Source organism: Brucella sp. 22210, assembly GCF_052045675.1.
Taxonomy (GTDB): domain Bacteria; phylum Pseudomonadota; class Alphaproteobacteria; order Rhizobiales; family Rhizobiaceae; genus Brucella.
Genome location: NZ_JBQEPD010000002.1, coordinates 398,491 through 440,400, shown reverse-complemented (window position 1 = coordinate 440,400; position 41,910 = coordinate 398,491). Strand labels below are relative to the sequence as shown.

Here is a 41,910-nt window from a genome sequence, read left to right as displayed (position 1 = left end):
AGGCATAGAACTCTCCGACGATACCTTTACGGAAGAGGATGACGCATGCCATGAAGATGAGGCCGGTGACGATTGTGACTGGGAAGTCGGATGTTGCGAGATAGTTCTGGAGGGCGACGACGAAGGCGGCGCCGACGATGGGTCCGATCAGCGTGCCGATGCCGCCAAGCAGCGTCATCAGGATGACCTCGCCCGACATCTGCCAGCCGACATCGGTCAGCGTTGCAAACTGGAAGACGAGTGCCTTCATGCCGCCTGCAAGGCCCGCAAGGCCTGCCGACATGACGAATGCGGCCAGCTTGTACTGATTGACGGAATAGCCGAGCGATATGGCGCGGTTTTCGTTCTCGCGCACCGATTTCAGGATCATGCCGAAGGGCGAGTTGGTGATGCGCCAGATGGCGAAGACCCCAAGCACGAACACGGCCAGCACAAAGTAATACATGTTCATCTGGTTGTTGAGATCAATGAAGCCGAACAGATATCCGCGCGGCACGCCCTGCAAGCCGTCCTCGCCATGGGTGAAGGCCGCCTGCAGGCAGAAGAAGAAGAACATCTGCGACAGCGCAAGCGTGATCATGGTCGAATAGATGCCCTGACGGCGAATGGCCAGATAGCCGATGACGAGGCCAAGCGCTGCAGCGGCAAGAACGCCGAGGATCAGCCCCACTTCCGGCGTCACGCCCCATTCCTTCACCGTATGCGCGGTGATATAGGCCGCGCCCCCGAAGAAGGCCGCATGGCCGAACGAGAGAATGCCGGTATAGCCAAGCAGCAGATTGAAGGCAGAGGCAAACAGCGCAAAGCACAGCATCTTCATCAGGAAGATCGGATAGACCACGAAGGGTGCGGCGGCCAGTGCGACGATGGCGATGACGAGGATTATGGCCGACAGGCTGTTGATCGCAGGCTTGCGGGATGAAGCAGCACCATGGCTTGCAGCCGTTGCTTTAAGAGCGGTATCAGCCATATCAGGCCTCCTTCCCGAACAGTCCGGCGGGTCGCACCAGAAGAACGATAGCCATGATAACGAAGATGACGATGCTGGAGGCTTCCGGATAGAAGACCTTGGTGAGCCCTTCGGCCAGCCCCAGCACATAGCCGGTGATGATGGCGCCGAGGATCGATCCCATGCCGCCGACAACCACCACGGCAAAAACCACGATGATGATGTTGGAGCCCATCAGCGGGCTGACCTGATAGATCGGGGCCGCCATGATGCCGGCAACGCCTGCAAGACCCGCACCCAGCGCATAGGTGAAGGTGAGAAGCAGCGGCACATTGATGCCGAAGGCTTTGACCAGTGTTGGGTTTTCGGTGGCGGCGCGCAAATAAGCGCCAAGCTTGGTCTTTTCGATCAGAAGCCAGGTGCCAAGGCAGATGATCAGCGAGGCCACGACCACCCAGGCGCGATAGTTCGGCAGGAACATGAAGCCGAGATTATGCCCGCCAGCAAGCGATGGCGGCACCGCATAGGGCTGTCCGGCAGCGCCATAATAATAGCGGAACGTGCCTTCGATCACGAGCGCCAGGCCGAAGGTGAAGAGCAGGCCATAGAGCGGATCGAGATTATAAAGCCGTGACAGCGCCACGCGCTCGACGATCGCCCCGCCGAGACCGACGATGATCGGAGCCAGAACAAGCGCTGGCCAATAGCCGATGCCAAGCCAGCTCAACAGCAGATAGCCGACAAAAGCGCCCAGCATATATTGTGCGCCATGGGCAAAATTGATGATGCGCAACAGCCCGAAGATGATGGCAAGGCCAAGGCTCAGCATGGCGTAGAACGAGCCATTGATGAGGCCAACCAGTAACTGCCCGAGAAGCGCCTGCAGGGGAATACCGAAGATCATTGTCATGTCAGACTCCCAAGGCTTCGTTCAGGGCTGCCATGCGGTCGGGCAGCTCGGCGGTCGGGAAGTTCTCCGTCACCACGCCATGATCCATGAGATAGAAGCGGTCTGCGACCTTGGCGGCAAAGCGGAAGTTCTGCTCGACCAGCAGGATGGTCATGCCGCGCTTCTTCAGTTCCACCAGCACATCGCCGATGCGCTGCACGATGACAGGCGCCAGACCTTCGGTCGGCTCGTCCAGCAGCAGCACCTTCACGCCGGTGCGCAGGATGCGCGCAATGGCCAGCATCTGCTGTTCGCCGCCCGACAGTTTGGTGCCCGGGCTGTTGCGCCGTTCATGCAGGTTCGGGAAAAGCGCGTAAATCTCGTCCAATGACATCAGGCTCTGCTCGCCTTTTGCGACGACCGGCGGCAGCAACAGGTTCTCATGCACGCTGAGCGTGGCGAAGATGCCGCGTTCTTCCGGTACGAAGCCCAGACCCGCATGGGCAATGCGGTGCAAGGGCACGCGCATGATATCCCGACCGTCCAGCGTGATCGTGCCGGTGCGCTTGCGGATGATGCCCATGATGGCGCGCAAGGTTGTCGTCTTGCCGACGCCGTTGCGGCCCAGAAGCGTGATGGTTTCGCCCGGCCAGATGTCGAGATCGACGCCATGCAGGGCATGGCTTTCGCCATACCAGGCATTCAGTCCGCGCACGGACAGGAGCGGTTGGCCTTTATTCATGTTCGGTTCCCATATAGGCGGTGCGCACGCGCTCGTCCTTCGAGACGTCGGCATAGCTGCCGGAGGCGAGGATCTCGCCGCGTTGCAGCACCGTGACATGGTGGGCGATATCGGCCACCACCTTGAGATTGTGTTCCACCATCAAAACGGCGCGATCCTTCGCGACATCGGCAATGAGGGCTGCAATGGTGTGGACGTCTTCATGGCCCATGCCGGCCATCGGCTCATCGAGCAGCAGCACTTTCGGATCGAGCGCCAGTGTGGTGGCGATTTCCAGCGCGCGCTTGCGGCCATAGGAGAGATCGGCAGCCAGTGCATGACGGGCATCGGCAAGGCCGACGCGTTCCAGAAGCTCGATTGCCTGCGCGTCCAGCCGATCCAGCGCCGAGAGCGCGCGCCAGAACTGCGTGGCAAGGCCATTCGGGCGCTGCAACGCCACCTTGACGTTTTCCAGCACAGTCAGATGCGGGAAGGTGGCCGAAATCTGGAACGAGCGCACCAGCCCCATCCGCGCCACTTTGGCCGGATCGGTTTTGGTGATCGTTTCGCCCAGAAGCGTGATCTCGCCGCTTGTCGGCTGCAAAAACTTGGTCAGGAGATTGAACACCGTCGTCTTGCCAGCCCCGTTCGGGCCGATCAGCGCATGAACACGGGCATGTTCCACATCAAGATCGACATTCTTCACCGCGTAAAAGCCGCCAAACGACTTACCTAGTCCCCGCGCCGACAAAACATGACGCCCAGAACCCTGCCGCGAATTGTCCGAACCAGACGGCCCTGCCTCACGCAGAGCCGTATCTCTCACAGTCGAAGCTTCCATCCAATCAGCCTCTTACTGCTTTACCAATGGACAGCCGCTTTCTTCCGGCTTCATATAAGCCTGATCGCCGGGGATCGTGGCCAGCACCTTATAGTAATCCCAAGGGGCCTTGCTTTCATCCGGCTTCTTCACTTCCATCAGATACATGTCGTAGATCATGCGTCCGTTGGGGCCGACCTTGCCGTGACGGGCAAAGACGTCTTCAACCGGCATTTCATGCAGCTTCTTGGCGACGGCTTCGGTTTCGTCCGTACCCGCTTCCTTGATCGCCTTCAGATATTGCGTGACGGCGGAGTAGGTGCCTGCCTGGATCATGTTCGGCATACGGCCGGTGCGGTCGAAGAAGCGCTTGCCGAATGCGCGCGATTCATCATCGCGATCCCAGTAGAAGCCTTCGGTCAGGGTCAGGCCCTGTGCGGCTTCGAGGCCGAGACCGTGCACTTCCGACAGGGTGAAGAGCAGGGCGGCGAGGCGCTGTCCGCCTGCGACAATACCGAATTCCGCGGCCTGCTTGATCGCGTTGGAGGTATCGAGACCCGCATTGGCGAGACCGACAACCTTCGCGCCGGAAGACTGCGCCTGCAGCAGGAATGAGGAGTAATCCGTAGTGGATAGCGGATGGCGGACAGAGCCCAGCACCTTGCCGCCCTTCGATTCCACAAACTTCGTGGTCTGTTCTTCCAGCGAATAGCCGAAAGCGTAATCGGCGGTCAGGAAGAACCATGTATCGCCGCCTTGCTGCACGAGCGAACCGCCGGTGCCAACCGCAAGCGCGTGGGTGTCATAGGCCCAATGGAACCCGTAAGGCGTGCACTGCTTGCCGGTCAGTTCCGACGTGGCGGCACCCGTATTGATAGTGATCTTCTTCTTGTCCTTCGACAATGCCTGTACGGCAAGGCCGACGGAGGAGGTCGTCAGTTCCATGATGGAATCGACCTGTTCTGTGTCGTACCACTGGCGCGCGATGTTTGACGCGACGTCAGGCTTGTTCTGGTGGTCGGCGGTGATGATTTCAATCGGCGCATCGAGCACCTTGCCGCCGAAATCCTCGGCGGCCATTTTGGCGGCCTCATAAGACCATTTGCCGCCGAAGTCGGCATAGACGCCCGACTGGTCGTTCAAAATACCGATCTTGACTTTACCATCGGAAATTTCAGCTGCCGAAGATATGGCCGTTGCAGCCAGCAGTGCTGCCGTTGCGATCGCAAGACGCTTCATAAAATACTCCTCCCAATAATTCCCTTAACCCCTCGATAAAATCGAACGGTATCCTCCAGTGAAGCGGCCTTGTTACAGGCGGGACAATTGGCCTCCTCAGACCAGTCGTCTTTATGCTTCCGCCCGATTTGTTCCTCCATTCGGGCTTTCAATTCGAACGGTAGCATTGACAAATGCGTACAAGAACAACAATTTTTGAACAGCGTCTGTTCAGAAATGTACAGATGCGTTTGAAGAAATGCGGGCAGTCTTTTGGGAGCCAGGCATGCGGCAGTTTACATGGGACGATCTGCAATATTTTCTGGCCGTTGCGCGCACGGGACAGCTCTCAACCGCAGCGCGGCAATTGCGCACCAGCCATGTAACGGTGCTGCGCCGCATCGACCGGCTGGAGCAGGCGCTGGCGACCAAATTATTTGAGCGCAACCCGCGTGGTTATTTGCTGACGCCAATGGGGGAACGTCTGGTCGAGCCTGCGGAAGTCATGGAACGCGAGGCCATGAAGTTCCAGACCGAGGCCACCGGCAATCTGGCGGCGCTGTCGGGTGTCGTGCGTCTTTCGACGCTTGAAGGCTTCGGCAATTTCTTTCTGGCTGATCGCCTGCCGGTGCTGGCGCAATCCTATCCGAGCCTGTTCGTGGAAGTGGTGACGATCCAGCAGATCATGTCGCTGTCGCGCCGCGAGGCAGAACTGTCGATCACGCTGCACATGCCGCGCAACGGGCCTTATCACAGCGACAAACTCACATCCTACCGGCTGTTTATCTACGGGCACCGCGACTATCTGGCCCGGCATCCGCCAATCCGCAGCAAAGAGGATTTGGCCCGCCATCCCTTCATCGGCTATATCGAGGACATGGTGTTTACACCGGGGCTGGACTATATGCGCGAGATTCTGCCCGGCCAGCGCTGCACCTATCAAAGCTCCAGCATTCACGCGCAACTCCTCGCCACACAGACCAGCTATGGCCTGTGTGTGCTTCCCTTCTTTATCGCCAGCAAACATCCTGAACTGGTGCCAGTTCTGCCCCGCGACATGCATCTGGTGCGCGAATACTGGATGAGCTGCCATGTCGACGTCATGGCAGCGCCGCGTATCCGCGTCATCAGCGATTTCATGGTTCGCGCCGTGCGGGAATTCTCAAGCGATTTTCTGGGCGAAAGCCTTTTGCAGCCGTGATTGGCGTGGCCCTGACGTCAGAGATTGACGCCGGTAAAGGCGATAAAACATGCCACGGCGAGCGCGATGCAACCAAACAAAATAATGGATAGACTAAGCGTGTTCATGGTCCCCCTCCACTTTACGCAACGTAAAGTGGGTATGCGGGGCTTTTAAAGCGGAGTCCAGCTGGAAAGTTTGCCAGTGCGACAAAAGTTGTAGGTAACAAAGGAAAAGCCCCGGACGAACCGGGGCTTTGGATTACTTCTGTTTCGCGAGGCCTTGTTCCCGCATCTGGCTGAGCGACATTTTTGGCGAAAGCGCTTCCGGATCGATGCGGATTTCGATCAAAGCAGGTTTGCCGGATTGTTCGCAGCGCTCGAAAGCGGCTGCAAAATCGGCTGTCGCTTCGACCGTTTCACCATGCAGGCCATAGGCGCGTGCAAGAGCGGCGAAATCCGGATTGGCAAGGCCCGTGCCGGAAACGCGACCCGGATAGGTGCGCTCCTGATGCATGCGGATGGTTCCGTACATGCCGTTATTGACCACCACGAAAATCGCCTTGGCATTATATTGCGCGGCGGTCGCCAGTTCCTGACCGTTCATCAGGAAGCAGCCGTCACCGGCAAAAGCCACAACGGTCCGCTCCGGTGCGGCCAGCTTGGCCGATACCGCAGCCGGGACGCCATAGCCCATGGAGCCGTTGGTGGGCGCCAATTGGCTGCGATAGGTGCGGTATTGGTAAAAGCGATGCGGCCAGGCGGAATAATTGCCAGCGCCATTGGTGATGATGGAATCGGCAGGCAGATGTGCGCGCAGCCATTCCATGATCTCGCCCATCTGCACCGCGCCCGGTATGACCGGCGTTTTCATATTATCGCGATAATCGGCGTTGGCCGTTTCGGCCCATGCCTTGCTGCGTGGAGCGGCAATGGGGGCAAGCTTCGATGCAGCGCGGGCAAAAGCCGGCATGCTGGCATTGATCGGCAGATCGGCGTGATAGACACGGCCCAGCTCTTCAGCACCCGGATGGATGTGGATGAGCTTCTGTTGCGGCACCGGAATGCTGACAAGCTCATAGCCTTGCGTGGTCATTTCGCCGAGCCGCGCGCCGATGACCACGAGAAGGTCGCTGTCGCGCACGCGCTGCGCCAGCTTCGGGCTGATCGACGTGCCCATTTCGCCGGCATAAAGCGGATGGGTGTTGTCGAACATGTCCTGACAGCGGAAGGAAGCGGCCACCGGCAGATGCATGTTTTCGGCGAATGTGCGCAGGTCGCGCACCGCGTCCTGATCCCAGCCGCCACCGCCGACGATCATCAGCGGGCGTTCAGCCTTTTCGATCAGCTGCACCATGTCCTGCAACTGGTCCTGACCCGGATGCATCTCGACCTTTTTGTAGGCCGGGGCATCGCTGACGGCGGCATAGGATGTCAGCATGTCTTCCGGCAGGGCAATCACAACCGGGCCGGGGCGTCCGTTGACGGCGCGATGAAAGGCCTGGCTGACGAGTTCTGGAATGCGGGCGGCATCGTCGATCTGCACGACCCATTTGGCCATCTGGCCGAACATGCGGCGGTAATCGACTTCCTGAAAGGCTTCGCGCTCCACCTGGTCGCTGGCCACCTGACCGATGAACAGGAGCATCGGCGTGGAATCCTGAAAGGCAGTGTGCACGCCGACGGAGGCGTTGGTTGCGCCCGGTCCGCGCGTGACGAAACAGATGCCGGGCTTGCCGGTCAGTTTGCCATGGGCGTCAGCCATATAGGCAGCGCCGCCTTCCTGACGGCAGACGATCAGATCGATTTCATCCGGTACGTCGTGAAAAGCGTCGAGCGCGGCGAGATAGCTTTCTCCGGGAACGCAGAAAACACGGTCCACGCCGTGAATGCGCAACGCGTCCACCAATATCTGGCCCCCGGTACGCGTATTGGGTTTGCTGGTCATCTGATGCATTTCCTCACTCTCAAATCTCGGACGATTGTTCGTCTCTTCTTTGGATGGCGGGGCGAACCGTAGGGCCCTTTGGATGCACCACACGCAGTTGATATTGTTCGGCCCCTCCCGGTCAAACATATGCATAACAGCATAGCCCCCGGCGTGAATACAGACTAAACATGATGAGCAAAACAGATGATCTCATGTCGGGAGGACAAGATGGCGCAAGCAAACTCTGGCAAAATTCATGTCGGCATTGGCGGCTGGGCATTCGAGCCGTGGGACGAAAGCTTTTATCCGGAGAAGCTCGCGAAGAAGCGTCAGCTGGAATATGCGTCGAGCAAGCTGACCTCGATCGAGATCAATTCCACCTATTACGGCCCGCAAAAGCCGACGACCTTCGCCAAGTGGCATGACGAAACACCAGACGGCTTTGTCTTTTCACTGAAAGCGCCACGTTTTTCGACCAATCGCCGCGTGCTGGCCGAAGCTGGCGAAAGCATTGAGCGCTTTCTGACCGGCGGCGTGATGGAGCTGAAGGAGAAGCTTGGCGTCGTCAACTGGCAGTTCATGGGAACGAAGAAATTCGATCCGGTGGATTTCGAAGCCTTTCTCAAGCTTTTGCCAAAGCGTCTTGACGGACGCGACCTGCGCCATGCGGTGGAAGTGCGCCACGACAGTTTCAATTCGCCCGAGTTCACCGCGCTGTTGCGGGAATATGGTGTTGCAGCCGTCATTGCCGGTGATAGCGCCTTTCCGCAATTTGCCGATCTGGCAGCCCCTTTCGCCTATCTGCGGATCATGGGAACCAAGGAAGGCGAGCCGCTCGGCTATAGCGAAGCCGAGCTTGATCAATGGGCGACAAGGGCCAAGGCGATTGCCGCCGGAAAGGCCCCGGGCGGTCTGCGCACCATCGAACCTGCCGTGGATGACGGCGTGGCGCGCGATGTTTATCTCTATGTTATCAGCGGCTATAAGGCGCATAATCCGCATGCGGCTATGGCCTTGATTGATCGGCTGAAATGATGCCTCGTGACGGCTGTTGATTTTCATCCGAGTCGTCCGAGACCCATCATGCCGCATCTTGATCTTCCTGCCCTTCGCGCTTTCGTAGACACCATCCCGCAGAACTATAAAGGCCCCGGCGGTATCGTCGCCGTCGTCAAGGACGGCGAAGTCGTCCTCAGCCATGCCTGGGGTTTTGCCGATCTGCGTGCGCGCCAGCCGATGACGGCGCAAACGCGGATGCCGATCTGCTCGGTCAGCAAGCAGTTTACCTGTGGGGTGCTTCTCGACAGCGTCGGCGAGCCGGAAGTGCTGGACGACGCGCTGGCCGCCTATCTCGCCGGTTTCGAGGATGAGCGTCCGAGCCTGCGCACCCTGTGCAACAACCAGTCGGGCCTGCGCGATTACTGGGCGTTGACGGTGCTTTGCGGCGGCGACCCGGAAGGTGTGTTTCTGGCCGAAGATGCACAATCGCTGCTGAAACGCCTGAAGACGACGCATTTTGCGCCGGGCAGTCATTATTCCTACAGCAATGGCAATTTCCGCATTCTGGCGGATTTGATCGAAGCCCATACGGGCCGCTCACTGGTCGATCTTCTGTCGGAGCGGATTTTCAAACCGGCTGGCATGAAGACGGCGGAGCAGATCACCGATACGGCGCAATTCACCGAATGCACCGGCTATGAAGGCGATACGGTGCGCGGCTTCCTGCCTGCCACCAACCGCATCCACTGGATGGGCGATGCGGGAATTTGCGCGTCGCTGGACGACATGATCGCCTGGGAACAGTTCATCGATGCAACGCGCGATGACGAGAACGGCCTTTATCGCCGTCTGAGCGGGCCGCAGGTTTTCAGCGATGGCGCGGCAGCGCCTTACGGCTTCGGCCTCAAATTCGAGGAAGTGGGCGGCAAGCGGCTCACCGGCCATGGCGGCGCGCTACGCGGTTGGCGCTGCCAGCGCTGGCATTGCGCCGATGAGCGGATTTCCACCATCGCCATGTTCAATTTCGAAGGCGGAGCTTCTGATCTCGCGGCCAAGCTGATGAAGCTTGCGCTCGGTGTGCCATCGCCGGAACCGGAACGGGTCGAAGCCGATGCGGGCTGGTTCGGGTCGTGGCTCGACGCTGAAACCGGTCTGGTGCTCAGCCTTGAGGATGCCGGGCGCGGTCGCATGAAAGCGCGTTTCGGGACCGGCCCGGAAGTGATGGATGTAGTGAGCAAGGACGAGGCGCGTTCCTCCATGACCACGATCCGCCGCGAGGGCGATACGATCCATCTCGCGCGCGCGGATGAAAACCTGTTCCTCACCATGAGCCGTGTGACGGGCGAGGCCAGGCGCGACATTCTTGGGCGTTTCCGCAATGAAGAGCTTGATGCGGACTTGCTTCTTGTGGCCGAAGGCGGCGCGATCTACGGTGCGTTCGAAGGGTTTCTCGGCAAAAGCGACATGTATCCGCTTTATGCCGTGGGTGCCGATGTCTGGCTTATGCCGGTGCAACGTTCGATGGATGCGCCGTCGCCGGGCGAATGGAAGCTTGTCTTCCGTCGCAATGACAAGGGCGATATTATCGAGGCTTCGGTCAGTTGCTGGCTGGCGCGAGCTGTCGACTATGTGAAAGTCTCCGGCTGAACGAGGAAAGTCATGAGCGAGCTCAAGGTCAGAACCCGCGAGACGGGTGCGGTTGCCGAAATGCCGGAAGGCCAGTTGCCGGTGATCACCACACCAACAGGCGGCAAGGTCGAGCTGGTGACGAGTGTGAGCCAGCCGGGTTTTAACCCGCTTGATCTGCTTTATGCATCGGTCGCCGCCTGCATGGCGCTGAGCGCACGCATTGCTGCAGGCAAGCTTGGTTTGCGCGAAAAGCTGGCCGATGTTCGTGTTGAGGTTAAGGGCGACAAGACACATGAAAGCCCGTCAAGCATCGAGCGGTTCCATATCGCATTTCACTTCGATGGTGATCTTTCAGCCGAAGAGAAGCGACACATCGCCGAACTGGCCGAAGAAATCTGCACCGTCAGCAATACGCTGCGCAGCAATCCCGCTTTTGACTTGAAGGTCGAATAACAAAAAAGCCCGGTTACAACCGGGCTTTTCTTCGAATGGTGGGTGATCACACCGCTTCGTCGTTGGCAGGCTTTTCCCAAAGGTTCACGCCGCCTTCGACCGCATATTTGTCGATCTCTATCAGCTCGTCTGCCGAGAAGGAGAGATTGTCCAGCGCCTTGACGTTTTCAACGATCTGCTCCGGCGAGCTTGCGCCGATCAGCGCGGAGGTGACACGCGGATCACGCAGCACCCAGGCCAGCGCCATCTGGGCGAGGCTCTGCCCGCGCTTCTTGGCGATTTCGTTGAGGCTGCGGGCGCGCTCGATATTGTCGTCGCTCAGATGCACCGGGCGCAACGATTTGTTGCCCGGCTGGTTGATGCGCGCATCCGCCGGAATGCCGTTGAGGTAGCGATTGGTCAGCAGACCCTGCGCCAGCGGCGTGAAGGCTATGACACCGGCGCCGACATCGTCGGTCGTCGACAGCAGATCCTTTTCGATCCAGCGGTTGAACAGATTGTAAGACGGTTGGTGGATCAGAAGCGGCACGTTGCGCGCTGCCAGAATCTTGGCGATTTCACGCGTCTTGCCAGCCGAATAGGACGAAATGCCGACATAAAGCGCCTTGCCCTGTTCGACAGCGCTGGCCAGCGCGCCAGCCGTTTCTTCCAGCGGCGTATTGGCATCGAAACGGTGCGAATAGAAAATATCCACATAGTCGAGGCCGAGACGTGACAGGCTCTGGTCGAGGCTTGCAAGGATTGCCTTGCGCGAGCCGCCGCCACGTCCATAGGGGCCGGACCACATTTCCCAGCCAGCCTTGCTGGAGATGATCAGCTCGTCACGATAACGGCCAAGGTCGCTTTTCAGGATCTGGCCGAAATTGCGTTCTGCCGAGCCGGGAGGCGGGCCGTAATTATTGGCAAGATCGAAATGGGTGATGCCAAGATCGAAGGCCTTGAACAGCAGCGCCTTCTGACGGTCGAGCGGAATTCCGTCTCCGAAATTGTGCCAGAGGCCGAGCGAAATGGCAGGCAGGACGAGACCACTGCGCCCGACACGGCGGAAATTGGCCTTGTCGTAGCGGTCGGAAGCGGCAAGATAAGACATGAAAAACCCTGTCGTGAGTATGGTGCGGGTGCACCTCGTATGAAATGGGCGGAAGGAATCCGATTTCTTTCCGGCGAATAACTAAGCCCACACTAGTTATAGGACGTGACGGATTTCTTTCAAACGCCGCGTAATTTTTATCCGCTTCTTCGTCAGATGACGTTGCGGATGCGTTCCACACCAAGTTTGATGACGCTTTCCATTGCTGCGCGGGCCTTTTGCGGATCGCGGGATGCGATGGCATGCGCAATACGCAGGTGATTGGCCGCGCATTCGGCAATGCCTTCCCGCGATGCGGCTGGTGAGGAAAGCTGGAACGACACGGCAAGTGCTGCCTCGATCAGCCCGCTGACAGAGCGCATGAACGGATTGCCGGACATGCGCGCAACCGCGAGATGGAATTCCAGGTCGACCTTGGCAATGGTTTCCGGCGTGTGCTGCGGATTATCGAATTTCGCGGCGAGCGCATAGAGTTCGACGATTTCGTCGCTGGTGGCGCGCTCGGCTGCGGCGGCTGCGGCAGCTGGTTCGAGCGCCATGCGCATTTCGGCCAGATGGTCGACAAAGACTTCATCGAAGCCCGCCTCGAAGCGCCATGTCAGAACATCTGGATCGAAGAAGTTCCAGCTGGCATGGCCCAGAACGCGGGTGCCGACCTTGGCCTTGGGTTCAATCAGGCGCTTGGCGGCAAGCGTTTTCATCGCCTCGCGCAGGACCGTGCGGGAAACGCCGAAGCGCAATGACAACTCGTTGTCACCGGGCAGGATCGAACCTTCGGGAATGGTGCCCGCGACAATGCCGCGCCCGAGTTCCCCCACGACGACAGCGTGGCTGTTATGCCGCTTGCGTCCGGTTATGGCCGTTTCCAGCAATCCCAATTCAGGCCTCCTTCATGCGTTGCCGCGCTAGTCTGAGATCCGAGAACCACAACAGTCCTCGTTGCAGGGCGATGAACAGGAACAGCAATATACCGATTGCGATTTTCGTCCACCAGGAAGACAGCGTGCCGTCGAAAACAATATAGGTCTGTATCAGCCCCTGTATCAGAATACCGACAAATGTTCCCGCAACCAGTCCCGCGCCGCCGGTCAGAAGCGTTCCGCCGATGACCACCGATGCGATGGCATCCAGTTCCACGCCCACCGTCGCCAGCGAATAGCCGGACGAGGTATAGAGCGTATAGACGATACCGGCGAGGCCGGAAAGCACGCCTGACATCGTATAGATGCCGATGGTTGTGCGGCCGATGGGAACGCCCATCAGTTCTGCCGATTGCTGGTTGCCGCCAAGCGCATAGATGTTTGCGCCAAAGCGCGTGCGGTGGGCGAGAATGCCGCCGACGACAAACACAGCCAGCATCAGCATGGCGATGAATGTCAGCCTGCCGCCGCCCGGCAGCCGGAAATAGAGCCCCTGCAACGTGTCGATGAAAGGGTGTGAGATCGGCACGGATTCCGTCGAGATCAGGAAGGCCGCGCCGCGCGCGAGGAACATGCCAGCCAGCGTCGCGACGAAAGGCGGGATGCCAAGATAATGGATCATCATGCCCATCCATGCGCCAAAAAGAGCGGCGATGATGAGAACGAGCCCGAATGCCACAAGTGGATGCACACCGAGCTTGCCGACGAGAACCGCAACGAAAACGCTGGTGAAGGCAATCACCGAGCCAACGGAGAGATCGATGCCGCCGGAAATAATGACGAAGGTCATGCCGACGGCGGCAATGCCGAGAAAGGCATTGTCGGTCAACAGATTGCCGATCACTCGCGTCGACAGCATGTTCGGGAACTGCACGGCGCAGATCGCATAGGCGATCAGGAAAATCGCCACCGTGGTCAGAAAGGGCAGGTTGCGAAGAATTCTCATTGTCCTGCTCCTCGCTGAGGCCGGGCCTCTTGCCGGGGCTGTGCGTTCTGATGGGTGCGATTGGCCGCGCCGCCCTTACGCTGCGAGCGCAGGAAACCGATCAGGTTGACGATGGCCGCCGACTGGAAGGTGAGCACCACGATGATGATGCCTGCCTTGATGATGAGGTTGAATTCCGGCGGGAAGCCCGCCATCAGAATGCCGGTGTTGATCGACTGGATGATGAGCGCGCCGAGCAGCGAGGCGGTGATCGAGAAACGCCCGCCATTGAGTGACGTACCACCGATGACAACGGCCAGAATGGCATCGAGTTCAAGCCACAGACCGGCATTGTTGGCATCCGCGCCGCGAATGTCGGCGGTTGCGATCAAGCCTGCAAGCGCTGCGCCAACGCCAGAAACGGCATAAACGCTGAACAGCAGGAAGCGTGCCTTGACGCCCGCCAGCATGGCAGCGCGGCGATTGATGCCGGTTGCCTCGATCAGAAAACCGAGCGCGCTGGAGCGCACTGCAACGCCGACGACCAGCCCGGCCAGAATCCAGATCAGCACCGGGATGGGTATGCCGATAAACGAGCCGGAACCAAGTGCGGCGAAGGCGTCATTGTTGAAGGTGAGGATTGCGCCTTCAGTGATGAGCTGGGCGATACCGCGCCCGGCCACCATGAGGATCAGGGTTGCGATAATCGGCTGTATATCGAAGACGGCAACCAGAAAGCCGTTCCACAGGCCACAGAGCAGGCCGACGCCGAGAGCAGCCGGAATGACGATAGCGAGCGGATAGCCCGCGACGATCAGCGATGCGGCGAAAGCGCCGCTGATCGCCATGACCGCGCCGACGGAAAGGTCGATGCCGCGTGTAGCGATCACCAGCGTCATGCCGACGGCCAGAATGGCGACAGGTGCCGCGCGCACCAGAATGTCGATCAGGCTGCCGTAAAGGCGGCCATTCTGGAACGAAACATCAAGGAAGCCGGGCGAGATGATAGTGTTTGCGGCAAGTATCAGAATGAGGGCTGCAAGCTGCGGCGCCAGTCTTTTGAATTTTCTGGATATGCGGGCGATCATGCTGCGGCTTCCTTCTGGCTTGCAGAAGCGATTTTCGGGCCGGTCTCTGCTATTGCGCGCACGATATTGTCGGCGGTGATTTCTTCACCCCGCAATTCCGCGACATGGCGGCGGTCCGACAGAACCACCACGCGATTGGCGACGGCGGCCAGTTCTTCGAATTCGGACGAGATGATGACAAGCGCCATGCCTTGTCCGCAAAGTTCGCCGATCAGTTTGAGAATTTCGGCATGCGCCCCGATGTCGATACCGCGCGTCGGTTCATCGAGAATCAGAAGGCGTGGATCGGTGGCGAGCCAGCGCGCCAGAATGGCCTTTTGCTGGTTGCCGCCGGACAGAAACTTGATCGGCTTGTGCGGATCGGGCGGACGGATATCGAGCGCCTTGATATAGCGGTCGGCCAGCGCCGCCTTTTCACGCGAAGACAGCGGCTTTGACCAGCCGCGTTTGCCCTGCACGGCAAGCGCAATATTTTCGGCCACCGAAAAATCACCGATGATGCCGTCTGTCTTGCGTTCTTCCGGGCAGAAGGCGAACCTCTCCGATATGGCCGCGACGGGTGAGGGCAGCTTTATCTCCTTGCCATCGACGGTGAGCTGGCCGCTATCGGCTTCATCGACGCCAAACATGAGAAGGGCGGTTTCGGTGCGGCCCGAACCCAGCAGGCCTGCAATGCCGACAGCTTCGCCGGGCTTGATGGCGAGATCGAACGGGGCAACGCTGCCTTTCTTGCCGTAGCCAGAAAAGCGGATGGGCGCGACCGTGTCGTCGCTCACCTCTTCGGTCAGCTGACGGCGCACGGTTTCCTGCAACTGGTGGCCGAGCATCATGGAGATGAGGTCGGTGCGCGGCAGTTCCGACAGGTTGCGGCTGCCGACCAGACGACCGTTGCGCAGCACGGTGGCGCAATCGGCAATCGCATAGACCTGATCCAGAAAATGCGTGATGACGATGATGCCGAGCCCTTCAGCCTTCAACTGGCGCAGCACGGTGAACAGCATTTCGACTTCGCGCGCATCAAGGCTGGCGGTCGGCTCGTCAAGAACAAGCACCTTGCCCGACAAATCGACGGCGCGTGCAATCGCGATGATCTGGCGTATGGCGACGGAGTAGGCCGAGAGCGGCGCGCTGACATCGATGCCGAGACCGTAGCGCGCGAGAAGGGTGGTTGCGTCCTTTTCCATACGCCGACGATCGACAAAGCCGAAACGGCGCGGCTGGCGTCCGAGAAACAGGTTTTCGGCGACAGTGAGGTTCTCCAGCAGGTTCACTTCCTGATAGACGGTGCCGATGCCGAGCGTCTGCGCCTCCGCCACGGAGGCTGGCGCAATGGGCTCTCCGTCAAGAAGGATCGAGCCGTCAAAGCCATGATAGGCGCCGGTCAAAATCTTGATGAGTGTGGATTTACCCGCACCGTTTTCACCGAGTAAGGCATGGATTTCGCCGCGACGCAGCGCGAAATCGACATGGTCAAGTGCGGTGACGCCCAGAAAGGATTTGGTGATCGAGCGAGCTTCGAGAAGCGGTATAACCGACGCCTGTTGAGCGCCTGTTTCAGGGCGAGCCATGGCAGTCTTCCGTTTGCGAATTGCAACGATACCCTTCGCCGGAGCAAGCCGAAGCAGGCCGCGCCGAAGGGAAACCCGGGCCGCCGAAAGCTGGCGGCCCGAATGACACGAAGATTAGTAGCCGAGGCCCTTCTTGGCTTCGTACACAGCCTTCGGATCGTCAGCCTGCGTATAAAGCTTGGATTCCGTCTGGATCCACTTCGGCGGAACGGTGCCCTTGGCCTTGAAGGCTTCAATCGCATCGAAAGCCGGACCGGCCATGTTCGGCGTCAGCTCCACGGTGGCATTGGCTTCGCCATTGGCCATGGCCTGGAAGATATCAGGCACGGAATCGATCGACACGATCTTGATGTCGGTGCCCGGCTTCAGGCCTGCTTCCTTGATCGCCTGAATGGCGCCGACGGCCATGTCGTCATTATGGGCATAGACAGCGCAGATGTTCTTGCCGCCGCCTTCAGCCTTGATGAAGCTTTCCATGACTTCCTTGCCCTTGGTGCGGGTAAAGTCGCCGGTCTGCGAACGGGAAATCTTGATGTTGTCGTGACCCTTGATCGCTTCTTCAAAGCCCTTTTTGCGGTTGATCGCAGGCGACGAACCGGTCGTGCCCTGAAGTTCGACCACATTGCAGGACTTGTCGCCCACGTCCTTCACCAGCCACTCACCGGCAACCTTGCCTTCATGGACCTGATCGGAAGTCACGGCGGTGAGATAGAGATCTTCCGGGGAATCGATCTGGCGGTCGAGCAGAACGACCGGAATTTCAGCTTCCTTGGCTTCCTTCAGGACGGCGTCCCAGCCGGTCGAGACGACCGGTGCGATCAGGATCGCATCCACGCCCTGTGCGATGAAGCCACGCACGGCCTTGATCTGGTTTTCCTGCTTCTGCTGCGCATCGGCGAATTTCAGCGTATATCCGCGCTTTTCAGCTTCCTGCTTGGTCAGGGCTGTCTCTGCGGCGCGCCAGCCCGATTCAGAGCCGATCTGCGAGAAGCCGACCGTCAGCGATGCCGCCGACACGCTTGAAATCAAGGCGAACGAAAAGACAGCCGACAGGGCGGCGATACTGCGTTTCATGATTGTTCCTCCCAATAAAAAGGCCCTCCCGGCCTTCCTGTTTATGAAGCATATAATATTACTTTATAGCAAGCGTCTTTCGCTGGATCACAATAAATTTTGGCTGCGACAAACAGGCATTTCTGCCATTATATAAGTAAAATCAAATGGTTCATTACTTATATAGGCGCCTCATATCGTCCGTCTGTGTATGGGGCGGTTCAGCTTGCTTGACAAAGCAGGTCTTGGCAAAATAGTCATATTAATAATAGAAGTTGCCGCAAAGCGTTAGCATGCGTTTAATCAGCCGGTATGGAGTGCCCGCGATATTTTCGCGGTTAGGGAGGTTCAATGTTACGTCTGGTACAGTTCCGCGATGCGGGCGGTGAAACGCGTGTGGCTGCATGCGGGGATGATGGTGCGGCACATATCGTCAAAGGCGCTTCGACGACCTATGAACTGGCCTGGGCGGCAATTGGTGCGGGCATTAGCCTTGCGGAGCAGGTAGAGCGCAGTGGCAAGGGCGAAGCCGTCGATATCGACGCTGCGCTGGCTGCGGGTCGCGTAGGCCTGCCGATCACCCATTCCGATCCGGCTCACCTGATTGTTGCAGGCACTGGCCTCACGCATCTTGGTTCCGCCGATGGTCGCGACAAGATGCACAAGGCGGCGCAGGCTGCCGAAAAGCCGACCGATTCGATGCGCATGTTCCTGATGGGCGTCGAAGGCGGCAAGCCTAAGCCCGGCGAAACCGGCGTTCAGCCGGAATGGTTCTACAAGGGTGATGGTTCCGCGCTGGTCGCGACCGGCGGCGAACTGGTTTCTCCTTCCTTCGCCGAAGATGGCGGTGAAGAGCCAGAGCTTGCAGGCATTTATCTGATCGGCCCGGATGGTCAGCCGCACCGCCTTGGCTTCTGCCTCGCCAACGAATTTTCCGATCATGTGACCGAAAAGCAGAATTATCTCTGGCTCGCTCATTCCAAGCTGCGTCAGGCGTCGCTTGGACCGGAGCTTTATGTCGGCGCGCTGCCGGATCATGTGGAAGGCGTTTCGCGCATTCGTCGCGGCAATGAGGTGATCTTCGAAAAGCCGTTCCTGTCGGGTGAAGCGAACATGTCGCACACCATCGCCAATCTGGAACACCATCATTTCAAATACGAGCTGTTCCGCCGCCCGGGCGATATTCACGTGCATTTCTTCGGCACGGCGACCCTGTCCTTCTCGGAAGGTGTGAAGACGCAAACCGGCGACCAGTTCGAGATTTCGGCCAAGCCGTTCCGTTATCCGCTGGTCAACAAGCTCGCTGAGGCGACAAAGGCACAGGCTGCGGCGGAGAAAATCGCCGTCAGCGCATTGTGAGTAGCAAGATGCCAGCTTCGTCCAACATCGCTTTAGCAATTGTCGGTCTTGGCAAGATCGCGCGCGACCAGCATTTGCCGTCCATCGAGGCGGTGGACGGTATCGCGCTGGCCGCTGTCGCCAGCCGCAATGCCGGGCTGGATAGTGTGCCGTCTTTTACGGATATCGATCAGCTGTTGGCATCGGGTGTCGCCATCGACGCCGTGTCGTTGTGCACGCCACCGCAGGGCCGTTTCGCGCAGGCCTATGCCGCGCTGAAGGCCCGCAAGCATGTGATGCTGGAAAAGCCTCCGGGTGCGACCATTTCCGAAGTGCAGGCGCTGGACCGTCTGGCCACGACGGAAGGCTTGACGCTTTATGCCACCTGGCATTCGCGCGAAGCCGCAGCGGTGGAACCGGCCCGTGATTTTCTGAAAGACGCGGTGATCCGTTCGGTCGCTGTCGCCTGGAAGGAAGATGTGCGCCATTGGCATCCCGGCCAGCAGTGGATCTGGGAACCGGGCGGGCTTGGCGTGTTCGATCCGGGCATCAATGCGCTTTCCATCGTGACGCATATTCTGCCGGAGCGCTTCTTCCTTACGCAGTCCGACCTCTATTTCCCGGAAAATCGCGCAGCGCCGATTGCGGCTGACCTTCAATTCCAGACGGAAAGCGGCATTCCGGTTTCATTTGAACTGGATTGGCGTCAGACCGGGCCGCAGACCTGGGACATTCGTGTTGAAACCGACAAGGGCACGCTTTTGCTCAGCCATGGTGGCAGCCGCCTGACCATTGCGGGCACGGAAAAAATGGCCGAGCCCGACCGTGAATATCAGCGCCTTTACAAGCATTTTGTGCAATTGATTGGTGAGGGGCGTTCGGATGTCGATCTCGCTCCGCTGACCCACGTCGCCGACGCCTTCCTGTTCGGAAAGCGGCACGCGGTTGAAGCTTTCGAAGATTAGGAAACGAGGTTGTCGCAAGGCGGCCTCTTACCCAGCAGGACAAAGACATGAACAAGCCCGTCACTCCGAAAACGCCAAAGTTCCGCTCGCGCGCATGGTTCGACAATCCTGACAATGTCGACATGACGGCGCTCTATCTCGAGCGCTACATGAATTACGGCCTGAGCCAGGAAGAATTGCAGTCGGGCCGTCCGATCATCGGCATCGCGCAGACGGGTTCGGACCTGTCGCCCTGCAACCGTCACCATCTGGAACTGGCCAATCGCGTCCGCGAAGGCGTGCGTGAGGCAGGCGGTATCGTCATCGAATTTCCGGTTCATCCGATCCAGGAAACCGGCAAGCGCCCGACCGCCGGTCTGGACCGCAACCTTGCTTATCTCGGCCTCGTGGAAGTGCTTTACGGCTATCCGCTCGACGGCGTTGTGCTGACGATTGGCTGCGACAAGACCACGCCTGCCTGCCTCATGGCTGCTGCAACCGTCAATATTCCGGCGATTGCGCTTTCGGTTGGCCCGATGCTCAATGGCTGGTTCCGCGGCGAACGCACGGGTTCGGGCACCATCGTCTGGAAGGCGCGCGAACTTCTGGCCAAGGGCGAGATCGACTATCAGGGCTTTGTGAAGCTTGTTGCTTCCTCGGCCCCGTCGACCGGCTATTGCAACACGATGGGCACGGCAACCACGATGAACTCGCTTGCCGAAGCGCTGGGCATGCAGCTTCCGGGTTCCGCCGCTATTCCGGCGCCGTATCGTGACCGTCAGGAAGTGGCCTATCTGACGGGCCGCCGTATCGTCGAGATGGTCTATGAAGATCTCAAGCCTTCGGACGTTCTAACCAAGGACGCTTTCGTCAATGCCATCCGCGTCAATTCCGCCATTGGCGGCTCGACCAATGCGCCGATCCATCTGAACGCGCTCGCCCGCCATGTCGGCGTTGAGCTGACCGTGGACGACTGGCAGAAATACGGTGAGGAAATCCCGCTTCTGGTCAATCTCCAGCCAGCCGGTGAATATCTTGGTGAAGATTATTACCATGCCGGTGGCGTGCCGGCGGTCGTCAATCAGCTGATGGGGCAGGGCCTCATCAACGAGGATGCACTGACCGTCAACGGCAAGACCATTGGCGAAAACTGCAAGAACGCCACGATTGAAGACAGCAATGTTATCAAAACCTACGATCAGCCGCTGAAAAAGCATGCCGGTTTCCGCGTGCTGCGCGGCAATCTCTTCTCGTCGGCGATCATGAAGCTCAGCGTTATTTCGGATGAGTTCCGCAACCGCTACCTCTCCGACAGCAAGGACCCGAATGCTTTTGAAGGCAAGGCGGTCGTGTTCGACGGACCGGAAGATTACCATCATCGCATCGACGATCCGTCGCTGGAAATCGACGAGCATACGGTTCTGTTCATGCGCGGCGCTGGCCCAATCGGCTATCCAGGCGCAGCGGAAGTCGTCAATATGCGCGCACCGGACTATCTCCTGAAGAAGGGCATCAGCTCGCTGCCATGCATTGGCGACGGTCGTCAGTCCGGCACGTCGGGTTCGCCGTCGATCCTCAATGCCTCGCCGGAAGCTGCTGCGGGCGGCGGTCTGGCCATTCTCAAGACCGGCGATCGCGTGCGCATCGATCTTGGTCGCGGCACTGCTGATATTCTGATTTCGAATGAGGAACTGGCCGAACGTCATAAGGCTCTGGAAGCCGCTGGCGGCTTCAAATATCCGGAAAGCCAGACGCCTTGGCAGGAAATCCAGCGCGCCGTTGTCGGCCAGATGGAAACTGGCGCGGTTCTCGAAAACGCGATCAAGTATCAGGATATCGCGCATACGCGCGGCCTGCCGCGTGACAACCACTGAGGCTCGCCGGAATGGCTGTTGATAAAAAGCCGTTTGCTGCTGTCGCCGACTGGGGCACCACCCGGTTGCGGCTCTGGACGCTGGATGCGGACGGTGCCGTGCTGGGTGAAAGCCGGGGCGATGACGGTTTGCTGCGGGCAAAGGAAGCCGGTTTCGAGCCGACGCTCGAACGGCATCTGACCACGCTCGGCGCGCCTGCCGATCTGCCGGTGGTGATCTGCGGCATGGCCGGTTCGCGGACCGGCTGGATCGAAGCACCCTATATGAGCCTGCCTGCCGGGCTGGACGGCATTGTGAAGGCTGCGGTGCGCGTGCCTGCACGCCGTCACGTCATCATGCTGCCGGGCGTTGCGCGGCGGGACGAAGCTGCTCCCGACGTCATGCGCGGCGAGGAGACAAAACTGCTCGGTCTTGTGCATGGGGGCACGCATGATGCCGTTGTCGTCATGCCCGGCACCCATGCCAAATGGGTGCGGATTGCCGATGGTGGTCTCGCCGATTACCGGACCTTCATGACGGGCGAATTGTTCGCGCTTTTGAAAGACAAGTCGGTGCTGGCCGGTGCGCTGGAAGGCGCTGGCGAAGTCGATCCGGCTGGAGCGGCTTTTGCGGCGGGCGTCAAAGCCTCGCTCGAAACGCCGGAATTGATCGCCAATGCGCTGTTTTCGGTTCGCGCGGGCTGGCTTGTGCATGACCGCAAGCCGACCGACCAGCTGGCGCGGCTTTCCGGCCTGTTGATCGGGCTGGAAGTTGCAGGCGGGCGCACGCTTTACGGCAAGCCGCAACAGGTGCTGCTGTTGTCCGACGGCATGATGGGCGGGCTTTATGCAAGCGCACTTGAAATTGCCGGGCTGACAGTCAAGCGCGTCGAGGCGGACGAACTGGTGCGCGACGGCCTGTTCATGGCGGCAAAGCACGCTTTTGCGGGAGGTGCCCAATGAGCGCGCGTGTTGCATGGCCGAAACTGCGCTATCCGCTGGTCGCGATCCTGCGCGGCATTCGTCCGGAGGAAAGCGAAGCAATCGTCGAGGCGCTGATCGAGACGGGCTTTGAAGCCATCGAGATCCCGCTCAATTCGCCCGATCCGTTCGTGTCGATTGGCAAGGCTGCGAAGCTCGCGCCTGCCAATGTGCTGATCGGTGCTGGCACAGTGCTGAGCGTCGAGGATGTCGACCGGCTGCACGATGTTGGCGGCAGGCTGATGGTCAGCCCCAATGTCGAGCCGGATGTCATTCGCCGCGCGGGCGGTCATGGCATGGTGACGATGCCAGGCGTGTTCACGCCGACGGAAGCCTTTTCGGCGATCCGTGCAGGCGCATCGGCGCTGAAATTCTTTCCGGCCAGTGTGCTGGGCGCAGACGGAATCAAGGCGGTCTCCGCCGTCCTGCCGAAGGATATTCCGTTTGGCGCCGTGGGCGGCGTATCGGAAAGCGATTTCGCAACCTATGTCGCGGCAGGGGTGAGCTGTTTTGGTCTCGGATCGAGCCTTTACAAGGCTGGTTTCACGGTTGCCGATGTGCGTGAGCGCGCCAGGCGCGCTGTCGCGGCATGGGAGGCAATTGCGGGCTGAAGGAGGCGCGTAATTTGTTTGGGTTTAGGCATGTCCGGTTTCGGGCATGGTCTTGGAGGCATTCCGCAAACTGCTGGCCAACAATTTGGGCGGGGAGCGGGAGTTTGGGAGAACGGCAGGCTTCGTGGAGAAGTCTGTCCCAATTTTTGGGAGTGTAACAATGGCAGGCATGAAAACTCTAACCCTGGCAGTCGCGATGGCCGCGCTTGCCTTCACGGGCATCGCCCGCGCCGAAGACAAAGGTCTTGTGGCAGTCGCCATGCCGACGAAGTCGTCGGCTCGCTGGATCGCGGATGGCGACAACATGGTCAAGGTTCTGAAGGAACGCGGCTATCAGACCGATCTTCAGTATGCTGAAGACGATGTGCCGAACCAGCTGGCGCAGATCGAAAACATGGTGACCAAGGGCGCCAAGGTTCTCGTTGTCGCGTCCATCGACGGCACCACGCTGTCGGACGTGCTGGCCAAGGCGCATGATGCAGGCATCAAGGTCATCGCTTATGACCGCCTGATCCGCGATACGCCGAATGTCGATTACTATGCGACCTTTGACAATTTCCAGGTCGGCGTGCTTCAGGCACAGTCGATTGAAACGGCTCTGGACCTCAAGAACAAGCCGGGCCCGTTCAATATCGAACTCTTCGGCGGCTCGCCGGACGATAACAACGCCTACTTCTTCTACAACGGCGCCATGTCCGTATTCCAGCCTTACATCGACAGCGGCAAGGTTGTCGTTGCCAGCGGCCAGACCGGCATGGACAAGGTTGCAACGCTGCGTTGGGATGGTGCGACGGCTCAGGCACGCATGGACTCGATCCTGTCCGCCTTCTATTCGGACAAGCGCGTCGATGCGGTTCTGTCGCCTTATGACGGCATCTCCATCGGCATCCTGTCTTCGCTGAAGGGCGTCGGCTATGGCAGCGGCGACATGCCGATGCCGGTCGTTTCCGGTCAGGACGCCGAAGTGCCTTCGGTCAAGTCGATCCTCGCCGGTGAACAGACCGCGACGATCTTCAAGGACACCCGCGAACTGGCCAAGGTCACCGTCGATATGGTCGACGCGCTGATGAGCGGCAAGGAACCGGAAGTCAACGATACCAAGACCTATAACAATGGCGTCAAGGTCGTACCGGCCTATCTTCTGAAGCCGGTTATCGTCGACAAGTCGAACTGGAAGCAGGTTCTGATCGACAGCGGTTACTACAAGGAAGACCAGATCAAGTAATCTGGACTTCCAGAGCATAGTTCGACCCTCGTGAAACGAGGATCGATTAAGATTATGCTTGAAAAAGAGTGGAGGCGGACGCGCCCGATGGTGCAGCTTGACGGCGCGTTCGACACCACCTTGCATATGCGCGGTTTCGGGCCGAAAATCCGGCAGTGTTCCGGTTTCGCCTGAAACAGCATCGAATTTCTGTAATGCCATTGCCTCAATCCCAAGCTTACCTCAGTTTTGAACTGGGGTAGGCCGTTAGATTGACAGCGTTGTCTTTTTTAGTGCGTGTTTAAAAACACATTCTGAAACAAGGCTCTAGCCTGAAGGCAATGGCATTCGGAAATCCTGCGCCATCAGTCAAAGCAACGGCAACGGGGCTTCGGATGGGCAGGGTTCAACAGGGTTTGGAGCGTCGTGTTGAGCATCCGGAGGGATGCGAGGCGCTCTGTCGGGAGTGAGCGATGAATGTAGCCAATCCTGTCCCGCTTGAGGAGCAGGGAAGCCAGCACAACGCGGCTGGCAAACCTATTCTTGAAATGCGCGGCATCAGCAAATCCTTCGGGGTCGTGAAGGCGTTGAGCGACGTCAATTTCACGGTCATGCCGGGGGAGATTCACGCATTTGTCGGCGAAAATGGCGCTGGCAAATCCACACTCATGAAGGTGCTCTCGGGTGTCTACCCCCATGGCAGCTATGAAGGCTCGATCTTCTTCGACGGAGAAGAACGGCAGTTTCGCGACATCAATGATTCCGAAGCGCTGGGCATCGTCATCATCCATCAGGAGCTGGCGCTGATCCCGCTGATGTCGATTGCGGAAAATATTTTCCTGGTCAATCCACCGGCGAGCCGTGGCGTCATCGACCGCAGTGCCGTGCATATGCGCACGCGGGAACTTTTAAAAAAGGTCGGCCTGTCGGAATCGCCCGATACGCTGATCACCGATATCGGTATCGGCAAGCAGCAGCTGGTGGAAATCGCCAAGGCCTTGTCAAAGCGCGTGCGCTTGCTGATCCTCGATGAACCGACGGCCAGTCTGAACGAAACGGACAGTGCAGCGCTTCTGACGCTCCTGAAGGAGTTTCGCGCGCAGGGCATCACGTCGATCCTGATCTCGCACAAGTTGAATGAAATTCGCGAAGTTGCCGACAAGATCACAGTGCTGCGCGACGGCAAGGCCGTGGCGACACTTGATTGTCATGCAGGCGAGGTCGAGGAAGACGATATCATCCGCAAGATGGTCGATCGCGATCTGGAAAGCCGCTATCCGAAGCGTGACCCGAAGATCGGGGACGTGATTTTGGAGGTCGACAACTGGTCCGTCTATCATCCGCTGCATCCGGAGCGGCATTCGGTCAAGAACGTGTCGTTCAAGGTCAAGGCGGGCGAAATCGTCGGCATTGCAGGCCTGATGGGCGCTGGCCGCACTGAATTCGCGATGAGCCTGTTCGGGCGTTCCTGGGGCACGAATATCACCGGCGAGGCGCGCATCAACGGCAAGGCCGCTGATATTTCCACCGTGGCGCGGGCGATCAAATCCGGGCTTGCCTATGTGACCGAGGATCGCAAGAAGCTCGGCCTCGTTCTGGGTGAAAACATTGCGCGCAACGTTTCGCTGGCCAATCTGCGCGGCGTCAGCCCGAAGGGCGTCATCGACGATATTCGCGAAATGAAGGTTGCTGGTGAATATCGCAACCAGATGAGCATTCGCAGCCACAATGTCTTTCAGCAGACCGGCACGCTTTCGGGTGGCAACCAGCAGAAGGTCGTGCTGTCGAAATGGCTGTTCACGGGACCGGATGTGCTCATCCTCGATGAGCCGACGCGCGGCATCGATGTCGGCGCGAAATACGACATTTACACCATCATCAATTCACTGGCGGAGAGCGGCAAGGGCGTGGTCGTCATTTCTTCGGAAATGCCGGAACTGATCGGCATCTGCGACCGCATCGTCGTCATGCATGAAGGCGCTTTCGTCGGCGAAGTCGCCGGCGAAGATGCAACGCAGGAAAACATCATGCGCGCCATCATGCGGAACAAGGGAAAACGGCAATGAGCGAGAATATTATCGGAAGCAGCCAGACAAGCAGCGTTGGGCGTTATCTCAAGAACAATCTGCGCGAATCCGGGATGCTACTCTCGCTCGTCGCGATCATGATCTTCTTCCAGATCGTCACGGGCGGCGTGCTGATGAAGCCGCTGAACCTGACCAATCTGGTTCTGCAGAACAGTTATATCGTCATCATGGCGCTCGGCATGCTGCTGATTATCGTGACCGGCCATATCGACCTGTCGGTCGGTTCGGTGTGCGGTTTCATCGGCGCACTGGCGGCGGTTATGATGGTGCATTGGGGCATCCCGTTCCCGATTGCCGCCATTCTCTGCCTTCTGGTTGGTGGTCTGATCGGCGCGTTGCAGGGCTTCTGGGTCGCCTATTTCAACATACCGTCCTTCATCGTGACGCTGGCGGGCATGCTGGTCTTCAAGGGCCTGATGCTGGCGGTGCTCGGCGGCCAGTCGGTCGGCCCGTTTCCGGTCGTGTTCCAGAAGCTCTCGTCGGGCTTCATTCCGGAAATTTTCGGCACCACGGCAGGCGGCGTGTACCTGACCTCGCTGATCATCGGCGTGCTGCTGGCCGCTTTCATGATCTGGCAGAATGTGAAGTCGCGTCAGCGCCATATTGCGCATGAAGTGGAAACAGAGCCGTTTGGCCTGTTTGTCATCAAGAACATTCTGTTCTTTGCGGCTATTGCCTATCTGTCGCTCCTGATTTCCATGCATCGCGGACTACCGAATGTGCTGATCATCATGGCGGTGCTGATTGCGGCCTATGCGTTTCTCACCAATCGCACGGTGATCGGTCGCCAGATTTATGCGGTCGGCGGCAACCGCCATGCAGCCAAGCTGTCCGGCGTGAAGACCGAACGACTGACCTTCCTCGCTTTCGTCAATATGGGCGTACTGGCAGCTCTGGCCGGTCTGGTTTTCGCGGCGCGCCTGAATACGGCAACGCCCAAGGCCGGTATCGGCTTCGAGCTCGACGTGATCGCAGCCTGCTTCATCGGCGGCGCATCGGCTTATGGCGGTGTGGGTCGTGTGACAGGTGCAGTGATCGGCGCGCTTATCATGGGCGTCATGAATAACGGCATGTCGATCCTCGGCATCGGTATCGACTATCAGCAGGTCATCAAGGGTATCGTGCTGCTGGGTGCGGTCTGTATCGACGTCTACAACCAGAAGCGCTGATGTTCTGACTCTGGCGGCCTGCAAAGGAGGCCAGCGTCACATGTTTTAGCGGCTTCGCCGTCGGGGGGCGGGCGAAGCTCCAGACCGCGCCGGAAGCAATTCCGGCGCGGTTCTGCTTTAAGCGCGATGCTTACCCCCTCATCCTGAGGTGCGGATCATCATCCTGAGCCCGTCGAAGGGTCGAAGGACGAGGGCAGGCGTTGTGCGTTTTCCCTCGCCCTTCGAGACGCCTTCCTTCGACCCTTCGACGGGCTCAGGGCTCAGGACAGCTCCTCAGGATGAGGGAAAAATGCTCCGGTCCGTCCTCGTTTTCAGATCGCGGTGCGGCGGGCGTGGTCGAGATAGATCTCGCGTAGGCGCTGGGCGACAGGGCCGGGCTTGCCGGTTCCGATGGTCTTGTCGTCAATGACGGTGATCGGAGTGACGAATGTGCCGGCGCTGGTGAGAAAAGCTTCCATGGCCGCGTAGGCTTCGTCGATGGTGAAAAGGCGCTCTTCCAGCTTCATGCCGGTCTCCGCAATCAGTTGCAGCAGCGACAGGCGCGTGCAGCCGGGCAGGATGGCGTTGCTGTTGGGGCGCGTGACGACAACATCGTCGTTGGTCACGATATAGGCTGTGGATGATGCGCCTTCGGTGACATAGCCGTCCTCGATCATCCAGGCTTCATCGCAACCGGCATTCTTGGCGATTTCCTTGGCGAGCGCTTGCGGCAGCAGGCACACCGTCTTGATGTCGCGGCGCTTCCAGCGCAGATCATCCAGCGAAAGCACGCGCGCGCCGGTTTTCAGCGCAGGCTTGTCGAGCAGATTGGCTTCCTGCGTGAACAGAACTACTGATGGCTTGATGCCTTTACCCGGCACAAAGTCGCGGTCGCGGCCATCGCCACGGGTGATCTGGAGATAGACCAGCCCCTCGGTCAGATTGTTGCGGCGCACCAGCTCGCGCTCGATAGCGACGATTTCGTCTTCGCTCAACGGCATCGGAATGCCGATTTCGCCGGTGGAGCGGCGCAAGCGTGTCATATGCGGGCCGCTGTCGATCAGCTTGCCTTCCAGCACGGCGGTTACTTCATAAATGCCGTCGCCGAAAAGGAAGCCTCGGTCGAAAATGGAAATGCGGGCATCGCGCGCGGCAACATAGTCACCGTTGACGTAGACAATACGGTTCTCGAGGTCTTCTGCTGTAACGGCCATGGTGGAATCTGTCCTGAAAAGAAAGGGCCGCGACGAATGTCGCAGCCCTTTCATAATTCACCCGATAATCTCAAGAAACCGTTATTTTCAGGCAGCCTGCCTGGCTGCTTCAATGGCTTCGCTGCGGATTTCTTCCGTCAGTTTGAGGCGCAGTTCGGAAAATTCCGGGCTTGCCTTGACGTGGTAGGAACGCGGATGCTTGATATCGACCGGCGTGATCGATTTGATCTTGCCGGGGCGTGCGGTCATCGTGACCACACGGGTGGCCATGAAGATCGCTTCTTCGATATCGTGGGTGACGAAAATCACAGTCTTGTGCTCGCGCTCCCAGATGCCGAGCAGCAGTTCCTGCATCAGACCACGTGTCTGGTTGTCGAGCGCGCCGAAGGGCTCGTCGAGCAACAGGATTTTCGGATCATTGGCCAATGCGCGGGCAATGGCGGTGCGCTGCTGCATGCCGCCCGAAAGCTGCTTCGGCCAGTGATTTTCAAAGCCGCGCAGCCCCACCTTGTCGATATAGCTATCGACGATTTCGCGGGCCTCTTTTTCCGGCAGGCCCTTTTCACGCAGGCCAAAACCGACATTTTGACGAATGGTCAGCCATGGAAACAGCGTATAGGACTGGAACACCATGCCGCGATCAGCACCCGGTCCGGTAACCGGCTTGCCTTCCAGCGTCACCGTGCCCGTCGTCGGCTTGTCGAGACCGGCGATGATGCGCAGAAGCGTAGACTTGCCGCAGCCCGAAGGGCCGAGAATGGTGACGAAGTCGTTCTTTGGAATGATGAGATCGGTTGCTTGCAGGGCGAGCGTCGGCTTGCCGCCATGCACGCCGGGGAAGGTGCGGCTGACGCCCTTAACAACCAGTTCCTGATCGGTCTTGGGAGCCATTATGCGAACCTCCATGCAAAGAGCCAGCGGTTGAAATATTTGAAGGCAAGGTCAGAAATCAGGCCGATGACGCCGATGATGATGATGCCGAAAATGATCTGGCCGGTGGCCATCAGCGCCTGGCTGTTGATGATCATATAGCCGATACCCGACGATGCGCCGATGAGTTCGGCCACGATCACATAGGTCCATGCCCAGCCGAGTACGAGACGCAGCGTTTCGGCAATGTCGGGTGCGCTGGCAGGCATCAGCACGCGGCGGATGATACCGCTGTTGGACGCGCCGAGCGTATAGGCCGCTTCCACCAGATCGCGGCGGGTATTGGCGACGATGACCGCGATCATGAGGATGATCTGGAACACCGCGCCGATGAAGATGACGAGCAGCTTCTGGGTTTCGCCGATGCCAGCCCAGAGGATCAGGAGCGGCACGAAAGCCGAAGCAGGCAGATAGCGCGCAAAGGAGACGAAAGGCTCCAGCAGCGCTTCGATGGGCTTGTAGGCGCCCATGGCCACACCGACCGGAATGGCAACGAGGCTTGCCAGCACGAAGCCGCCCAGCACGCGCCAGACCGTCATGCCGATATCGGACAGGAAACCCTGATTGGCGATGAGGTCGTAGCCGTCTTTGACCATGGTGATCGGATCGGCGAGGAAGGTGGCCGAGACAAAGCCGCCAAGCGTGGCAATGCCCCAGAATACAAAAAATAGAATGAAAAACAGGATGCCCAGTAAGACCCGGGTCGTGTTGCCTATCGGCTGCAAAGGCTGCATGTCATTGTCCGTTCAGTCGCGCGCCCGTCTTCAAAGAGAGACGGAAGGGGAGAGGTCGGTCCGGGCGTCGCCGCCCGGAACAGCACTCACTATCTGTTTTGAACGCTTTGCCCGAAAAGCGTTTCATGCCTTTCGGGCTGTGTTCCAGAAAGCGATCTTACTTGATGAAGCTCGTATCGACGATGTCATCGAGGTTCGGCTTCGACTTGATCACGCCTGCCTGCAACAGCAGATCAGCTGCTTCAGCGGTGAATTCCTTGAACTCGCCATCGAAGAACTTGTGGTTGGCGGCCTTGTCCTGCCAGCGCAGATATTCGGCAGAGGCACCAAACTCCTTGCCCGACTGCTTCACGTCCTTGCCCATGATTTCATAGGCCTTGTCCTTGTCGGCAGCGATCATGTCCAGCGCTTCGAAATAGCTGTCGGCAAGCGCCTTGGCAGCTTCCGGGTTCTTTTCGAGGAAGGCAGGTGTGCAGCCAACCGTATCCGTCACAGCCGGATAGTCGAGCGTCGTGGCGAGAATCTTGCCCTTGTCAGGTGCCGCACGCACTGTCGAAAGATAAGGCTCATAGGTCATGGCGGCGTCGTTCTGGCCAGCCACAAAAGCCTGTGCTGCCGGTCCCGGCTCCATGTTGACGACCTTCACATCCTTGGTGGTCATGCCGTTTTTGGCGAGCATGAAGGCCAGCAGGAAGTAAGGCGAGGTGCCCGGTGCAGAAGCAGCAATCGTCTTGCCCTTCAGATCGGCGAAGGAGTTGACGTCGGCGCGCACTGCAATGCCGTCAGCACCATAGGACTTGTCCATCTGGAAAATCTGCTTGGACTTCACACCAACAGCGTTCCAGACGATCCAGGTCTCAACGGTGGTGGCGGCGCACTGAATGTCGCCCGATGCCAGCGCCAGATGGCGGCTCGCCTGCGGGATTTTGTTCAGCGTCACATCAAGTCCGTGCTTCTTGAAAATGCCAGCTTCCTTGGCCAGCGTCAGCGGGCCAAAACCCGTCCAGCCGGAAAAGCCGATGGAAACGGCGGTCTCAGCATGTGCTGCCGATGCGAAAGCGAATGCTGCCAGCGCAACACCGGCAAACCACGATTTTTTCATGAATAGTACCCCTTTTATGTGTTTATAAGCCTATACATATCGATCTCAGCAAATTAGCAGGACCGTATTTCCTGTCCAGAGAGGCAGACAAAGATTTCTTTGCGGGCATTTCTGGCGGAAATTTATTTAAGCGTCTGATCCGATTGCAGTAATCGTGATCAGGAACAGGTCTCCCTTACCTTTAAGTTCAACGGAATTTTTGACAGGCGCAGCCAGGATCACCGCGTCATGTGGACCGAGATGCGCGATTCCCGTGTCGGTCTGGAGTGCAAATTCTCCTTCTGCACAGAAAATAAGCAGCGTTTCGCCTGTGATCCGGGTTTCCAATGTCGCCGCAGCATTGCTCCCGCTGATGCGGCGGACGCGATGCATATAGCGCGTGCGTCGGGTCATGACATTGAGATCGGTAATGGCGGAGCCGATCAGGCGCGCAGCCGAATGGCTGTCTGCCGCAAAGGCCAAGGGCGCGCTGTCGCGGGTGAGGGTGCTCTGCTGTCCGTCGACATCGAGCAGGATGCCGTCGCCCTCCAGCACCGACAAGGTGCGGTCGATACCGGGAAAGACGGAAAACGGGCCGTCATTTGCGACGGTCGCCATGGAGATGCGCCAGTCGAAATCATCGACCGACGCGCCTTGCGGGTGGACGGCGATCTCAACCGTCACGCCGCCGCCGTTTTTCCACGGCATGCGGCGATGATTTTCGGCCTTGAGAAGAGTGACGGCCATTCGACCTCAATTCCCCAGAATGCCGGGCAGGCGCAGGCCCTGCTGCTTGGCCCAGTCGAGCGCTTCTTCATAGCCTGCATCGGCATGACGCATGACGCCCGTGGCGGGGTCGTTCCACAGAACGCGCTCCAGACGGCGGTCCGCATCTTCTGTGCCGTCGCAGCAGATGACCATGCCCGAATGCTGGCTGAAGCCCATGCCGACGCCGCCGCCATGATGCAGTGACACCCAGGTTGCACCCGAAGCGGTGTTGAGGAGGGCGTTCAGAAGCGGCCAATCGGAAACGGCATCCGAACCGTCCTTCATGGCTTCCGTTTCGCGGTTTGGCGAGGCGACCGAGCCACTGTCGAGATGGTCGCGGCCGATGACGATAGGCGCTTTCAGCTCGCCATTGCGGACCATTTCGTTGAAGGCAAGGCCGAGGCGATGGCGGTCGCCGAGGCCAACCCAGCAAATGCGCGCTGGCAGGCCCTGAAACGCGATGCGTTCTTTCGCCATGTCGAGCCAGTTGTGCAGATGCTTGTTGTCCGGCAGCAGTTCCTTCACCTTGGCGTCGGTCTTCGCAATATCTTCCGGGTCGCCGGAAAGGGCCGCCCAACGGAACGGACCGATGCCGCGGCAGAACAGCGGGCGGATATAGGCCGGCACGAAGCCGGGGAAGGCAAAGGCGTCTTCGAGGCCTTCTTCCAGTGCCATCTGGCGAATATTGTTGCCATAGTCGAGGGTCGGGATGCCCATATTCCAGAAATCGACCATCGCCTGCACATGCAGTTTCATCGAAGCGCGCGCGGCTTTCTCGACGGCTTTCGGATCGCTCTCCTGCTTGGCGCGCCATTCGGCGACGGTCCAGCCGAGCGGCAGATAGCCATGCACCGGATCATGCGCGGAGGTCTGGTCGGTCACGATATCCGGCTTCACGCCGCGCTTGACGAGTTCCGGGAAGATTTCAGCCGCATTGCCGATCAGCGCGATGGACTTTGCCTCACCTGCGTTGGTCCAGGCATCGATCCTGGCCAGCGCTTCGTCGAGGCTGTGGGTCTTCTCATCGACATAACGGGTGCGCAGACGGAAATCGGCGCGGGTTTGGTCGCATTCGACGGCGAGACAGCAGGCGCCAGCCATCACTGCCGCCAGAGGCTGCGCGCCGCCCATGCCGCCGAGGCCGCCGGTCAGAATCCACTTGCCGGTGAGGTTGCCGTCAAAATGCTGGCGACCGGCTTCGACAAAGGTTTCGTAAGTGCCCTGAACGATGCCCTGCGCACCGATATAGATCCAAGAACCGGCGGTCATCTGGCCATACATGGCGAGACCCTTCTTATCCAGTTCGTTGAAATGATCCCAGGTTGCCCAATGCGGCACGAGGTTGGAATTGGCGATCAGAACACGCGGCGCATCCTTGTGGGTGCGGAAAACGCCAACCGGCTTGCCCGACTGCACGAGCAGGGTTTCGTCTTCATTGAGCGTCTTGAGGGTTGCAACGATGCGGTCGAAATCGTCCCAGGTGCGGGCAGCGCGGCCAATGCCGCCATAGACCACCAGCTCATGCGGGCGCTCGGCCACGTCGGGGTCGAGATTGTTCATCAGCATGCGCAGCGGCGCTTCGGTCAACCAGCTCTTGGCGTTGAGTTCGTCTCCGCGCGGCGCTCGGACTTCGCGCTCATTATGGCGTGGGTTCGACATGGTGTTCTCCTCAGGATTTGAGTTCGTGCGCGATTTTTTCCAGTCGCTGCAAAAGGGTTTTGAGATGGACGCGCAGCCTGTCCGCCTTGGCCTGATCATAGGCGAAGGGAACGGCTTCGGTCGCAAGATGGGTTGATTGGGCAAGCTCCATCTGGATGGCATGGACGCCGGTTTCCGGCTTGCCGTAATGGCGCGTCGTCCAGCCGCCTTTGAAACGGCCATTGAGGATCGACGTGTAACCATCTGCCTTGGCGGTTACTTCGACAGCTGCCGCCTCGATCTTCGGATCGCAGGTCTTGCCCATATCCGTGCCGATGTTGAAATCGGGCAATTTACCTTCAAACAGGAACGGAATATGCGAGCGGATCGAATGGCAGTCATAGAGGATGGCAACGCCGTGGATCGCCTTTACGCGCTCGATCTCGGCGGCCAGCGCCTCGTGATAGGGCTTGTGAAAACGCGCTGTGCGGTCGGCAATATCGGCCTCGGTCGGCGCTTCTCCATCCTTCCAGATCGAAAGTCCGTCGAAGTCGGTTTCCGGAATCAGCGTCGTGGTGTTCTGTCCCGGATAGAGGCTTGCGCCCGCCGGATCACGATTGGCATCGATGCAATAGCGATGGAAGGTTGCACGCACCATGGTCGCGTCGTCGATGAGATCGTCATAGAGCTTGTGAATATGCCAGTCGGTATCGGCAAGAATTTTGCCAGTGTCGTTGAGACGCGCCCAGATATCCTGCGGCACATCGGTTCCGGTGTGCGGCAGGCCGATAATGACCGGCGATATTCCCTGACGAACTTCAAACGGGCTCATGATAACGCCTCCAGCGCGGGCAGGATGCCGCTCGAAACCGCACCGGCAAGCGCACCGTCAGCCACCAGATCGGCGGCATTCTTGAGGTCGTCGGCCATATAGCGGTCGTCTTCCAGCGTCGGCACGCGCCCGCGCAACACGGCGATGACCTTGGCCAGTTCCGGGCTGGTGGTCAGCGGCTCGCGCAGCTCGACGCCCAATCCGCCGGTCAGCGCCTCAATGCCGATAATGGCATTGAGATTAGCGGTCATCTGCAACAGGCGGCGCGCGCCATGGCAGGCCATGGACACATGGTCTTCCTGGTTGGCGGAGGTTGGCGTGGAATCGACGGACGCCGGATGCGCCATCTGCTTGTTTTCGCTCATCAGTGCGGCAGAGGTGACTTCCGCGATCATCAGGCCGGAATTGAGCCCCGGCTTGCGGGCGAGGAAGGCCGGCAGGCCGAAGGACAGCGCCGGATCGACCAGCAGCGCGATGCGGCGCTGGGCGATTGCACCGATCTCGCAGACGGCAAGCGCAATCTGGTCGGCGGCGAAGGCGACAGGTTCGGCGTGGAAGTTGCCGCCCGATACGGCGCGTCCATCCGAGAGAACCAGCGGATTGTCGGTAACTGCGTTGGCTTCGATTTCCAGCGTGCGGGCGGCCTGTCGCAGAATGTCGAGGCAAGCGCCATCGACCTGCGGCTGGCAACGGATGCAATAGGGGTCCTGCACGCGCTGGTCGCCTTCAAGATGGCTCTGGCGAATGACAGAACCGTTGAGCAGGGCGCGCAATGCACGACCAGCATCAATCTGGCCCTTATGACCGCGCAGCGTATGGATTTCCTCGTGGAACGGCGCATCCGATCCCATGGCGGCATCGGTGGACAATGCGCCGGTGATCAGAGCCGTCTGCGCGGCGCGATGAGCGCGGAACAGACCCGCCAGTGCGAGGGCCGTCGATGTCTGCGTGCCGTTGATCAGCGCCAGCCCTTCCTTGGCGGCAAGCACGACCGGCTTCAGGCCAGCCTTTTCCAGCGCCTTTGCGCCGGAGAGGCGTTCGCCCTGATAGAAGGCTTCACCTTCGCCGATCATGGCGGCAGTCATGTGGGCCAGCGGCGCAAGGTCGCCGGACGCGCCGACAGAACCCTTTTCCGGGATCATCGGGATCACGCCTTTTGCCAGCATGTCTTCGAGAAGTGTGATGACTTCAAGCCGCACGCCGGACGCACCGCGACCGAGCGAAATCAGCTTCAGCGCCATGATGAGGCGCACGATATTTTCCGGCAGCGCATCGCCGACGCCGCAGCAATGCGACAGGATCAGGTTGCGCTGAAGCGTGGCCACATCGCCGGGCGCGATGCGGATTGAGGCGAGTTTACCGAAGCCGGTATTGATGCCGTAAACCGGCTCGTCGCCTGCTGCGATTTCTGCAATGCGCGCGGCTGCCTTTTCGACACCGGCATGAAATGCGGGGTCGATGCGGACGGGAACCGCATCGCGATAGATTGTTTCCAGCGTTTCAAGCGGAACAGAACCGGGCTTGAGGATAATGGTCATGAAAGGCTCCGTTGGGTTCCCGTATGGGCTATGCCCATACGGACGATATTGAAGCGCATCCCGAAAAGTGTGAAACGGTTTTCGGAAAAGATGCGTGTTAAAACAAAGAGTTAGAGCGCCGATCTGATATAATCAGATCGAAATGCGCTCTAAATTCGGCCCTTGAAAACCCGCTTCCACAGCGGGTTGAAGCCGATGCGGTAGACGAGTTCGGCGGGGCGCTCGACGTTCCAAATGGCGAGATCTGCATCCTTGCCAACTTCCAGCGTGCCGGTTTGATCGAGAATGCCAAGGGCGCGTGCAGCCTCACGGGTGACGCCTGCGATACATTCATCAACCGTCATGCGGAAGAGCGTTGCGCCCATATTCATGGTGAGCAGAAGCGAGGTCAGCGGCGATGTGCCCGGATTGTTGTCGGTGGCAAGCGCCATCTTTGTGCCCGCAGCGCGGAAGGCTTCAACCGGCGGCTTCTGGGTTTCGCGGATGAAGTAATAAGCGCCGGGAAGCAGCACGGCCACTGTTCCGGCCTTGGCCATGGCGGCAGCACCTTCCGCATCGGTATACTCAACGTGATCGGCGGACAATGCGCCATAGGACGCGGCAAGGGCCGCACCATGCAGATTGGAAAGCTGGTCGGCATGAAGCTTGACCGCGATGCCATGCGCCTTGGCCGCATCGAACACGCAGGCGATTTCATCCGGCAGGAAGGCGATGCCCTCGCAGAAACCATCCACCGCATCGGCCAGATGCTCTGCTGCAATGGCAGGCAGCATGTCATCGACGATTTTGTCGATATAGGCAGCCTTGTCGCCATTCATTTCCGGCGGCAGTGCGTGCGCGCCAAGGAAAGTGGTGCGGATTGCCACGTCGCGTTCTTCGCCAAGCCGACGGGCGGCTTTCAGCGACTTGATTTCGCTGTCGCGATCGAGACCGTAACCGGATTTGACCTCGACGGTGGTCACGCCTTCCGCAATCAGCGCATCAAGACGGGGCAGGGTCTCACGCACCAGATCGTCTTCGCTGGCAGCACGCAGGTTCTTGACCGAGGAAACAATGCCGCCACCGGCCCGTGCAACTTCCTCATAGGAAGCGCCCTGCAAGCGCAGCTCGAATTCATGCGCGCGATTTCCGGCATGAACAAGATGGGTGTGACAATCGACGAGGCCCGGCGTGATCAGCCGGTTTTCGCAATCGATTTTGTCAAAGGTCGCATAGTCTTCCGGCAGTGCCGACTGCGGGCTGACATAGGCGATCAAACCGTCCTTGACGGCAAGTGCTGCGTTCTCGATGAGGCCGAGGCCGTCCGCGTCTTCGTCCAGCGTCGCAATGCGCGCATTGATAAAAACGGTGCTTGAATTTTTGAGCATGAGCGTTTTCTCGCTTCCCCTGTTTTTTGATAATGTATATACATATTACTGAAACAGCCAAGAGAAAAATGCGCAGACAAGCGAACTGTTGAAAGATGGCATTCTAGCCTGAAAACTGTGACACGGCTTTTCGCGTTGGAATGGCAACATATTGAGCTGGTCTGTGCGGGAACATTTGAGGAGAACCTATTCATGTCAGCTGCTACGCCCGAACTGCGTTTTATCCATGCCGGTCAGGCGCTTCTCGACAATGGCTGGGCCGAGAATGTCCGCATTGGCATTGCCGATGGAAAGATCGCTTCTCTTGAGGCCGACAAGGCTGCCGGGGCAGGGGATGAACGCCACGCGGCGATTGTCGCAGGCGTGCCGAACCTGCACAGCCATGCGTTCCAGTATGGGATGGCGGGGCTTGCTGAAAAGCGCGGTCCCTCTGCCGATTCGTTCTGGAGCTGGCGCGAGATCATGTACAAATTCGCGCTCACCATGTCGCCCGAACAGGCGGAAGCCGTGGCTTTGCGGCTTTATGTCGATATGCTGGAGGCCGGGTTCACCCGCGTCGGCGAGTTTCATTATCTGCATCATGATCGCGACGGCACACCCTATGCCAATCTCTCCGAAATGGCTGACCGCATTGTCGCTGCCGCGAAGGCGGCAGGCATCGGCCTGACGCTGCTTCCGGTTTTCTATGCACATTCGGGTTTCGGCGGCAGCGCGCCCAATGAAGGCCAGCGCCGCTTCATCAATGATCCGGACCGCTTTGCGCGGCTGATTGAAGGCTGCAAACAGGCGCTGACGGGTTTCGACGGCGCGGTTTTAGGCGTTGCGCCGCACAGCCTGCGCGCCGTGACGCCGGATGAACTCAGCCTTGTGACGAAGCTTCTGCCCGAAACGCCAGTTCATATCCATGTGGCCGAGCAGGTGAAGGAAGTGGAAGACAGCATTGCCTGGTCGGGCAAGCGCCCGGTCGAGTGGCTTCTCGATAATCAGGACCTGTCCTCGCGCTGGTGCCTGATCCATGCAACCCATATGACCGACGACGAAACCCGACGCATGGCCAAGGCCGGGGCGATTGCCGGTCTCTGCCCTGTGACGGAAGCCAATCTCGGCGACGGAACCTTCAATGCAACGGTGTTTGCGGAAGCGGGCGGCAAGTTCGGTGTCGGTTCGGATTCGAATGTGCTGATCGGTATTGGCGACGAATTGCGCCAGCTGGAATATTCGCAGCGCCTCCATCATCGCGCCCGCAATGTGCTGGCCGAAAGTGAAGCTTCCACGGGGCGCGCTCTGTTTGATGGTGCGGTGCGCGGCGGCAACATCGCGATGGGTCGCGCCGATGACGGATTGAAGCTTGGCGCTTCGGCGGATTTTGTCGCGCTGGATACCGGACGTTTGCCGCACGCCAAGGGCGATGCCGTGCTGGATGGCTGGATTTTTGCCGGTCGCGCGCAGGTCAGTGATGTGTGGGTACGCGGCGTGAAACAGGTGGAGGGCGGACGTCACCGCTTGCGCGATCAGGCCGAGCGTGCTTTCCAGAAGGCGATAGGCGAGTTGCTTGCCTGACGCATTTCCGGCAAAAGCGGGAAAACAAAGGGGACGTGGTATGGCGGATGGCGATTCAGCGACAAAAGACGGTCCGGTGCTTTCACTGCATCAGCGTATTTTGGACGATATTGAATCGCGCATCCTGTCGGGGGAATGGGCGCCCGGCCACCGTATCCCGTTCGAGCACGAGCTGACCGAACAATATGGTTGTTCGCGCATGACGGTGAACAAGGCGCTGACCCAGCTTGCCAAGGCCGGACTGATTGAGCGCAAGCGCAAGTCTGGCAGCTTCGTTTCCTTCCCGCGTTCGCAGGCCGCCATTCTCGAAATTCATGATATTCGCGATGAGGTTGCAGCGCTCGGCGCGCCATACCGGTTCGAACTGCTCAAGCGCTGGGACCGTCTGAGTGGGCCAGCCGATGCGCAGAAGATCGATATTCCGCGCCACACGCAGATCATCGATCTGGTTTGCCGCCATCATGCCGGACAGCGGGTTTTCGCGCTGGAAGAACGCATCATCAATCTGGACGCGGTGCCGGATGCGGCAGCAGCGGATTTTTCCGAACACTCGCCCGGTCCCTGGCTCGTGGCCTGCGTGCCGTGGAGCAGCGCGCAGCACTCCATTCGCGCCACAGCTGCCACGCCGGAAAATGCTGCATTGCTCGATATTGCGCCTAGTTCCCCCTGTCTGGTCGTTGAACGCCAGACCTGGAATGCCGATCTGCCGGTGACGCATGTGCGCTTTACCTATCCCGGCGACAGCCACGCGCTGGTGGCTAGGTTCACGCCGTCGCAGGGTTGACCTAGTGGTCTGATTCCAACATTTGCATCCCTCGGTTCAAGCGCTGAGCAAATGTTGGAATCACAAAGACCACTAGAAAAGAAAAAAGCCGCCGCAATGGGAGCGGCGGCCAAGTGGCGGTATGATCTGGGTGGAGATCACACCGCGCATTGGTTGGAAGTTTTAAGCGGCGCGCTTCAGGGCGTCGCGGATGACCGAAACGATTGTGTCGATCTGTTCCTTTTCCACGATCAGCGGCGGCGACAGTGCAATCACATCGCCGGTGACGCGGATCAGCAGGCCCTTCTTGAAGCAATCCACGAAGACGTCATAGGCGCGTGCGCCCGGCGCGTCCTTGCGCGACGACAGCTCGATGGCGCCGACCAGACCGAGATTGCGGATGTCGACGACATTCGGCGCATCTTTCAGCGAATGCAGTGCTTCCTGCCAATGATCGGCAAGCTGCGCGCCACGGGTCAGCAGGCCTTCTTCGGCGTAGACTTCCAGTGTTGCGAGGCCAGCGGCACAAGCGACCGGATGGCCGGAATAGGTGTAGCCGTGGAAAAGCTCGATTGCGTTTTCCGGGCCGGTCATCAGGCCGTCATATACCTTGCGAGCGGCAAAGACTGCGCCCATCGGAATAGCGCCGTTGGTCAGGCCCTTGGCGGTGGTGACGAGGTCCGGAACAACGCCGAAATAATCAACGGCAAACGGCGTGCCGAGACGACCGAAACCGGTGATGACTTCGTCGAAGATCAGCAGGATGCCGTATTTGTCGGCGGTGGCGCGGATGCGCTCCAGATAGCCCTTCGGCGGCAGAACGACGCCAGCCGAACCGGACATCGGTTCGATGATGACCGCGGCAATCTTTTCAGCGCCGTGCAGCTGAACCAGACGTTCCAGATCATCCGCCAGCTCGATGCCATGCGCAGGCAGGCCCTTCGAGAAGGCATTGCGCTCGATGTCGAGCGTGTGGCGCATATGGTCGGCAGGGATCTGCGGGAAGACGCGGCGATTGTTGACCAGACCACCAACCGAAATGCCGCCGAAACCAACGCCGTGATAGCCCTTTTCGCGGCCCAGCACCATGGTGCGGGTGCCCTGACCGATGGCGCGCTGATAGGCGATGGCGATCTTCAGCGCCGTATCGACCGATTCCGAACCGGAATTGGTGAAGAATACGCGGTCGAGCTGCGCAGCCGGACCACCCGGCGCGATGGCCGCGAGCTTTTCGGCGAAATCGAATGCAATATTGTGGCCCATCTGGAAGGTGGGCGCAAAGTCCATCGTGGAAATCTGGCGCTCAACGGCTTCAGTAATCCGCTTGCGGCCATGGCCGGCATTGCAGCACCACAGACCAGCCGTCCCGTCGAGAACCTGATGGCCGTCGGTGTCGGTGTAATACATACCCGATGCGCTGGCGAGCAGGCGCGGAGCGGCCTTGAATTGCCGGTTTGCGGTGAACGGCATCCAGAAGTTTTCAAGGCTGGGCGCGTTGGTTTTGGTGAGCATGGTAACCTCCTATTTTAAGCCAACAGGACACGCTTTGCGAAGGGCAACAAGCCCTTTTCTTCAAATGTTTAAGCTATTGATTTTATGGCGCTGATTTCAGAAAATTATGCTATATCGAACATCATAAACAGAAGGGGAATGTCCGATGAGCATCGATATCGGCGGAAGGTTGCGCTATGTGCGCATGCGGCAGAATCTGTCGCAGCGCGAGCTTGCCAAACGGGCTGGTGTGACCAACTCGACCATATCGCTGATCGAGGCCAATCAGTCCAATCCGTCGGTCGGCGCTCTCAAGCGTATTCTCGATGGTATTCCGATCGGCATGGCCGAGTTTTTCGCGCTGGAGCCGGATACGCCGCACAAGGTATTCTATCAGG

At 59.2% G+C, this 41,910-nt stretch carries 37 protein-coding genes (1 of these 37 only partly in view); 15 read left to right on the top strand and 22 right to left on the bottom strand.

The features are described from left to right. The 5 genes from ACTJKP_RS04965 to ACTJKP_RS04945 all read right to left on the bottom strand — a co-directional run. Window positions 1–970: branched-chain amino acid ABC transporter permease (locus tag ACTJKP_RS04965; RefSeq protein ID WP_440629870.1), on the bottom strand; the 970-nt coding region annotated here is incomplete at its 3' end. 1 nt (window position 971) lies between these two features. Beyond that, a complete protein-coding gene (locus tag ACTJKP_RS04960) occupies window positions 972–1,859 on the bottom strand; it encodes a branched-chain amino acid ABC transporter permease (protein ID WP_078341355.1) in 888 nt (295 codons plus the stop codon). 1 nt (window position 1,860) lies between these two features. Further along, window positions 1,861–2,580 (bottom strand): ABC transporter ATP-binding protein, encoded by a 720-nt coding sequence (locus ACTJKP_RS04955; protein WP_078341354.1) that lies wholly within the window; start codon window positions 2,578–2,580, stop codon window positions 1,861–1,863. After that, window positions 2,573–3,400, bottom strand: a complete 828-nt coding sequence (locus ACTJKP_RS04950) for an ABC transporter ATP-binding protein (protein ID WP_440629869.1) — start codon at window positions 3,398–3,400, stop codon at window positions 2,573–2,575. The genes ACTJKP_RS04955 and ACTJKP_RS04950 overlap by 8 nt, the downstream gene beginning before the upstream one ends. A 12-nt stretch (window positions 3,401–3,412) precedes the next feature. Further along, window positions 3,413–4,618 (bottom strand): ABC transporter substrate-binding protein, encoded by a 1,206-nt coding sequence (locus tag ACTJKP_RS04945; RefSeq protein WP_078338859.1) that lies wholly within the window; start codon window positions 4,616–4,618, stop codon window positions 3,413–3,415. Window positions 4,619–4,883: 265 nt separating this feature from the next. Here ACTJKP_RS04945 and ACTJKP_RS04940 point away from each other — a divergent pair, with 265 nt between their 5' ends. Further along, window positions 4,884–5,798 carry a LysR family transcriptional regulator gene (locus ACTJKP_RS04940; protein WP_440629868.1) on the top strand — a complete coding sequence of 305 codons (915 nt, stop codon included), beginning with the start codon at window positions 4,884–4,886 and terminating at the stop codon, window positions 5,796–5,798. A 240-nt stretch (window positions 5,799–6,038) separates the two neighbouring features. Here the strand turns inward: ACTJKP_RS04940 and ACTJKP_RS04935 are convergent, their stop codons facing one another. Then, window positions 6,039–7,724, bottom strand: coding sequence for a thiamine pyrophosphate-binding protein (locus ACTJKP_RS04935; RefSeq protein WP_078338884.1), 1,686 nt, complete (start codon window positions 7,722–7,724; stop codon window positions 6,039–6,041). A 210-nt stretch (window positions 7,725–7,934) separates the two neighbouring features. Here ACTJKP_RS04935 and ACTJKP_RS04930 point away from each other — a divergent pair, with 210 nt between their 5' ends. Genes ACTJKP_RS04930 through ACTJKP_RS04920 form a run of 3 tightly spaced genes read left to right on the top strand, consistent with a single transcriptional unit; the run spans window position 7,935 to window position 10,787 of the window. Then, complete coding sequence (locus ACTJKP_RS04930; protein ID WP_440629867.1) at window positions 7,935–8,741, top strand: DUF72 domain-containing protein; 807 nt, start codon at window positions 7,935–7,937, stop codon at window positions 8,739–8,741. A gap of 48 nt (window positions 8,742–8,789) precedes the next feature. Next, window positions 8,790–10,352 (top strand): D-aminopeptidase, encoded by a 1,563-nt coding sequence (locus tag ACTJKP_RS04925; RefSeq protein ID WP_440629866.1) that lies wholly within the window; start codon window positions 8,790–8,792, stop codon window positions 10,350–10,352. Window positions 10,353–10,364: 12 nt separating this feature from the next. Beyond that, window positions 10,365–10,787 (top strand): OsmC family protein, encoded by a 423-nt coding sequence (locus ACTJKP_RS04920; protein ID WP_440629865.1) that lies wholly within the window; start codon window positions 10,365–10,367, stop codon window positions 10,785–10,787. A gap of 46 nt (window positions 10,788–10,833) precedes the next feature. Here ACTJKP_RS04920 and mgrA read toward each other — a convergent pair whose 3' ends face one another. From mgrA to ytfQ, 6 genes are all read right to left on the bottom strand, one after another. Then, complete coding sequence (gene mgrA, locus ACTJKP_RS04915; protein WP_440629864.1) at window positions 10,834–11,877, bottom strand: L-glyceraldehyde 3-phosphate reductase; 1,044 nt, start codon at window positions 11,875–11,877, stop codon at window positions 10,834–10,836. Window positions 11,878–12,029: 152 nt separating this feature from the next. After that, window positions 12,030–12,755 carry a FadR/GntR family transcriptional regulator gene (locus tag ACTJKP_RS04910; protein WP_078338854.1) on the bottom strand — a complete coding sequence of 242 codons (726 nt, stop codon included), beginning with the start codon at window positions 12,753–12,755 and terminating at the stop codon, window positions 12,030–12,032. Between the two features lies 1 nt (window position 12,756). Then, window positions 12,757–13,743 carry a galactofuranose ABC transporter, permease protein YjfF gene (gene yjfF / locus ACTJKP_RS04905; protein WP_440629863.1) on the bottom strand — a complete coding sequence of 329 codons (987 nt, stop codon included), beginning with the start codon at window positions 13,741–13,743 and terminating at the stop codon, window positions 12,757–12,759. Next, window positions 13,740–14,810 (bottom strand): ABC transporter permease, encoded by a 1,071-nt coding sequence (locus ACTJKP_RS04900; protein ID WP_440629862.1) that lies wholly within the window; start codon window positions 14,808–14,810, stop codon window positions 13,740–13,742. Before ACTJKP_RS04900 ends, yjfF begins: the two co-directional genes overlap by 4 nt. Continuing rightward, a complete protein-coding gene (locus ACTJKP_RS04895; protein ID WP_440629861.1) occupies window positions 14,807–16,378 on the bottom strand; it encodes a sugar ABC transporter ATP-binding protein in 1,572 nt (523 codons plus the stop codon). The genes ACTJKP_RS04900 and ACTJKP_RS04895 overlap by 4 nt, the downstream gene beginning before the upstream one ends. A gap of 114 nt (window positions 16,379–16,492) precedes the next feature. Beyond that, window positions 16,493–17,452, bottom strand: coding sequence for a galactofuranose ABC transporter, galactofuranose-binding protein YtfQ (gene ytfQ, locus ACTJKP_RS04890; protein WP_078338851.1), 960 nt, complete (start codon window positions 17,450–17,452; stop codon window positions 16,493–16,495). Window positions 17,453–17,782: 330 nt separating this feature from the next. On the opposite strand from ytfQ, the gene araD1 reads away from it, so the two are divergent. The 8 genes from araD1 (at window position 17,783) to mmsB (ending at window position 27,617) form a co-directional block, all read left to right on the top strand. Then, window positions 17,783–18,790, top strand: coding sequence for an AraD1 family protein (gene araD1 / locus ACTJKP_RS04885; protein ID WP_440629860.1), 1,008 nt, complete (start codon window positions 17,783–17,785; stop codon window positions 18,788–18,790). Window positions 18,791–18,798: 8 nt separating this feature from the next. Next, a complete protein-coding gene (locus ACTJKP_RS04880; RefSeq protein WP_440629859.1) occupies window positions 18,799–19,734 on the top strand; it encodes a Gfo/Idh/MocA family protein in 936 nt (311 codons plus the stop codon). A 47-nt stretch (window positions 19,735–19,781) separates the two neighbouring features. Next, on the top strand, window positions 19,782–21,587 hold the full coding sequence (locus ACTJKP_RS04875) for an IlvD/Edd family dehydratase (protein WP_138785434.1): 1,806 nt from the start codon (window positions 19,782–19,784) through the stop codon (window positions 21,585–21,587). Between the two features lie 11 nt (window positions 21,588–21,598). Then, window positions 21,599–22,528 carry a 2-dehydro-3-deoxygalactonokinase gene (locus tag ACTJKP_RS04870; RefSeq protein WP_440629858.1) on the top strand — a complete coding sequence of 310 codons (930 nt, stop codon included), beginning with the start codon at window positions 21,599–21,601 and terminating at the stop codon, window positions 22,526–22,528. After that, window positions 22,525–23,157, top strand: coding sequence for a 2-dehydro-3-deoxy-6-phosphogalactonate aldolase (locus ACTJKP_RS04865; RefSeq protein WP_440629857.1), 633 nt, complete (start codon window positions 22,525–22,527; stop codon window positions 23,155–23,157). The genes ACTJKP_RS04870 and ACTJKP_RS04865 overlap by 4 nt, the downstream gene beginning before the upstream one ends. Window positions 23,158–23,317: 160 nt before the next feature. Continuing rightward, window positions 23,318–24,382 carry a multiple monosaccharide ABC transporter substrate-binding protein gene (gene chvE / locus ACTJKP_RS04860; protein WP_078338846.1) on the top strand — a complete coding sequence of 355 codons (1,065 nt, stop codon included), beginning with the start codon at window positions 23,318–23,320 and terminating at the stop codon, window positions 24,380–24,382. A 452-nt stretch (window positions 24,383–24,834) separates the two neighbouring features. Continuing rightward, a complete protein-coding gene (gene mmsA, locus ACTJKP_RS04855) occupies window positions 24,835–26,427 on the top strand; it encodes a multiple monosaccharide ABC transporter ATP-binding protein (RefSeq protein ID WP_440629856.1) in 1,593 nt (530 codons plus the stop codon). Next, entirely contained in the window at window positions 26,424–27,617 is a 1,194-nt protein-coding gene (mmsB, locus tag ACTJKP_RS04850) for a multiple monosaccharide ABC transporter permease (RefSeq protein WP_138785430.1), read from the top strand. Before mmsA ends, mmsB begins: the two co-directional genes overlap by 4 nt. 311 nt (window positions 27,618–27,928) lie before the next feature. On the opposite strand, the gene ACTJKP_RS04845 is transcribed toward mmsB, so the two are convergent. The 9 genes from ACTJKP_RS04845 to hutI form a co-directional block, all read right to left on the bottom strand. Further along, window positions 27,929–28,810, bottom strand: a complete 882-nt coding sequence (locus tag ACTJKP_RS04845; protein WP_440629855.1) for a D-amino-acid transaminase — start codon at window positions 28,808–28,810, stop codon at window positions 27,929–27,931. A gap of 87 nt (window positions 28,811–28,897) precedes the next feature. Next, on the bottom strand, window positions 28,898–29,701 hold the full coding sequence (locus tag ACTJKP_RS04840) for an ABC transporter ATP-binding protein (RefSeq protein ID WP_440629854.1): 804 nt from the start codon (window positions 29,699–29,701) through the stop codon (window positions 28,898–28,900). Then, complete coding sequence (locus tag ACTJKP_RS04835; protein ID WP_078338842.1) at window positions 29,701–30,474, bottom strand: ABC transporter permease; 774 nt, start codon at window positions 30,472–30,474, stop codon at window positions 29,701–29,703. Before ACTJKP_RS04835 ends, ACTJKP_RS04840 begins: the two co-directional genes overlap by 1 nt. Before the next feature lie 157 nt (window positions 30,475–30,631). Beyond that, window positions 30,632–31,576: an ABC transporter substrate-binding protein gene (locus tag ACTJKP_RS04830; protein ID WP_078338841.1), complete on the bottom strand. Its 945-nt coding sequence runs from the start codon at window positions 31,574–31,576 to the stop codon at window positions 30,632–30,634. A 126-nt stretch (window positions 31,577–31,702) separates the two neighbouring features. Further along, window positions 31,703–32,302 carry a HutD/Ves family protein gene (locus tag ACTJKP_RS04825; protein WP_440629853.1) on the bottom strand — a complete coding sequence of 200 codons (600 nt, stop codon included), beginning with the start codon at window positions 32,300–32,302 and terminating at the stop codon, window positions 31,703–31,705. Between the two features lie 6 nt (window positions 32,303–32,308). Further along, window positions 32,309–33,982 (bottom strand): urocanate hydratase, encoded by a 1,674-nt coding sequence (gene hutU, locus ACTJKP_RS04820; RefSeq protein WP_440629852.1) that lies wholly within the window; start codon window positions 33,980–33,982, stop codon window positions 32,309–32,311. A gap of 10 nt (window positions 33,983–33,992) precedes the next feature. Next, window positions 33,993–34,793, bottom strand: coding sequence for an N-formylglutamate deformylase (hutG, locus tag ACTJKP_RS04815; protein ID WP_440629851.1), 801 nt, complete (start codon window positions 34,791–34,793; stop codon window positions 33,993–33,995). Then, window positions 34,790–36,331 (bottom strand): histidine ammonia-lyase, encoded by a 1,542-nt coding sequence (gene hutH, locus ACTJKP_RS04810; protein WP_440629850.1) that lies wholly within the window; start codon window positions 36,329–36,331, stop codon window positions 34,790–34,792. Before hutH ends, hutG begins: the two co-directional genes overlap by 4 nt. 149 nt (window positions 36,332–36,480) lie before the next feature. Further along, window positions 36,481–37,698, bottom strand: a complete 1,218-nt coding sequence (hutI, locus tag ACTJKP_RS04805) for an imidazolonepropionase (RefSeq protein WP_440629849.1) — start codon at window positions 37,696–37,698, stop codon at window positions 36,481–36,483. Window positions 37,699–37,890: 192 nt separating this feature from the next. Here hutI and ACTJKP_RS04800 point away from each other — a divergent pair, with 192 nt between their 5' ends. Together ACTJKP_RS04800 and hutC are read left to right on the top strand one after the other, a co-directional pair. Next, window positions 37,891–39,258: a formimidoylglutamate deiminase gene (locus ACTJKP_RS04800; protein ID WP_440629848.1), complete on the top strand. Its 1,368-nt coding sequence runs from the start codon at window positions 37,891–37,893 to the stop codon at window positions 39,256–39,258. A 40-nt stretch (window positions 39,259–39,298) separates the two neighbouring features. After that, the gene (gene hutC, locus ACTJKP_RS04795; RefSeq protein ID WP_440629847.1) at window positions 39,299–40,042 is read left to right on the top strand and encodes a histidine utilization repressor; all 744 of its coding nucleotides are present in this window, start codon (window positions 39,299–39,301) and stop codon (window positions 40,040–40,042) included. Between the two features lie 162 nt (window positions 40,043–40,204). On the opposite strand, the gene ACTJKP_RS04790 is transcribed toward hutC, so the two are convergent. Continuing rightward, the gene (locus ACTJKP_RS04790; protein WP_078338832.1) at window positions 40,205–41,533 is read right to left on the bottom strand and encodes an aspartate aminotransferase family protein; all 1,329 of its coding nucleotides are present in this window, start codon (window positions 41,531–41,533) and stop codon (window positions 40,205–40,207) included. Window positions 41,534–41,678: 145 nt separating this feature from the next. On the opposite strand from ACTJKP_RS04790, the gene ACTJKP_RS04785 reads away from it, so the two are divergent. Continuing rightward, window positions 41,679–41,910, top strand: the beginning of a protein-coding gene (locus tag ACTJKP_RS04785) for a cupin domain-containing protein (RefSeq protein ID WP_078338831.1). 317 nt of this gene lie beyond the right edge of the window; only the first 232 of its 549 coding nucleotides appear in the window; its start codon is at window positions 41,679–41,681; the stop codon falls past the right edge of the window.

What these genes read in the sequence shown, in the direction of transcription:
- ACTJKP_RS04960 (WP_078341355.1), bottom strand. Translation starts at nt 1,859, where the DNA reads ATGACAATGATCTTCGGTATTCCCCTGCAGGCGCTTCTCGGGCAGTTA.
- ACTJKP_RS04955 (WP_078341354.1), bottom strand. Translation starts at nt 2,580, where the DNA reads ATGAATAAAGGCCAACCGCTCCTGTCCGTGCGCGGACTGAATGCCTGG.
- ACTJKP_RS04950 (WP_440629869.1), bottom strand. Translation starts at nt 3,400, where the DNA reads ATGGAAGCTTCGACTGTGAGAGATACGGCTCTGCGTGAGGCAGGGCCG.
- ACTJKP_RS04945 (WP_078338859.1), bottom strand. Translation starts at nt 4,618, where the DNA reads ATGAAGCGTCTTGCGATCGCAACGGCAGCACTGCTGGCTGCAACGGCC.
- ACTJKP_RS04940 (WP_440629868.1), top strand. Translation starts at nt 4,884, where the DNA reads ATGCGGCAGTTTACATGGGACGATCTGCAATATTTTCTGGCCGTTGCG.
- ACTJKP_RS04935 (WP_078338884.1), bottom strand. Translation starts at nt 7,724, where the DNA reads ATGACCAGCAAACCCAATACGCGTACCGGGGGCCAGATATTGGTGGAC.
- ACTJKP_RS04930 (WP_440629867.1), top strand. Translation starts at nt 7,935, where the DNA reads ATGGCGCAAGCAAACTCTGGCAAAATTCATGTCGGCATTGGCGGCTGG.
- ACTJKP_RS04925 (WP_440629866.1), top strand. Translation starts at nt 8,790, where the DNA reads ATGCCGCATCTTGATCTTCCTGCCCTTCGCGCTTTCGTAGACACCATC.
- ACTJKP_RS04920 (WP_440629865.1), top strand. Translation starts at nt 10,365, where the DNA reads ATGAGCGAGCTCAAGGTCAGAACCCGCGAGACGGGTGCGGTTGCCGAA.
- mgrA (WP_440629864.1), bottom strand. Translation starts at nt 11,877, where the DNA reads ATGTCTTATCTTGCCGCTTCCGACCGCTACGACAAGGCCAATTTCCGC.
- yjfF (WP_440629863.1), bottom strand. Translation starts at nt 13,743, where the DNA reads ATGAGAATTCTTCGCAACCTGCCCTTTCTGACCACGGTGGCGATTTTC.
- ACTJKP_RS04900 (WP_440629862.1), bottom strand. Translation starts at nt 14,810, where the DNA reads ATGATCGCCCGCATATCCAGAAAATTCAAAAGACTGGCGCCGCAGCTT.
- ACTJKP_RS04895 (WP_440629861.1), bottom strand. Translation starts at nt 16,378, where the DNA reads ATGGCTCGCCCTGAAACAGGCGCTCAACAGGCGTCGGTTATACCGCTT.
- ytfQ (WP_078338851.1), bottom strand. Translation starts at nt 17,452, where the DNA reads ATGAAACGCAGTATCGCCGCCCTGTCGGCTGTCTTTTCGTTCGCCTTG.
- araD1 (WP_440629860.1), top strand. Translation starts at nt 17,783, where the DNA reads ATGTTACGTCTGGTACAGTTCCGCGATGCGGGCGGTGAAACGCGTGTG.
- ACTJKP_RS04880 (WP_440629859.1), top strand. Translation starts at nt 18,799, where the DNA reads ATGCCAGCTTCGTCCAACATCGCTTTAGCAATTGTCGGTCTTGGCAAG.
- ACTJKP_RS04875 (WP_138785434.1), top strand. Translation starts at nt 19,782, where the DNA reads ATGAACAAGCCCGTCACTCCGAAAACGCCAAAGTTCCGCTCGCGCGCA.
- ACTJKP_RS04870 (WP_440629858.1), top strand. Translation starts at nt 21,599, where the DNA reads ATGGCTGTTGATAAAAAGCCGTTTGCTGCTGTCGCCGACTGGGGCACC.
- ACTJKP_RS04865 (WP_440629857.1), top strand. Translation starts at nt 22,525, where the DNA reads ATGAGCGCGCGTGTTGCATGGCCGAAACTGCGCTATCCGCTGGTCGCG.
- chvE (WP_078338846.1), top strand. Translation starts at nt 23,318, where the DNA reads ATGGCAGGCATGAAAACTCTAACCCTGGCAGTCGCGATGGCCGCGCTT.
- mmsA (WP_440629856.1), top strand. Translation starts at nt 24,835, where the DNA reads ATGAATGTAGCCAATCCTGTCCCGCTTGAGGAGCAGGGAAGCCAGCAC.
- mmsB (WP_138785430.1), top strand. Translation starts at nt 26,424, where the DNA reads ATGAGCGAGAATATTATCGGAAGCAGCCAGACAAGCAGCGTTGGGCGT.
- ACTJKP_RS04845 (WP_440629855.1), bottom strand. Translation starts at nt 28,810, where the DNA reads ATGGCCGTTACAGCAGAAGACCTCGAGAACCGTATTGTCTACGTCAAC.
- ACTJKP_RS04840 (WP_440629854.1), bottom strand. Translation starts at nt 29,701, where the DNA reads ATGGCTCCCAAGACCGATCAGGAACTGGTTGTTAAGGGCGTCAGCCGC.
- ACTJKP_RS04835 (WP_078338842.1), bottom strand. Translation starts at nt 30,474, where the DNA reads ATGCAGCCTTTGCAGCCGATAGGCAACACGACCCGGGTCTTACTGGGC.
- ACTJKP_RS04830 (WP_078338841.1), bottom strand. Translation starts at nt 31,576, where the DNA reads ATGAAAAAATCGTGGTTTGCCGGTGTTGCGCTGGCAGCATTCGCTTTC.
- ACTJKP_RS04825 (WP_440629853.1), bottom strand. Translation starts at nt 32,302, where the DNA reads ATGGCCGTCACTCTTCTCAAGGCCGAAAATCATCGCCGCATGCCGTGG.
- hutU (WP_440629852.1), bottom strand. Translation starts at nt 33,982, where the DNA reads ATGTCGAACCCACGCCATAATGAGCGCGAAGTCCGAGCGCCGCGCGGA.
- hutG (WP_440629851.1), bottom strand. Translation starts at nt 34,793, where the DNA reads ATGAGCCCGTTTGAAGTTCGTCAGGGAATATCGCCGGTCATTATCGGC.
- hutH (WP_440629850.1), bottom strand. Translation starts at nt 36,331, where the DNA reads ATGACCATTATCCTCAAGCCCGGTTCTGTTCCGCTTGAAACGCTGGAA.
- hutI (WP_440629849.1), bottom strand. Translation starts at nt 37,698, where the DNA reads ATGCTCAAAAATTCAAGCACCGTTTTTATCAATGCGCGCATTGCGACG.
- ACTJKP_RS04800 (WP_440629848.1), top strand. Translation starts at nt 37,891, where the DNA reads ATGTCAGCTGCTACGCCCGAACTGCGTTTTATCCATGCCGGTCAGGCG.
- hutC (WP_440629847.1), top strand. Translation starts at nt 39,299, where the DNA reads ATGGCGGATGGCGATTCAGCGACAAAAGACGGTCCGGTGCTTTCACTG.
- ACTJKP_RS04790 (WP_078338832.1), bottom strand. Translation starts at nt 41,533, where the DNA reads ATGCTCACCAAAACCAACGCGCCCAGCCTTGAAAACTTCTGGATGCCG.